A 55,858-nucleotide genomic window follows, 5' to 3' on the forward strand; every position below is an offset into this window, starting at 1 on the left:
CTTGCGGGCGGGTCGTTCACCGCGGCCGTGGAGGCGCCACCCGCCGCCGGCGGGGATGCGGCCCAGCTTCTTCACATCGACGTGGATCAAGGACCGGGGATGGTCGTGCTTGTAGCGCCGTCCCGTCCGGCGGGTCGCGCGGATCACCGTCCCGGTGACCGGGTCCAGCTCCCGCAGCAGCGGGACGTGGTGGCGGCGCAGCACCCGCCCCACCGTCGAGGGCTGAACGCCACGATAGCGGCCGATGCCGGCGCGATCGGAGGACGCGATCAGTGGTCGGCGTCGAGGTCGAACAGCTCGATCTGGCGCACACGCACCGCGCGCGCCGCTCGGACGCGCACGGCGCGCGCGGCGAGAGCGTCCGTGAAGCGGAAGGGGGTCGTCCGATCGGCGGCGAGCGGCGTCGGAGCCGTGACCTCGGCCGCGTGCCACGACGTCCCGTCGGCGGACCACTCCCACTCCAGCGCGTCGTCGCCCACCGCGTCCACGGCGGTCAGGGTGGCGTCCGTCACGGACGTGATCTCGGGGAACAGCCACCCCACCCAGGCCCCCGGCCGCAGGCGCACGCCGCGGTCGCCGCCCGCAGCGCCGTCGTCGACGAGTCGGCGGGCGTGGCGCACGCCGGGCGCGTGGACGATGCGACCCGACCCGCCCGTCAGATCGGGGTGCCACGGGCGCACGGGGGTCGGCTCGTCGGCGCCCAGGCTCTCGGCGGGGTCGTCGCCGAACTCGAGCTCCAGGTCGACGTCGGCGCCGAGCGCATCCACCTCCAGCACGGCACGTGTGAGCGGCGCACCGTTGACCCGGGCGGCACGCAGCACATGGGCGTCCGCGTGCGGTCGCCGCGAGCGGATGCGCAGACGCGACCCGTCGCTGCGCGCGACGGTCACGTCGTCGAGCAGCGGCGAGCCGATGACGAGCTCGCCGGAACCCAGCTCGAGCGGATACAGTCCGATCGCCGCCCACAGCCACCACGCGCTCATCTCGCCGTTGTCCTCGTCACCGGGAAAGCCCTGGCCGATGTGGCCGCCCGCGAACAGGCGTCGTGCCAACCGATGTGCTGTCGCGCCGGCGAGCCAGGGCTGATCGGTCCCGGTGTACATGTACGGGATGTGATGCGCCGGCTGATTGGAGATGGCGCACATGCCGCTGCGCAGCGCCCGCGCCTCGCGCTGCTCGTGGATGACCTGACGGTAGGCGCCGGCGAACGCGGCATCCGCGGTCTCGGGCTCGGCGAACAGGCGATCGAGGTGGATGCGCAGGCCCTGTCGGCCGTCGTAGAGGGCGGCCAGGCCGGCGCGGTCGTGCACCGCGCTCACCGACATCCCCCAGGCGTTCGTCTCGACGTAGTCGCCGCCCCAGACGCGCGGATCGAAGCGTCCGCCCGCCGTCCGGCCGTCGGCGTCGCGTCCGCGGAAGAAGCCGACGACAGGATCGAACAGCTGCCGGTAGGCGAGGGCGCGGTTTCCCAGCCAGCGCGACAGCGCCTCATCGCGCGCGGCGTCGTCGCCCGATGACGCCGCCGACAGTCGGTCTGCCAGCCGCGCCAGCGCGGCGTCGCTGACGGCGTTCTCGATGCTCCAGCTCATGCCCTCGTGGATGACCCGCGGGATGAAACCCAGGAAGCGTCCCCGCTCGATGCCCTTGCGTCCGCGGCGTGCGTCGGGTGCGCGCTCGGCGGCATTGCGCCATCCCGACGACAGGGCGGTGCGCGGGTCGTCGAGCAGTCCCCACCTTTCGCCGTCGGCGAGGATCTGGTCGCTGGAGGTGCCCACCATCGCGTCCACGTATCCGGGCGCCGTCCACCGCGGCATCCAGCCGTGACGTCGCTGCGGCTCCAGCATCCCGTCCAGCAGCTCCCGGGACCGCACCGGGTCGACCAGGCTCATCATCGGCCACGCCGTGCGGTAGGTGTCCCAGTACCCGTTGTTGACGGGGAGGCGCCCGGCCGCGATCGGCGCTCCGGTGCGCGTGTCGGTGTGCGCCCCGGCGGGGGTGAACGGATCGGCGTACGCCCACCGCGGACTCTCGGCGGATCCGACGTTCTCCTCCGCCGCGTTCGGGTAGAGGTGCAGGCGGTACAGCGCCGAGGCGAGCTGCGCACGGAGGTCGGTGTCGGCGAGGCCGCGGAAAGGGCGCTCGGATGCCGTGAGTTGCGGGATCTGCACGCTGTCGAGCACCGCGTCCCAGGCGCCGCGGGTACGATCTCGGATCTCGTCGAACGTCATCTCTTCCGGTGCCTCCAGGGCGAGCGCGCGCTGTGCCTGCTCGAGGGAGATGAAGGAGATCGCGATGCGCAGCTCGAGAGCGCCCGTGCCGGCGACGAAGCCCGCGCGTTCGCCTCGCCCGTCGTCGTCGAGGCGGCCCGAGCGGGCCGCATGACCTCGCACGACACCCGCGAAGAACGTCCGTGGCCCGTTGCCCCACCACGGGTCGGCCTCGCCCACCCAGCCCCGCACGCTGTCGCCCTGCGCGATGACGGTGCCGTGGGCTCCCGGCTGGTCGATGATGAAGCCGACCTCCGCGTCGGAGTCGTCGCCCTCGACGCGGAAGAGGCCCACGTGGTCGGTCGCCGTCGCCTCGATGCGCAGGCCGCCGTCGAGCATCGCCCACCAGACATGCGGGTGGGCGCGTTCGCTGCCCGGTGCGATCCAGCGTCGCCGCGCCGTGGGCGATGAGACGGGGATGCCGTCGAAAGGCATGACCTGCAGCACTCCGCGGTCGCCGATCCACGGGCTGGGCTGATGCGAGAACTGCACGGCCTCGAGGCGCCGGCCCTGTTCGTCGTCGTGGACGAAGGGACGGTACGGCCAGCGCTGGGCGCGGGCGTCGGTCGCCGGGGTGAGGAAGGTGAACCCGTGCGGCACCGCGACCGCGGGGACCGTGTTGCCGCGCGAGAAGCGGTCGCCGGCGTGCGAGCCCCGCCGGGTGTCCACGCGTTCGGCGGGTGAGGGGGTGGATGCCGACAGCTCCTCGACACGAAGCTCGACGAAACCGGTCACCTCGTCGGGGGTGCCGGCGTCGGTCGCGAGCGCGCTCGTTCCCAGGATGATCTCGACCTCCGCGGTCCGCCCGGCGAAGGGAGCGAGGCTCACGGTGTCGGCGTTCCACTGCTCGGGCATGCTCCAGGCCGCCGCGAACTGGCTGTCCGCGTCGAGGCGAAAGCCGTAGCGGTCGCGCACGCGGACATCGTCGCTGAGACGTTCCGCGCCGACGCGGGCGTCGACCGTCACCGCGAGCGGCGCCCATGGTGCGTGCACCGCGGCATCCCCGTCGGCGTAGAACGCCCAGTGCAGCACCGTGTCGGCGGTGCAGACGACCGCGTCGAGCCCGGGCACCGCGACGCGCTGTGCACCCTCGCCCGGCCGGAAGCCGAAACGGAACACCGGGCCGCCGAGCACACCGGCATGGGGGCGCGAGGAGGGCGGATCGGCGGGGCCGTCCGCCGGCTCCAGGAAGATCATGCGGGGTCGATCCGCAGCACCGGACCCGCTTCGCCAGCGACCACGTCGTCGACGACCCGCAGCGATCGGGCGAGTTCGTCGACCGCCGGGATCACCGTGCCGAAGCGCTCCCGATCGCCCCCGGTCGCCGTCACGGTGATCAGATGCGTCCCGGTGTCCCAGGTGTAGGTGGCGAACGGCGGCGGCGTCGCGGTGCCGCTCCGGGCCGGCGGCGTCGGCATGACCAGCCGTTCTCCCGTGCCCAGGTACGGGCCGCGGAAGTCCTCGGTGTCGTCGTACTCCATCGGCATCATGGCGCGCGCGGTGCGCAACTGCGGCGTGAGCTGCTGGATCTGCGCCATGACGACGACCAGCTCGGGGTCGGACCTCCACACCCAGACCAGGACGCGTCCGGCGGCCTTGCGCATGAGCGCGGGCGCCGCCTGGCTCATCGCCCAGGCGGCGAACGCGCCGCCCGGGCGCGCCTCGGCGCCCAGCATGCCGTTGGCCTGACCCAGCAGCATCCGGATCGCCTTCTTGCGGGCGCGACGTCCCCGCAGTCCGAACGAGTCGGTGATGGGAACCCAGCGCGTCTGGTCGGCATCGGCGGTCAGTCGGGCCATGACACCACGTTACGCGGGGCGGCTGGTTCCCGGCGGCAACGGGGCCCTCGGGTAGACTCCTCGGGGTGGCTCCGCGATCCGCGGTCTTGCCGCCGCCGCACAGATAGGCCTCGCACCCCGTGACCGACTCCGCGACACCCGACGACCCGCATCCCGCTCATCGGCCGCTCACGATCGTCATCGCCGCCGACACCTTCAGCCCCGACGTCAACGGCGCTGCGCGCTTCGCGGAGCGCCTCGCGGCCGGACTCGCCGCTCGTGGGCACGACGTGCACGTCATGACGCCGAGCGTGAAGCACTCTGTGCACGGCACCTTCCACGAGATCATCGAGGGCCAGCGGCTCACCGTGCACCGTCCACCCGGGTGGCGCTGGCCTCCGCACGACTGGCTGCGCTTCGTGTTGCCGTGGATGGCCAAGCACTACTCGCGCAGACTTCTCGACGAGGTGGCCGCCGACGTGGTCCACAGCCAGTCGCACATCGTCCTCGGGCGTGCGCTCACCCGCATCGCGCGCCAGCGCGGCATCCCCGTGATCGCCACCAACCACGTCATGGCCGAGAACATCCTCGACTTCACGACCCTGCCGCCCCTGCTGGACAAGGTGGTCGTCAAGCTCGCGTGGGACGACGCGAAGCGCACGTTCGACATGTCGCGCGCGGTCACCACGCCGACGCGCAAGGCCGCGGAGTTCCTCGAGAGCACGATCGACATCACGGGCGTCATCCCGATCAGCTGCGGCATCGACAAGCGCAACTACACGCCGAACCTGACCCCGCGGCCCCACAACCGCGTGCTGTTCGTCGGTCGGCTGACCACCGAGAAGCACGTCGAGGTCACGCTCGCGGCGATCGCGAAGCTCGCGCCGGAACTGCCCGACATCGCATTCGACATCGTCGGGGGCGGCGACCAGCGCCGCGCGCTGGAGCAGACCGCGCAACGCCTCGGCATCCAGGACCGCGTCACCTTCTACGGCCGCGTCGAGGAGGACGACCTCCGCGCCGCGTACACACGCGCCGACGTCTTCGCGATCGCGTCGATCGCCGAGCTGCAGTCGATCGCGACGATGGAGGCGATGGCCTCGGGCCTTCCCGTCGTCGCCGCCGATGCCGTCGCGCTGCCGCACCTCGTCCACGACGGGGAGAACGGGTACCTGTTCGCGCCGGGCGACGTCGACGACCTCGCCGACAAGCTGCGCCGCGTGCTGACGGCCTCGCCGGAGGAGTACCTGCGCATGCAGCAGGCGTCGCTCGACGGGGTGGAGATCCACGACATCGAGAAGACCCTCGACACGTTCGAGAAGCTCTACCGCGGCGAGCCCCTCGACGGCTGACATGCGCCTGCTGTTCGACGCGCGGTACATCCGCACCGACTTCCATGACGGCATCAGCCGGTACTCGGCCGAGCTCGCCGCGGCCGTCGCCGGTGGCGCGGCCGCGCGGGGTGTGGAGGTCGTGTTCCTGATCCACGACGAGGCGCAGCGGGCTCTCCTGCCGGAGGGTGCACGTGCGCTGCGGATTCACGCCCCCACCGCGGTGCGCGAGCCGTTCACGGCGCTCCTGCTGAACCGGTATCGTCCAGACGCCCTGTTCTCACCGATGCAGACGATCGGGGTGCTCGGCCGTCGCTTCGGTGTGATCCTCACCCTCCACGACACGATCTACTACCGGCATCGCACGCCGCCGCGGAATCTTCCCTGGTACGTCCGCGTCGGCTGGCGGCTGTTCCATCTCTCATACGTTCCGCAGCGCCTCACGCTCAACGCCGCCGATCTGGTCGCGACCGTCAGCGAGACGAGCGCGGCCGAGTTCGCCCGCGTGCGCCTGACGAAGCGGGCCGTCATCGTCGTCCCGAACGCGCCGCAGCGCCTCGGCGACCTGCTGCCGGCGGGCGTCCGGGTTGAGCCCGGCGCCGACAACCTCGTCTACATGGGCTCGTTCATGGGGTACAAGAACGTCGAGACCCTCATCCGCGCCATGGCGGAGCTTCCCGGACGTACGCTCCATCTGCTGTCGCGCATCTCGCCCGACCGTCGCGCTGAGCTCGAGCGTCTCGTCGATGGCCGCGGGGGTGCGGTGCGCTTCCACAACGGTGTGACGGATGCCGAGTACGCCGGGCTTCTGGCCGAGCGGGCCGTGCTGGTCTCGGCATCCCTCGACGAGGGCTACGGGCTTCCGGTCGCCGAGGCTCTCGCGCTGGGCGTTCCCGCTGTCGTCACCGACATGCCGATCTTCCGAGAGGTCGCCGGCGACGGTGCGCTGTACGCGCCGGGCACGGATGCCGCGGCTTTCGCCGCCGCGGTGCGTGCGATCGACGATCCCGAGCGCCGTGACGCGCTCATCGCCGCCGGATCGGCGCACATCGCGCGCTTCTCGTGGCAGCGATCGGCCGACGTGCTGCTGGATGCGCTCGACCGGCTGCCGCGACGGCGCTGACACCCCGGCGGCGGCGTTTCGACTCGCTGCGCTCGCTCAACGACCGGAGCGAGTGCCGCCCCCGGTCGTCGAGCGAGGCGCACGGCGCCCGCCGGGTAAACGGCGTCCTCACGGCAGGCGCGACCGGTCGGTCCGCACCGGCCGGTAGTCGTCGGTGATGAGGGCGCGAACGGTCGCGCCGACCGATACGACGATGACGAGTGTGAGAACGAGGAAGAAGATGAGCATGGCAGAAAAGCTATGCCCGTAGCCGAAGAGTCATGAGTGGCAGAACTGCTCAAAGGAGTAGGATTCCTGCCATGAAGACCATCGCCTGCGTCGTCCAGCCCGGTTTCGCTCCCTTCGAGTTCGGTCTGGCCTGCGAGGCGTTCGGGCTCGATCGGTCGGACGACGGCATCCCGAACTTCGACTTCCGCGTCGTCGCGCCCGACCCGGGCGCGGTGCCGAGCAACCTGCGCTTCTCGATCAACGTCGACGACGATCTGTCGTTCGCCGACGAGGCCGATCTCGTCGTCATCACCCCGATCCCGCGCGACCAGTGGGCACACGTGGACGAACGCGTGTCCGCCGTGGTCCGCCGCGCCGTCGAGCGAGGCGCCTGGGTGCTCACGGTCTGCAGCGGCTCGTTCGTGGTGGCGGCTGCCGGGGTGCTGGATGGACGGCGTGCGACGACCCATTGGCGCTACGCCGACACGATGGCCGAGATGTATCCGCGCATCGACGTCGACCCCAACGTTCTGTACGTCCAGGACGGGCGCATCATCACCAGCGCCGGCACGGCAGCAGGGCTGGACGCATGCCTTCACCTGCTGCGCCTCGAGCTCGGCGCCGAGATGACCAACACGATCGCGCGCCGCATGGTCGTCCCTCCCCAGCGCGACGGCGGCCAGGCGCAGTTCATCGCGAAGCCGCTGCCCGAATCCACCTCGCTCTCGCTCACACCGGTCACCGAGTGGATGCTGGAGAACCTCACCCTCGATCTGTCGGTTGACCAGCTCGCCGCCCGCGCGCACATGTCGCCGCGCACCTTCGCCCGCCGATTCAAAGCCGACTACGGCACGACGCCCGCGGCCTGGCTGGGACGCCAGCGCATCATCCACGCGCAGCGTCTGCTCGAGCAGACCGATCTGGGCCTGGATGCCATCGCGTCGGCGTGCGGGTTCGGCTCGGCGGCCGTCCTGCGGCAGAACTTCGCGCGCACCCTGGGGCTCACGCCCACCGCCTACCGCGCGCGCTTCACGTGCACGACGCCGCCCGCGCAGCTGGAGGCGATGGCCTCCTGACCGCGCGCGTCAGGCCAGGCGGATCGTGCGGGCCAGCTCGTCGACCACCGGGTCGAGAGCCTCGGCGAGGGGAAGGTCGGAGCTGGCGGTCATCACGACGATGTCGCGCTCGACGGTTCGCCACACCCAGTTGGTCGCCCGGACGATCGTGTCGGCCTCGGTGCGCACCCACCGGGTGGATTTGATTCCCGCTCCGAGATGCTCCGAATCGAACGGCACCACCTCGGGCTCGCGGGCGGCCGGTGCCTGCCTCTCGTGTGTGAGGTCGACCAGCGCGACATCGTCGCGATGCGGCATGTCGTAAACGTCGACGATCGCGTGCGGCGCGGTGATGTTCGGCAGATGCACGAAGCGGATCGTTCCCGATCGGTTGCTGCGCACCGCGCCGACCAGGTACGCCCGCAGCCAGTCGACCAGCTCCGCCGGTGCGGCCGTCCGCCCTTCGCCGCCGAAGGCGCGCGCGACGGCATCCGCCCACTGCTCCTCGTCGCCGAACGACTCCCAGGGGAAGAGGTTCGGTACGTAGACCCAGCGGTCGAGGTCGTAGTCCATGTCGATGGCCATGAGGTTCCTCTCAGTCCCAGCGAAGCGTCTGCAGCAGCAGATCGCCGAGCTCCGCGAGGGCGTCGACGATCGGCGCGAGCTCGGGGTCGACCATGCCGCTGATCGTACAGACGGCGAGCAGGTGCCGATCGCTATCGGGAATCGGCCATCGGAAGCGCACTCTCATCAACGGTGCCATCTCGTCGGCTCTTGTCGGCACGGCGAACCTCTCGGTTGCTCGAACGGCCTCGCCTGCGGATGTCGTCACGGTCTCGCTGATCTCGGATGCCGAGGGCCCCGGGTCGTCGCCTGTGGGTGCCGGGCCGGTGCTGATCGCGATCGCCAGCGATACCGGCGCACGCCACGGCACGCCCATCGGCACGATGAGGTCGAGTACGCCGGCCTCGCGGGCGCTGCGCGCAGCGGCGACCAGCTGAGCGGCGGTCCGGTCGATCTGCGGGCCGTAGCTGTCGCGAGGCAGGTCGCGATAATGCCGACGGACGAGGTCAGCGATGTCGTCGTCGGTGGAGTGGGCGACGGGGATGAGCAGGAAGCCCGGCGGCAGCACGAGCCGGTAGCGCGGGGGCGCGATCTCGTTCATGGTGTCCCTCACTGCCCCGGCGGACGGCGCCGCGCCCGGTTGCGATTCCAGTCCCACGGGCGGCGCGGGGCGCGACGCACGATCTCTTTCGGCGGCACCACCGTACCGTCCTCGTCGATGTACTCCCGCCACGTTCGCGGCAGCAGGCGCAGTCCGCTCAGCAGCATGCGTGCGACCGTGACGAGGATCAGGAAGAACTGGATGAACACGAGGTTGTCGACCCCGAAGAAGTTGACGCGACCCTCGTGGGCTTCCGCCGCCGCGGCGGCCGCGGCGATGTAGAGCGTCGTGCTGAAGGTCAGCACGAGCACCGTCAGAAGTGTGCTCCGCGTCGTTGCCCGCAGGCCGCGCAGCGGCAGCGGCAGCGAACCCAGGGTCAGCACCACGAGCAGCAGGGTCATGGGGTAGGCCGCCCACCACGGCGGCATGAAGGCGGGAAAGCTGTCGGGCACGGCGCCCTTGCTCACGAACGAACCGGTCACGAGCTGGCCCACCAGCAAGCCGATCGTCGGGAGTGCACCGAAGACGACCCAGAGGATGGTGGCGAGAAAGAGGCCGTCCCCGAAGCGGGCCTCCCATGCCACGCGGCGCTCGAGCGTCACGGGGTGGAGGCGGAGCGCCAGTCCGCTCCCATCGGCGCCTCGAACAGCCCCGGAACGAATCCGTACACCTCGTTGAGGCCGGTCGTGAGGGTACCCAGCGGTGTCTGGACCCCGGTCTGGTCCTGAACCCAGCTCACCAGCTGGTCACTGCGGTTGATCCCGATTCCCACCAGGTTGTAGGCGTCGAGCGACGAGCCGATCTTGCCCATCGTCCCGACGACTCCCTTCAGGCTGTCGACGCCGCTCGTCACGAGGTTGTCGATGGCGCCTCCGGCGCCGAGCCGCGCCTGCGACGCGATCTGGTCGAACTCGGAGATGATGATGCTGTCCGACTCGCGGATGCCCTTCATCGCGTCGTCGCCCCAGTGCGTGACGACCTGTGCGAAGTTCGGCCGTGCCGACAGGACGCTCGCGCTCTCCTCGGCCACCATCCGCATCGGCTGACGGATCGAGCCGACCAGGCCCCGATCGAGCAGATTGCCGATGACCTGGCGTGCGCCGTTGCCCCAGACCATCCCGGGGCTGCGCACCGCGAGTGTGGCCGCGCGGCCGCCGCGCAGGGCGACGGTGCCGAGTTTGATGCCGGCCAGCGCGGCGCTGCCGACGCCGAAGGTCAGCACGCCGATGGCGTCCAGTGCGAAATCGAACCACGACCCGTCGCCCGACGAGGCCAGCAGGAAGCTGAGCCCCATCGACACGACGGCGAGCCCCAGGGCGATGGGTGCGAGCACGGGGAAGAAGATCGACAGCACGCCGACGATGGCGGTGACGACCGTCAGAATGTCCTTGACGACCTTCAGCCACTCCGCGTTCTGGTTCACCCAGTCCAGGACGTTGTCCCACCACGAGTCGTTGAGGTCATCGCTGGACACCGTCTGCGAGATCGTGGATGCCGCGGCGTTGCCGGCGCGCTGCACGCGCTCCACCGCGGCGTCGTAGGCGGCCTTCGCCTGGGAGAGGTCCGTCGCCGCCGACGTGCTCATCGACGAGTAGCGTCGCGCGGCATCCGTCGCCTCGGCGAGCTCATTGGGGTCGACGGTCTGCTGCGTCGCCTGACGGGCCTCCGTCAGGTTGCGCTGAGCGTAGGTGTGGCGACGCTGCGCGTCGTCGTGCGCGGCGATCGCGGATGCCGCCTGCTGCTGCGCCTGCTCGAGCTCGTTCGCGAAGACGGCGAGCGCGGAGCCGGCCACTTCGTAGCGCTCCCGGATGCGGGAGAGGAAGGTCTTCGTGTCGCCGATCGTCCCGGCCAGGGCCTCGACGGCTCCGCTCGTCTCCTGCTGCGACGCACTGATGACCGCCTGCAGCATGTCGACCGCTTCCGACACCGCGCGGGCCGTGGAACTGTATCGCGAGGCGTGCCCGCGGATGCCGGCGACATCGCCGCCGATGGGTGCCATGCTCATCCGTTGCTCCCGTCCGTGAGTTTGTCGGCCAGCTGGCCGTCGACGCCTTCGAACGCGTCGGCGGCGCCATCCGCGCGCTTCTGGAGCTGGTCCACGCGATCAGCGAGATCCTTGCGTCGCCGGTCCCACCCCGACGCGAACTCGTCTACGGCGGAGGCGAGTCCGGCGTGCGGGATCATCCCCGACAGGTTGCGCGCGTCGCCGTCCGCGGCGGTGAGGGTGCCGTGGACGGTCGCGAGCTGGTTCGCGAGATTCCGGAGGTTCTCCGTATTGACGACGAGATCGGCCACGTCGTCACTCTAGGTGAGCCCCGGCGTCGTCGCGATGGGGAGGACTGCCCATCGCCGCACCGCTTGCCGCGCGCATCACGTTTTGATAAAGTTGAGTCCCGATGGCTCAAGTTTGAGCCTCGAAGATTTCAAGGAGAAGCGATGAACGCACAACCCCAGCCCGGTCAGGAGGAGCAGCAGAGCGCCCTCGAGCAGTTCGGCATCAACCTGACCGACCGTGCGCGCCAGGGCAAGCTCGACCCCGTGATCGGCCGCGACAGTGAGATCCGGCGTGTCAGCCAGGTGCTCACCCGTCGCACGAAGAACAACCCCGTCCTCATCGGCGAGCCCGGCGTCGGCAAGACCGCCGTGGTCGAGGGCCTCGCCCAGCGCATCGTCGCCGGCGACGTGGCCGAGTCGCTCAAGGACAAGGAGCTCGTCTCGCTCGACATCTCCGCGCTCGTGGCCGGTGCCATGTACCGCGGACAGTTCGAGGAGCGCCTCAAGAGCGTGCTCAAAGAGATCACCGAGTCCGAGGGTCGCATCATCACCTTCATCGACGAGCTGCACGTGCTCATGGGTGCCGGAGGTGGCGAGGGATCGGTCGCCGCCTCCAACATGCTCAAGCCGATGCTCGCGCGCGGCGAGCTCCGCCTCATCGGCGCGACGACGCTCGACGAGTATCGCGAGTTCATCGAGAAGGATGCCGCCCTCGAGCGCCGCTTCCAGCAGGTGTACGTCGGCGAGCCCAGCGTCGAGGACACCATCGCGATCCTGCGCGGCCTCAAGGAGCGCTACGAGGCGCACCACAAGGTCGCCATCGCCGACGGCGCGCTCGTGGCCGCGGCATCCCTGTCGAACCGTTACATCCCCTCGCGTCAGTTGCCGGACAAGGCCATCGACCTGATCGACGAGGCCGCGTCGCGCCTGCGCATGGAGATCGACTCCGCACCTCTCGAGATCGACGAGCTGCGCCGCCACGTCGACCGCCTCAAGCTCGAAGAGCTGGCCCTCAAGCGCGAGAAGGATGCCGCGTCGAAGGAGCGGCTGGCGACGCTTCGCGAGACCCTCAAGGTCGAGCAGGCGCGCCTCGACGAGCTGCAGGCGCGATGGGAGCGTGAGCGCGCTTCGCTGAACGCGGTCGGCGACCTCAAGACGCGCCTCGACCAGGCGCGCGTCGAGGCGGAGCGCGCCCAGCGCGAGGGCAATCTCGAGAAGGCTTCGCGGCTGTACTACGCCGAGATTCCGGCGCTGGAGCGACAGGTCGCGCAGGCCGAGAACGCGGAGGCCGCCGAGGGCGGCGAGCGGATGGTGGGCGACCAGGTGACGGATGCCGATATCGCCGCCGTCATCGCCGCGTGGACCGGCATCCCCGTCGGACGCCTGTTGCAGGGCGAGAGCGAGAAGCTCGTGCACCTCGAGGCCGAGCTCGGCAAACGGCTGATCGGCCAGAAGGACGCCGTGAAGGCGGTGGCCGATGCGGTGCGCCGCTCGCGCGCCGGCATCAGCGACCCGAACCGGCCGACGGGCTCGTTCCTCTTCCTCGGACCCACCGGTGTCGGCAAGACCGAACTGGCCAAGGCGCTCGCCGAGTTCCTCTTCGACGACGAGCGTGCGATGGTGCGCATCGACATGAGCGAGTACGGCGAGAAGCACTCGGTCGCCCGGCTGGTCGGTGCCCCTCCGGGGTACATCGGCTACGAGCAGGGCGGTCAGCTCACCGAAGCCGTGCGGCGGCGGCCGTACTCGGTGGTGCTTCTCGACGAGGTCGAGAAGGCGCACCCCGAGGTGTTCGACATCCTCCTGCAGGTGCTCGACGACGGCCGACTCACCGACGGTCAGGGGCGCACGGTCGACTTCACCAACACGATCCTGATCCTGACGTCGAACCTCGGCTCGCCGATCCTCATCGACCCGACGCTGACGCTCGCACAGAAGCGCGATCAGGTGATGGCGCTCGTGCGCACGGCGTTCCGCCCCGAGTTCCTCAACCGGCTCGATGACATCGTGATGTTCCATGCGCTCAGCCAGGACGACCTGGCACAGATCGTGGAGCTGTCGGTCGACGCCCTCCAGCGACGGCTGCGCGATCGTCGGCTCACGCTGGCGGTCACCCCCGACGCGCGAGCGTGGCTCGCCGAGCGCGGGTACGACCCGATCTTCGGGGCCCGTCCGCTGCGTCGCCTCATCCAGTCCGAGATCCAGGACCGGCTCGCGATGGCGCTGCTCTCGGGCGGTGTGCGCGACGGCGACCTCGTGCGCGTCGACGTCGCCGCCGACGGCACGAGTCTCGTGCTCACCAGCGCAGGAGCGGCGCCCGACGAGAGCGGGGATGCTGCGGCATCCGAGGATGACGACGTGATCGAGGCCGAACTGCTCGACGACTGACAACTCGCGAAAAACCACTCCGGATGCGAAAAACCACTCCTACACGTGTTTCTCGTGCGGGGAGTGGTTTTTCGTGCGGGGAGTGGTTTCTCGCGGGGCGGGGCGTCGGGGGCGGCGCCGCGCGTCAGTCGTTGACGATGAGCGACTCCGCGATGGGGCGGCGCACGCGCGGGGCCAGCTCGCGCTCGCGCAGCGCCTCGGGAGCGGCGTCGATGTCGCCGAGGGCGCCGACGGCCATCACGGTCACGGCCACGAGATCGTCGCCGAAGCCGAACGCCGCGGCGATCGCGTCACGGTCGAAGCCGCCCATCTGGTGGGTGTGCAGGCCCGAGGCGTGCGCCTGAACCGTGAAGTGGGCAGCCGCCTGGCCGGTGTCGTACGCGGCCCACGGCAGCGGCTTGCCGTCGAGCGCGGCGGCCGATGCGAACACGACGAGAGCGGCGGCGTCTGCGGCCCACGACTGGTTGAAGCCCATCAGGGCGTCCACGATCTGCGCGTGCGCGGCCGAGCCGCGACGGGCGACCACGAAGCGCCACGGCTGCGTGTTGTTGGCGGAAGGTGCCCAGCGGGCCGCCTCGAGCGCGCTGGCCAGGGCCTGCTCGTCGATCGGCGTCGCGGGGTCGAAGATGCGGGTGCTCCAGCGCTCGGCGAGGACGTCGAGAATCGGCGCGTCGGTGTCGGCGGGGTGCGCGGCGATGGTGCTCATGGTCGTCTCCTGAAGAAGGATGAAGGACGGTTTGTCGGCGGGACGCTATCGGCCCGGTCGATGCAACCGTATGCAACCGACGTCTTGTTCCCGTGAGGACCTATGAGTTTGCTGGCGGCGGAAGGATGCCGGAACTTCCGCGCTCATGACGGCGCCCCGCGCCCCCGCGTCTCGTTAGCGTGGCGTCATGACCACCATCGCGACGGCCGACCTGTACGACGAGCGCGGGGACGCGCTGGACTCGCTCGCCCTGCAGCTGCACGACTTCGGCGGACGGGCGGCGTTCGACGGCCCGGTCCGCACGATCCGCTGCCACCGTGACAACGCGCTCGTCAAGGCGACGCTCGCGACCCCGGGCGAGGGCGCCGTGCTCGTGATCGACGGCGGCGGCTCGCTGGAATCGGCGCTTGTGGGCGACCTGATCGCGGCATCCGCGGTCGCGAACGGTTGGGCCGGCCTCATCGTGCACGGCGCGATCCGCGACCGGGTTGCGATCGCCGCGCTCGATCTCGGTGTCAAGGCCCTCGGCTCGAACCCCCGCAAGAGCGCGAAGGCGGGCGTCGGCGCGCTCGACGTGCCGGTGGAGATCGCCGGCGTCGTGTTCCGTCCCGGGGCCCATGTCTGGGCGGATGCCGACGGTGTGCTCGTGGAGCGCTGACACGCGGCGGCGGCATCGACTGGCAGACTGATCCCGGAAACCGGGGCTCGTGCGCCCGAGACAGCCGAGGAGAGGTGAACGGTGCCGCTGATCTTCCTGCTGGGCTTCGTCGTGATCGGTCTGTGGTCGGTCGTCGCTCATCGTTTCGAACGCACCGGCGTCGCCGGTCCGGCCGTGCTCGCTCTCGCCGGAGCGGTGCTCGTGCTCATCGACGTCACCGGCTTCTCCGATGCGGTGGGCAGTGACGCCGCCGAGCACGTCGTGGAGCTGATCCTCGCCGTGCTGCTGTTCGTCGATGCTTGCGAGGTGAGCGGGGGCGTCTTCGGCGGCGAAGGGCGAACGATCGCGCGCCTCGTGCTCGTCGCCCTGCCGCTGTCGATCTTGGCGGTCGTGGTGAGCGGACTGTTCCTGCTGCCCCACCTCAGCGTCTTCATCCTCATCGTCGTCGCGTGCGTCATCATGCCCACCGACTTCGCGCCGGCGGCGACGCTGCTGCGCTCGCCGCGCATCCCCGCCCGGGTGCGCCAGATCCTGAACATCGAAAGCGGCTACAACGACGGGTTGGTCTCGCCGGTGTTCGCCATGGCGCTGGCCGCGGCGATCGCCTGGCCGACGATCCTGGCGGCCGTCAACTCCGACACCCTGTCACCCGAGAACGAATCGCAGCTCGAAGAGCGGTTGGGCGAGTTCTTCGAGGCCTTCTTCGGGGCCGTCCCCGCCACCGCGATCGCGATTGTCGTCGGCGCGGTCATCGGCGGTGTCTTCGGCGTGTGCGTGCGATGGGCCTCGCGCCGCGGCTGGGCCGACGCCCCCGGCATCCGCTACGTCATGCTTCTCGTTCCCCTCATCGCCTTCGGCGTCGCGACACTCAGCACCCTCGCGGCGAACGGCTTCGTCGCGGCGTTCGTCGCCGGCATCGTCTACCGCATCGCACGGACCAAGCGCACCGACGAGCGCACGATCCCGCACCCCGAGATCCTTCTCGTCGAAGAAGCCGGCACCCTCGCCGCCAACATCGTGTGGTTCGTCCTGGGGGCCATGACCACCGTTGTCATCGTCAACGGCGTGGACTGGCGTCTGCTCGTGCTCGTCGTCCTGGCGTTGACGTTGTTCCGCATCGTGCCGGTGTACCTGTCGATGCTGGGATCGCCCGTGCCCTGGGGGTCGCGCACCCTCATCGGGGTGATCGGCCCGCGCGGCACCGCGACGATCGTGTTCGGGCTGCTTGCCTTCAACAAGCTGCCCGACGCGGAGGCCTACGACGTCCTCGCGATCATGGTGTTCACCGTCGTCGGCAGCATCCTGCTGCACGGCATCGCCGTTCCGCAGTTCGTCAATCGACGGATGCCGGTGCTCGCGCAGCCCGCGACGGCACCGGCATCCGCCGATCACTGACCCGTGTCGGGGTGTGTCCACGTCATCCGGCGAGGGCCTCGGAGAGCTTGACGCGCGCCCCCATCCGCAACAGCGAGTTCTGGTAGATCTTCGCGCCCACCCAGATGGCCGCCGCGCAGGTGACCAGCATGACCACGAGCGACAGCAGCGGCTCCCACCACTGCGCGTCACCCAGGAAGATGCGCACGGGCATGCCGACGGGGGCCGAGAACGGCACGTAGGACATGATCGTCATCACCAGCGGGTTGTCGTTGAAGAAGATGACGAGGAAGTACGGCGCCATCACCAGCATGGTCAGCGGCGTCGTGGTCGAGCCGATGTCCTCCATCCGCGACACCATCGCCGCCGCGGCGGCGAACAGTGCGGCGAGCAGGATGAAGCCGAAGAGGAAGAAGACGGCGAACCAGGCGATGGGGGCGCCGAGCCCGGCGAGCAGGCTGCTCTGCCCGGTGACGGTGAAGCCGATGATCGCGATCGCGGCGAGGCCGATGATCTGGCCCATCGCGAGGATCGTGTTGCCGATGACCTTGCCGGCCAGCAGCGCCCGCACGGGGACGGCGGAGATGAGCAGTTCGACAACGCGAGTCTGCTTCTCCTCCACGACGGACTGCGCGATCGTCGAGCCGAAGGTCAGTGCCGCCATGAAGAAGATGAGCCCGAATCCGAGCGCGACGAGGTAGCGCAGTCCCGGGTGCACGCTCGACGGGTCGAGCAGCTCCACCTGCGGGGTGAGGCTCAGCGCTTGCAGCAGGGACGACGGGGCTGTCTCCTTCGCGACGACGGTGTACTCGAACGGCGCGGCGCCGCCGGGGATGAGCGCGGCGTCGACGGTGCCGTCCTGCACGAGCGCGCGTGCGGCGTCGGCATCGGCGACCTCGGTGGTCTTCACGAGCGGGTTGTCGGCGACCGATGCGGCGGTGTCGGCGGTGACGGCGACCGGGGTCCGGCTGTCGGACTGTGCCGAGAAGCCTCCCCACAGCACACCGACGAGCGCGAGCACGAAGAGGATGCCGGTGGAGATGAGATACGCCTTGCTGCGGAGCTTGGATCCCACCTCGCGCTCGGCGACGAGCCACGTGCTCTGGGCAAAGGATGGAGCGCTGACGTTCACTGGATGACCTCCTTGAAGATCTGGGCGAGAGAGGGCTGCTGAGGCGAGAAACTGGCGACATCGCCCGCGGAGACCGCGCGCTGCAGCACCCGCTGCGCGGCGGCATCCCCATCGACGTCGAACAGTGCGTAGCCGCCGTCGAACGAGAGCACGTCCACGCCAGGCTCGTCACGGAGCCAGCCGAGATCGCCGCCGGAGATCAGCTCGTAGCGGTGCTGGGCGTGCTCGGCGCGGAGGGCGTCGCGAGTGCCGGCGGCGCGGATCGTGCCGTCCGCGATGATGACGAGGTCGTCGCAGAGCCGTTCGACGACGTCGAGCTGGTGCGACGAGAACAGGACGGCCGCGCCCTGGGCCGCCCGCGCCTGCAGGACGCCCGCGACGACATCGACGGCGAGCGGATCGAGACCCGAGAACGGCTCGTCGAGGATGAGCACCTGCGGGTCGTGCACGAGAGCGGCGGCGATCTGCGCGCGCTGCTGATTTCCCAGCGAGAGGGTCTCGACGTTGTCGCGGAGGCGCTCGCCGAGACCGAGCTCCACGAGCAGCGCCTCGGCGCGCGCGGTGGCCTCGGCCTTGTCGAACCCGTGCAGGCGGGCGAGGTAGACGATGTGCTCCAGAACCCGCATCTTCGGGTACAGCCCGCGCTCCTCCGGCATGTAGCCGAAGAGGCGTCGGTCGGCCGCGGTGACGGGGGCGCCGTCGAGGGTGACCTCCCCGCTGTCGCGGCCGAGCACGCCGAGCACGATGCGCATGGTCGTCGTCTTGCCGGCGCCGTTGCCGCCCACGAATCCGGTCAGGCGCCCCGACGCCACGCGGAAGCTCACGTCGTCGAGCACCCGCTTCACGCCGTAGCTCTTGGTGATGCCGTTCAGTTCGAGCATGTTCTCCTCCTCTGCTTGCCGTTGACTCCACGTTAGGAAGGGCGGATGCCGCAGACCTCCCCCCTGAGGCGGGAATCCGTAGCGCAATCCGCTGCGCGGCGGCATCTGCCGGGCCTCGGCATCCCCCATGTGGGGGAGTGTGTGTTCCGCAGTTCTCACGGCGCAGGAGCGCGGCGCACTCGGTGAATTCCCAGCAATGGGTAACACCGCGTCCACCATTTGCTCAGGCGAGCTCTCCTAAACTCTGTCGAGTGACGAGCGCTCCTGAGGTGACCCGCGCCCTCGGCGCCCGTGTATCCGACCGTGCCCGCGAGTGGTGGCCCCGTGCCCTGCACTTCGCGTTCACCCGTCGTGGCCTGCTCATCGGCTTCGCCGTCGTGCACGCCCTCTTCTTCCTCGCTCTGCTGAAGGTCATGATCTTTGGCGGCACGGAGGGCGACCTTCCGCTGTACCGCCTGTGGGCGGAGCAGGCGGCCCACGGGCACTGGCCCGTGATCGACATGCCGTGGGTCTACCCGGCCGGTGCTCTCGCGCCGATCATGGCCGCGATCGTCGCCGGCCCCTGGAACTACCAGCTCGTCTGGCTCCTCATGATGGTGGGCGCGAACTTCTTCGCCGTCCTCGCGCTCACCGACAACCTGCGCAACCGCAAGGGCTACGTCGCCGCCTGGTACTGGTTGGCGATCCAGGTGCTTCTCGCGCCCGTCTCGATGCTGCGTCTCGAGGGCTTCGCCGCACCGCTGGCCATCGCCGGTCTCGTCTGGCTCGTCCGTCGACCGTTCATCGCGGGGGTGCTGATCGCCGCGGCGACATGGATCAAGGTCGCCCCGGCGGCTTTGGCCGCCGCCGCCGTCGCCGTCTCGTCGTTGCGCATGCGCATCATCGCCGGTGGACTGGCCTTGAGCGCCGCCATCGCCGGCGTGGTTGTCGCCTTCGGCGGCGCCTCCAACCTCTTCAGCTTCGCCACGATCCAGGGCGACCGCGCCCTGCAGCTCGAGGCTCCCGTCGCCACCCCCTGGGTGTGGGCGACGGTGCTGGGTCTTCCCGGGGCTCAGATCCACCAGAACTACGTCCTGGCGACGCGTGAGGTCGCCGGTCCCGGCGCCACCGCCGCGGGCGTGCTGGTCGGCTACGCCATGCCGATCGCCTTCATGGTGATCCTCGTCCTGCTCTGGCGTGCGCGTCGTCGTGCGCTCCAGGAGGGCGCCCTGTCCCGCATCGGCGAGCAGCACCTGATCCTTCGCGGAGCGTTCGCGTTGACGTCGGCTCTCATCGTGTTCAACAAGGTCGGCTCGCCGCAGTACATTCTGTGGCTTGCCCCCGTCGTCGCCGCCGGCCTGCTGATCGACCGCAAGGCGTGGACGTCGATCGCCGTCTGGCTGGCGGTCACGTGCTTCCTGACGACCCTCGTGTTCCCGGTGCTGTACCTGCCGCTGATCGATGCTCACCCGTTCGCCGCGGGCGTGCTGCTCGCCCGCAACGTGCTGCTGGTCGGCATGTTCGGCTGGAGCCTCGTGGTGCTGTGGCGTCCCGACGCGACCCTGGTCTCGCTGCGCGAGCGCCTGGCGCGCGCCGCGACGACGGCCACCACGGGATCGATCCCGGTCGCCGCTCGCTGACACGGCGGCCAGCTCGCGTCAGACCATGCCGTGCCGGTGTGCGTAGACCACGGCGGCCACGCGGTCTCGCGCTCCGAGCTTCTGCAGCACGTTCGACACGTGCGTCTTGACGGTCGCCTCGCCGATGAACAGGGCGGCGGCGATCTCGGCGTTGCTGTAGGCCTCGGCGAGCAGACGCAGGACGTCATCCTCACGCTCGGTGAGTTCGATCGCCGGCGCTGTGCGGACGGTCGCTGACGAGGCCGGCCCGGGCGCCGGTGGCAGCGCGGCGGCAATCCGGGCGTCGGTGTCGACCGGCGACGCCGCGAACCGCTCGATCACGCGGCGGGTGACCGCCGGCGACAGGAGTGCGTCGCCCGCGGCGGCGACGCGCACCGCGGTGACGAGCTCCTCCGGGCCGGCATTCTTCAGGAGGAAGCCGCTCGCGCCCGCGTGCAGCGCGTGGAACAGATAGTCGTCACGGTCGAACGTGGTCACGATGACGACGACGGCCGTGACCGACGGGTCGGCCACGATGCGACGGGTCGCTTCGAGCCCGTCCATATCGGGCATCTGCACATCCATGCAGATCACATCGGGATGCAGAGCGGATGCCGCAGCCATCGCCTCCGATCCCGTTGCGGCCTCGCCCACGACCGTGATGTCGTGCTGCGCCTCCAGGATCATGCGGAAGCCGGCTCGCATGACGGCGTGATCGTCGACGAGCAGCACCCGCACCGGCTCACTCATCGCCCTGCCTCCGCGATCGTTGCCGCGCGAGGCGATGATGTTCGGGTCGAGGAGCCTCCGAGCCGTGAGGGCACGCGGGCGCGCACGAGGAAACCGCCACGCGGCCGCGGCCCTGCTTCGAGTGTTCCGCCCGACGCCGCCGCGCGTTCGCGCATCCCGACGATGCCGAGCCCGGCCCGCCCCGCGACCTGCTCGCGGCCGCGGTTGGCGACCTCGAGCTCGACGTGATCGTCGTCGAAGCGCAGCCGGACGTCGGCCGCGGCATCCGGACCTCCGTGACGCCGCGCGTTCGTGAGCGCCTCCTGCGCGATGCGGTACAGGTTCACCTGCACCAGCTCGGGCAGCTCGGTCGGGTCACCTACCACCGCGAAGGTCGTGGGCATGCCGTTCTCATTCGCGTGCGCGATGAGCTCGGGGATCGACTGCAGGCGCACCGTCGAGGCGGCGGGGGTGTCGGCGTCGGGGGTGCGGAGGGTCTCGAGCAGCTGGCGCAGCTCGGTCAGCGCCTCGCGCGCCGACGTCTCCACCGTCACCAACGCCTCCCGGGCTGCGGCGGTGTCGTCGTCGAGCACGGTGCGCGCCGCCCCCGCCTGCACGCCCATGGCCGACACATGGTGGGCGACGACGTCGTGCAGTTCACGGGCGATACGGACGCGATCCAGGGCGACCGCCTGGGCGGCGGTGATCTCGCGTTCGCGTTCGAGTTCGGCGGTGCGCTCTTCGAGCACCGCGCGCGCACGGGCGTCGGCCCAGGCGCGCTCTCCGAAGAAGTACGCGCCGCCGAAGTAGGCCGCGTTCACGAGGAACTGGATGATCATGTACGCGGCGAACGGGGAGAACAGGCCCGCCCGGGAGGGCCCGTCGCCGTCCGGATCGGTCGCGCTCTGGAAGGTCACCACGAGAAGCCAGACGAACATGCCCGCGATCACCGCGAGCCGCACGACGGTTGCGCGCCGGCGGTCGCTCACCCACGCCCCGACGGTGTACATGGCGATGAACAGGGCCACGTTGCCGACGTAGATCTCCGGGATGCGTACCGAGACACCGACGAAGAATGCGAGCGCGACGACGATGAGCGTCGTTTCGGGAAAGCGCCGGCGCAGGGCCAGAGGGAGAGTGAGGGCGGCGACGTACACGAGCGCCCAGCCGAAGGCGGGGGTGTTCTCGCCGTAGAAGCCGGCCACCGTGCCCAGCCACGCGCTGATCACGGCACTCATCAACAGTGCGAGCGCGAGCCACACATCGTTGCGACGCTGCGCGGGCGTGGTCGTGCGGACGAGGGCGGCGGAGCTCATCCTTCCACGCTAGGGGCAGCCGGATGCCGCGGCATCCCCCCTGAGAGGGAGAGGGTCTCGACCTCATCGCGCCGGGGGTGCATGCTCTGGGTATGACGAGCATCTTCGTGAACATTCCGACGAACGACCTCGAGCGCAGCGTCGCCTTCTACCGGGCGCTCGGCTGCGCCATCAACCCCAACTTCACCGACGAGAACGCGGCGTGCGTCGTCTGGTCGCACGACATCTTCTTCATGGTGCTGCGCCGGGAGTTCTTCGCGACCTTCACGGACAAGCCCATCGGAGAGCCCAAGGAGTGGGCCCAGGTGTCGCTGTCGTTCACGCGGGACTCGCGCGCCGACGTCGACGCGATCGTCGAGGCGGGCGTGGCTGCCGGTGGCACCGAGCCGCACCCCGTTCAGGACTACGGCTTCATGTACAGCCGCGACCTGGACGATCCCGACGGTAACAGCCTCGGCTTCCTCTACATGGACCCCGTCGCGGCCGAGCAGGGACCCCCGGCGGAGACCGCGTGATGCGCGGGCGGATCGTCATCGACCTGTTCACGACGCTCGACGGCGTCGCCCAGGCGCCGGGCGGCCCCGACGAAGACACCAGCGGCGGGTTCCCGTTCGGCGGCTGGCAGGCGCCGTTCGAGGACGCCGTCATCGGCGAGGACGTCGGCAGCGGCATCCGCCGGATGGACGCGCTGCTGCTCGGCCGACGCACCTACGACATCTTCGCCGGGTACTGGCCGCACCACACCGACGGGCCGGAGGGGTTCATCGGTCGGCACTTCGATGCCATCCCGAAGTATGTCGCGACCCGGGCCGGTGTCGACCCGGAATGGGCGGGCACCAGCGTGCTGACCGGCTCGGACGCCGAGGTCGCGGCGGCCGTGGATGCGCTGCGCGACCGTCACGCCGAGGTGCACGTGATCGGCAGCGTCGACTTCTCGCAGACGCTGCTTCGCACCCGTCTGTACGACGAGCTGAAGCTGTGGGTGCACCCGGTGGTGCTCGGTCGGGGCAAGAAGGTGTTTCCGGACGGCGCGGCACCGGCACGGCTGCGGCTGATCGCACCCGCCGTATCGGGACCGACCGGCACGCTTCTGCTGCGCTACGCCCCCGACGGCGACGTCGTCACGGGCGACATGACCTGAGTTCGCCCGGTCACCAGATCATCGGGCGGTCGTCGTCGTCCGGGCCGTCGAGGTCCAGGTCGACGACGACGGGGACGTGATCGCTCGGGATCTCGCCCTTGCGCTCGTCACGGTGGATGGATGCCGCGGTCACCGCGTCGGCGAACGCGTGCGAGCCGAGGATGAAGTCGATGCGCAGGCCCTCGTTGCGGGGGAAGCGCAGCTGCTTGTAGTCCCAGTAGGTGTACCCCGTGGGAACGAGGGGGCGGACGGTGTCGGCCAAGCCGGCATCCAGGAGCGCCTGGAAGGCGGCGCGCTCGGGCGGGGAGACGTGCGTGGTCACGCCTTCGATGACCGTGGGGTCGCCGTTGTCGGCATCCGTGGGGGCGATGTTAAAGTCGCCGGTGAGCGCGAGCGCCCGGTCGGGATCGGCCGCGAGCGTGTCGGCCGTGTAGCCGCGGAGGGCCTCCAGCCAGTCGAGCTTGTAGCGGTAGTGCGGATCGTCGAGGCCGCGCCCGTTGGGCACGTACAGGCTCCACACCTCGACGCCGCCGATGGTCGCGCCGAGCGCGCGGGCCTCGAGCGGAGCGCCGGGGCCATCGTGACCCTTCGCGAAGCCGGGCATGCCCGGGAATCCGACCTGCAGGTTCTCGATCGGCTCACGGCTGGCGATCGCGACCCCGTTCCACTGGTTGAGCCCGTGCGCCTCGACGGTGAAGCCCGCGTCTTCGAAAGCCTCGTACGGGAACTGCTCGGGCTTGCACTTGATCTCCTGCATCGCCAGCACGTCGATGCCCTCGCGGACGGCGAAGTCGACGGTGCGGACGACGCGGGCGCGGATCGAGTTGACGTTCCAGGTGGCGATGCGCATGGCATCCAGCGTATTGGCCCCCGCGCTGGGGTCGGCGCCCCGCCGTCCCGCCGTCGCGTATTCAGTCTCCGCGGCCCGCGGCATCCCGCTGCGGCCCGTCTTGGCACGCTGCGTCACCACGCCGCATCGCAACCAGACTGAATACGGAACGCGCACGCGGGCGGCGGGTCACAGTGCCCGCAGGATGTCCTCCACCCGCTGCTTGGCGTCGCCGAAGAGCATCTGCGTGTTGTCGCGGAAGAACAGCGGGTTCTGCACGCCCGCGTAGCCGGAGGCCATCGACCGCTTGAACACCACGACGCTGCGCGCTTCCCACACGTGCAGCACGGGCATGCCCGCGATGGGCGAGCCGGGGTCCTCTGCCGCGGCGGGATTGACCGTGTCGTTCGCCCCGATGACGAGCACGACGTCGGTGTCGGCGAAGTCGTCGTTGATCTCGTCGAGCTCCAGCACGATGTCGTACGGCACCTTGGCCTCGGCCAGCAGCACGTTCATGTGGCCCGGCAGGCGCCCGGCGACGGGATGGATGCCGAAGCGCACCTCGACGCCCCGTTCGCGCAGCCGCTTCGTGAGGTCGGCGACCGGGTACTGCGCCTGGGCGACGGCCATGCCGTAGCCGGGGGTGATGATGACCGACCGTGCGTCGCGGAGGAGCTCGGCGACGGCTGCGGCATCCGTCTCGTGATGCTCGCCTTCCTCGGCCTCGGCGCTGCGGGGAGCCTCGATGCCGAATCCGCCGGCGATGACCGAGAGGAACGACCGGTTCATCGCCGTGCACATGATGTACGACAGGTACGCACCCGACGAACCGACGAGGGCGCCAGTGACGATGAGCAGGTCGTTGTTCAGGAGGAACCCGGCGGCGGCCGCAGCCCAGCCGGAGTAGCTGTTGAGCATCGAGACGACGACCGGCATGTCGCCGCCGCCGATCGAGGCCACCAGGTGCCAGCCGAGGGCGAGGGCGAGCGCGGTCACGGCGACGAGCAGCCAGATCGACGGGGTCGCGACATACCAGACCGTGAGCACGAGAAAGAGTGCCAGGGCGCCGATGTTGAGGGCGTTCTTGCCGGGCAGCATGAGCGGCTTCGACGACATCCGCCCGGAGAGTTTGAGGAAGGCGACGATCGACCCCGTGAAGGTGACGGCGCCGATGAAGACGCCGATGAACACCTCGGCGTGATGGATGCCGATGAGCTCGGGCGCGATCCCGTCGGCGTACAGGTGGCCGTTCCAGCCGACGAGCACGGCCGCGAGGCCCACGAAGGAGTGGAGCAGGGCGATGAGCTCGGGCATGCCGGTCATCTCGACGACGCGCGCCCGCCACAGGCCGATGGCGCCGCCGACCACGACCGCGGCGACGAGCAGCCCGATCCCGAGCGCGGCGGAAGCGCCGTCCAGAACGAGGGTGCCGTTCGCGACGACGAGCACGAGGGTGGCCAGCAGGGCGATCGTCATGCCGACGATGCCGTAGACGACGCCGCGGCGCGCGGTCTCCTGTGTGCTGAGCCCGGCGAGGGCGAGGATGAACAGCAGCGCCGCGACGATGTACGCGGCGGTGGCGACGGACTGGGCGAGCGCGAGCGCCCCGGCCGTCTCGGAGGTGGCGACGATGGTCACTTCTGGTCGCCCTTCTGGAACATGGCGAGCATGCGACGGGTCACCGCGAAGCCTCCGAAGATGTTGATGGATGCCAGGAGCACCGCGATCGCCGCGAGCACCTGCACCACGGGGTTCGGCACGACGATCTGGCTCATGGCGCCGACGACGATGATGCCGCTGATCGCGTTGGTGACGCTCATCAGCGGCGTGTGCAGGGCGTGGGCGACCCTGCCGATGACGGAGAACCCGATCACGACCGAGAGGGTCAGCACGAGGATGTGCTGGGGCAGGGGCGCGGGCGCGACGGCGCACACGAGGAACAGGGCGGCGATGCCGGCGACGATCAGGCCGCTCTTCGCTCCCGCCGAGAGCCCTTTCCTGGCGGCGGGGGCCGGCGCGGATGCCGCGGCATCCGTCCCGGGCTTCGCCGGCGCGGCAGAGACCTGCACCGGGGGCGGCGGCCAGGTGATCGCGCCGTCACGCGTAACGGTGACGGCGCGCTGCACGACGTCGGTGTCGTCGATCGCGAGCTGCCCGTCTTTGCCCGGGGTGAGGAGGGTGAGGAGGTTCAGCAGGTTGGTGCCGTAGAGCTGCGACGCCTGCTGGGGGAGACGGCCGGCGAGGTCGGTGTAGCCGAGGATGATCACGCCGTTCGCGGTGACGACGCGCTCGCCGGCGACGGAGCCCTCGACGTTGCCCCCCTGGCCCGCGGCCATGTCGACGATGACGCTTCCCGGCTTCATCGCGGCGACGTCGGCGGCGGTGAGCAGGCGCGGGGCCGCGCGGCCCGGGATGAGCGCGGTCGTGATGACGATGTCGACGTCGGCGGCCTGGTCGCTGTAGAGCTTGGCGGCCGCGGCGTCGTAGGCGGCACTGGTGGCCTTCGCGTAGCCGTCGGTCGACACTTCCTTCTGCTCGTCGGGCACGACGACCTCGAGGTAGGTGCCGCCGATCGAGGCGACCTGGTCGGCGACCTCGGGGCGGGGATCGGTGGCGCGGACGATCGCGCCGAGGCTCGAGGCGGCGCCGATCGCGGCGAGACCGGCGACGCCGGCCCCGGCGACCAGCACCTTCGCGGGCGGCACCTTGCCGGCGGCGGTGACCTGTCCGGTGAAGAAGCGGCCGAACTCGTTCGCGGCCTCGACGACCGCGCGGTAGCCGGCGATGTTGGCCATCGAGCTGAGCACGTCCATCGACTGCGCCCGGGAGATGCGCGGCACGGCGTCCATCGCGAGGGCGGTCACGCCGCGGGCGGCGAGGGCGGCGAGCAGGTCGGGGCTGAGCGCCGGGCTCAGGATGCCGATGAGCGTCGCCCCCGGCTGCAGCAGCGCGATCTCGGCATCCGTGGGGGCCGCGACCGACAGGACGACATCGGCGCCCCAGGCGTCGTCGCGGGTGGCGACGGTGGCGCCGGCGGCGGTGTACGCGGCATCCGGGAACGACGATGCGGCGCCGGCGCCGGCCTCGACGCTCACGTCGTAGCCGAGCGCGCGGATCTTGCCGACGGTGGTGGGGGAGGCGGCGACGCGGGTCTCGCCGTCCCGCTCGCGGACGATGCCGATACGGGCCATGGTGCTCCTTCGATCCGGTCGGCCGCAGCGCCCGGGATCGCCCGGGCACCGCGCCGGGTGACGTTCCCGACTCTAGGGTGCGGGGTGGATGCCGCGGGCAGAGATGCTGCGGAAATAATCCCGGTTCTTCGCTTCCGTAGACTCTTCAGCATGACCGCCGCCTCCACGCCCGAGCTCGAGTCCGAGCGTCGCGCCCTCGTCGACCTCATCGCCGCCGAAGCCGTCTTCCACGGCGACTTCACGCTCTCCAGCGGCAAGAAGGCGACGTACTACGTCGACATGCGCAAGCTCACGCTCGACCACCGCGCGGCTCCCGCGATCGGCCGGCTCGTGCTCGACGCGGTGCGCGACCTGAACGCGGATGCCGTGGGCGGCCTCACCCTGGGTGCGGACCCGATCGCGAACGCTGTCATGCACGCGTCGGTCGCCGCCGGCACGCCCGTGGATGCGTTCGTCGTGCGCAAGGAGCCGAAGGACCACGGTCGCGGTCGCCAGATCGAGGGCGCCGAGGTGACCGGCAAGCGTGTCGTCATCGTCGAGGACACCTCCACGACGGGCGGCTCGCCCCTGAAGGCCGCCGAGGTCGTCGCGGCTGCCGGTGCCGAGATCGTGGCGGTCGTCACGGTCGTCGACCGCAAGACCGGCGCGCAGGCGGCGGTCGAGGCCGCCGGCTATGAGTGGCGCTCGATCATCGACCTCGACGACCTGGGCCTGCAGGCGCAGTAGGGCCCCGCTTCGGCCGCAACGGATTCGGATGCCGTGAGCTCACAGATCCGCATCCGTCGTCGGCATCCGATTCTGGCGACGATGACCGGGGAGAGGTGGCGTCAGCGGAAGATGGGCAGCTGCGACGCCAGCGCGAGCACGAGGCCCGCAAGGGTGAGCAGCAGGATGCCGCGGCCGTTCGGCAGCGGCGTCCCCTGCGGCGCATCGCGGCGACCCCGCACGAAGAGCACCAGCGCGACGATCAGGAGGATCATCGCGGTCACGACGAAGACGATGGCGATCACCGGTCGCTCCCCTCGCCGCCGTCGCGCCCGCGACCGCGGATGAACTGCACGACGAACACCACGAGCGTCCCGACCAGCACCACGCCGGTCGAGGCGAACAGCAGCGTCTGATCGGTCGCGTTCACGATGTCTCCTCCGCCCGTGCGGAGGCGGGCAGTCTCAGCCTAGTCGGGCGCGGGGGACGAGTCCATGACAGTCGACGGACGTCGGTGACGGGCGCGCGCTCGATGTGGATGGGCTCACCGTCGACCTCCACGACCACGTCGTTGACCGGTCCGGCGAGCTCGGCGAAGAACAGCTGCGTGCGAAGTCCGAGACCAGTGCGACCGTGCCCGAGCGGGCCGTGCGCAGGGTCTTCGCGGTCACGTTCGCGCGGTAGCCGAGCTCGTCGGCCGCCCGGCGAACGCGGGCCATCGTCTCGACGGACAGACGCTGGTCGAGGCGACCGTTCAACGCGAACGAGGCCGCCGAGCGCGACACGCCCGCCCTCTCTGCGACCTCGGTGAGGGTGACCCGCCGACCGGAGCTGCGTTCCGTCACAGCCCCTCGGGCATCTCGGACTCCGCCGGCTCGTCGGCCAGCAGGTCGGCGACCGAGTCGAGGATCTCGTCGGGACGGAAGGGGTAGCGCTCGATCTCGGCGTCGTCGGAGATGCCGGTGCGGACGAGGATCGTGTGCAGACCGGCTTCGATGCCGGCGACGACGTCGGTGTCCATGCGGTCGCCGATCATGCCCGTGATCTCCGAGTGGGCGCCGATGCGGTTCATCGCCGAGCGGAACATCATCGGATTCGGCTTGCCGACGACGTACGGGGCCTTGCCGGTCGCGTGCGTGATGAGCGCGGCGAACGACCCGGTCGCCGGAACGATGCCGGTCGGGGTGGGGCCCGTCGCGTCGGGGTTGGTGATGATGAAGCGGGCGCCGGCGTTGATGAAGCGGATCGCCTGCGTGATGCGGTCGAACGAGTAGTTGCGCGTCTCGCCGATGACGACGTAGTCGGGCTGGGTCTCGGTCATCACGTAGCCGGCCTCGTGCAGCGCCGTCGTCAGCCCCGCCTCGCCGATGACGAACGCCGTGCCGCCCGGGTGCTGCGAGCGCAGGAACTCGGCTGTCGCCAGTGCGGAGGTCCAGATGCGGTCCTCGGGCACCTCGAGGCCCGAGATGCGGAGGCGCGCACTGAGATCGCGCGGCGTGTAGAACGGGTTGTTCGTCAGCACGAGGAACGGCGTGCCCGCGTCGCGCCACTGCGCGAGCAGTTCGGCGGCGCCGGGGATGGGCTTGTTCTCGTGGACGAGGACGCCGTCCATGTCGGTGAGCCAGCATTCGATATCGGCGCGTGTCCGCATGGGGCCAGCCTAGCGGGGTGATCCGGCCGTAGTCTCGACGCGTGGCACGCGACGACTGGGACCCGACGACGCTCCCCGACCTCTCCGGCAGACGCTACCTCGTCACCGGGTCGACGGCTGGGCTCGGCTTCTTCGCGTCGTTGCAGCTCGCCGAGGCGGGCGCCCACGTGATCATGACGGGCCGCAACCCGAACAAGCTGGCCACCGCACGCGTCGCCGTACGCCGTCAGGTGCCGGATGCCGAGATCACGACCCTCCTGCTCGACACCAGCAACCTCGGCTCGGTGCGCGCCGCCGCCGCGACGGTGCGCGGTCGCGCGGGGCTGCACGGGCTTCTGCTGAACGCCGGAGTCGTGCACCCGCCGCGCCACCGCGAGACCACCGCCGACGGCCACGAGGTCGTCTTCGCGACGAACGCCCTCGGCCACTATGCGCTCGCCGGCGAGCTGTTGCCGCCGCTCGCCGCCGGTCGCGGTCGTATGGTGTGGGTCGGGTCGATGTCGACCGCGATGGGAAACTACGACCCCGTCGATCCCGAGCTGGAGACGAACTACTCGCCGTGGCGGGCCTATGTGCAGTCGAAGGTCGCGACGACCGCTCTCGGCTTCGAGGCCGATCGGCGCCTGCGGGCCGCGAACGTGCCGATCGCCAGCCTCGTCGCCCATCCCGGGTACGCGATCAGCGGACGCACCCGCGGCATCCTGGGCATCAACGAGCCCACGCGGATGACGCGCTTCGTCGACAACCTGCAGGCTCCGATCACGCAGTCCAAGGAGCGCGGGGCGTGGCCGCTCGTCCGGGCGCTCGTCGATCCGGAGGCGATCGGTGGCCAGTTCTGGGGGCCGTCGCGACTGGTGGCCGGTGCGCCCACGCTCGGACAGGCGAGTACGCTGGCCCGGCGCGAGGACATCGCCGCGAGGCTCTGGGACTACTGCGAGCACGCCACCGGCATCACCTGGCCCTACCTCAAGGCCAGCCGTCCGCGGCGCCTCCGGCGGCGCTGACGCTGTCGGCCAGCCCCTCCGCGCCACGGTCGCGATGCCCCCCATCGCCCCCGACCGCGTCCCACTTGTAGCGGGGCGTGTCCCAGATTGTGCGGTGTGGAGGCCCCGGAGGGGACCGCTTTTGGGACATCCCCGTGGCGGGGGGCAGCCACGCCGGGGGCGAGGGCGGGGGGCAACCCGGGTCAGGCGGTCAGCCAGACCGCACCGGCCGCGCCGGCGGGCAGGGCGACCGTCGCGCCGTCATCGACGCGGACCACGTCCGTTCCGGCGACCACGAGGCGGTGCCCCACATCGATGCCGGCGCCCTCCAGCGCGCGCAGAAGCTCGGGATCGCGGTCGCTGACCCGCAGCACCTCGCCCGCGTGTCCGACCTCGGCGGTCGACAGCAGCACGAACGGCAGGCGGTGGACGTTACCCTCGGCATCCGGGATCGCGTCGCCGTGCGGGTCGAAGCGAGGATGCCCGAGCCGCTCTGCGATGCCGGCGAGCAGGCGGTCGCTGATCGTATGCTCGAGCACCTCGGCCTCGTCATGCACCTCGTCCCACGCGTAGCCGAACTCCTGCACCAGCCACGTCTCGATCAGGCGATGGCGACGGATGATGGATGCCGCGCGCAGCCGGCCCTGCTCGGTGAGCGCGACCGGCCCGTACGGACGGTGGTCGACGAGACCCTGTGCGACGAGCTTCTGCACCATCTCCGTGACCGTCGACGGGGCGAGCTTCAGCTCGGCCGCCAGCTGCGACGACGTCATGAGCAGGGGCTGCCACTCGGTGTGGTGGTAGATCGTCTTCAGGTAGTCGTCGATCGCGACGGAGTTCGCAGCCACGCTCTCAGGCTACCGGCCGTGACTATCGGCCCGTCAGCACGAGCCACAGCAGCAGTGCGTTCAGAGCGATGAGGAACACCGACGCGACGACACCCGCAAGGGTCGTCCACCAGCGGTTGCGGTGCGCCCCCAGCACGTCGCGGCGGGCGGTGAGGGCGACGAGCGGCACGAGCGCGAACGGGATGCCGAAGCTCAGCACCACCTGGCTGAGGATCAGCGCCCAGGTCGGATCGGCCCCGAGCGCGAGGATCACGATGGCCGGCACCAGCGTGACGAGGCGCCGCGCGATCAGCGGCACGCGCACGCGCAGCAGGCCGTGCATGATCTCCGCGCCGGCGTAGGCGCCCACCGTGGTGCTCGCCAGGCCGCTCGCGAGCAGGCCGACCGCGAACATCGTCGCGACGACGCCGCCGAGTCCCGCCGCGAGGGCGCCGTATGCGCCCTCGAGGCTGTCGGTCCCGTCGACGCCGGCGAGGTTGGCGGCCGCGAGCAGCAGGATCGCGAGGTTCACGGTGCCCGCCACGGCGAGGGCGATCGTCACGTCCCAGCGGGTTGCGCGCAGCAGGCGCGGCGTGGTGATGGCGCGGTCGACGGGGCGCGCGCCGGCGGAGGAGAACCGGTCGCGGGCGAGGGCGCTGTGGGCGTAGATCGCGTGCGGCATGATCGTCGCGCCCAGGATGGATGCCGCGAGCAGCACCGACTCCGACCCCTCGAATCGCGGAATCATGCCGCCGGCGACGCCCGCGGCATCCGGCGGGGCGATGAAGACGCCGTAGGTGAAGCCGATCGAGATCACGACGAGCAGGCCGATCACGACGAACTCGAAGCTGCGCGCGCCGCGGCGCTGCTGGATGAGCAGCAGTGTGATCGAGACGGCTCCCGTGATGAGGCCGCCGACGGGCAGGGGGACGCCGAAGAGAAGCCAGAGGGCGACCGCGCCGCCGATCACCTCGGCGACGTCGGTGGCGACGGCGACGAGCTCGGCTTGCAGCCAGTAGGCGCGGCGCGCCCAGGGATGACGAAGGCGCTCGCCGAGGGTCTCGGCGAGGCTCTGTCCCGTCACGATGCCGAGCTTGGCGGACAGGTACTGGATGAGCCACGCCATCGCGTTGCCGAGCACGACGACCCACACCAACAGGTAGCCGAACCGCGCCCCGGCGGTCATGTTGCTCGCGACGTTGCCGGGATCGAGGTAGGCGACACCGGCGACCAGCGCCGGACCGAGCAGCCATGCCGCGCGCCGGGTCCGGGAGGGCACGGTCGCCGTCCGGACAGGCGCCTCGATGATCACCCAGGTATTTTTCGGCACACCGAAAAATTACCAGAGATTTCGGGTGACCGAAATGTCGAGCACGTGGCCCGAACTCCTCCACATCGACGCCTCGTCCTGGCGCGCGGCCGAGGCGGCCCCACGCGGACGTGTTCCGTATTCAGTCCCGCGTGGTCCGGCAGTGCGACGAGGTCGCAGAACGAACGGACCGATCGCCCGTGGCGCATCCGTGCGGACTGAATACGGAAGGCGAGCCGGCGAGGTCATCGGTAGCCTGGAGCGATGACCGAGCCCGTGCTGCCGCCGGATGCGGCCGCCCCGGACAGTGCCGAGCTCGAGCCTCAGTTGCCCGTCGGGGTCGGGCCGTGGCCGGGGGGACCCGACGCGTGGCCCGACGATCCCCGCTACGACCGCGACCTACTCGCCGACGGTGATCGCCGCAACGTCGTCGACCGCTACCGCTACTGGACGATGGCCGCGATCGTGGCCGACCTCGATGAGCACCGGCATCCGTTTCACGTCGCCATCGAGAACTGGCAGCACGACATGAACATCGGCTCGATCGTCCGCAGCGCCAACGCGTTCGGCGCCGCGGAGGTGCACATCATCGGCAAGCGGCGGTGGAACCGTCGCGGCGCGATGGTGACCGACCGATACCAGCACGTGCGGCACCACGAAGATGTCGCCGCGTTCACCGCCTGGGCCGAGGACGCCGAGATTTCCGTGATCGCCGTCGACAACGTCGACGGGTCGGTGCCGGTCGACCGCGCCGAGCTCCCTCAGCGGTGCGTCCTGCTGTTCGGCCAGGAGGGACCGGGTCTGTCCGCCGAGGCGGTCGCCGCGGCATCCGCCGTCGTCGAGATCACCCAGTACGGCTCGACCCGCTCGATCAACGCGAGCGCGGCGGCCGCGGTCGTGATGTACGAGTGGTGTCGCCGCTGGGCGTGACACCCCGGCCGCTCACGCCCGGGCGGTGACCCACTCCGGCCGCCGCACGCGCCAGGCGAGCGTCGCGAGCCGCGCCAGCATGTAGACCCCGAAGAAGCAGACGGCGAGCCACATCAGGCCGATGGCCCCGGTCGGACGCGCGAGCCACAGCACCGCGAGGGCCGGCAGGTACGGGACGAGGTTGAGGCCGCCCGCCGCCGCGAGGTAGCGCACGTCGCCGGCTCCCATCAGCACGCCGTCGAGCACGAAGACCACACCGCACACCGGCTGCGCGGCCGCGAGCACGAGAAGCGCGGGCTGTACGAGCGCGGCGACCTCGGGTGACCCGGTGAACACGAGTCCGATCCCGCCCGACAGCGCCGCGATCGCAGCGCCCACGATCACGCCGAACCACACCCCCCACGCGACGGTGCGGCCGAGTACACGACGGACGAACGACTCATCGCCGGCTCCGAGGCCCCGACCGATGAGCGCTTGGGCGGCGATCGCCAACGCATCGAGCGCGAAGGCGGCGGTCGAGAAGATCGTGAACGCGACCTGCCATCCGGCCAGCTCGTCGGTGCCGAGAGCGGTCGCCGCGAAGACGGTCGCGAGGAACGCCGCGCGCAACCACACGGTGCGCAGGAACAGCCAGCCTCCCGACGCGGCGGATCCGCGCAGTCCGTCGCGCTGCGGACGCAGGGATGCCGAGTGGCGCTGCGCCAGCCGGCCGATCACGACCGCGTAGGCGCCGACCATGCCCCACTGCGCCGCAACGGTCCCGGCCGCCGAGCCGGCGATGCCCCAGCCGAGCCCGTAGATGAACAGTGCGTTCAGCGCCGCGTTCAGGGCGAAGCCGCTGCCCGCGATCCACAGCGGCGTGACGGTGTCCTGCATGCCGCGCAGCAGGCCCGTCGCCGCGAACACGATGAGCATGGCGGGAAGGCCCCACATCGACAGCTGCAGGTAGATGAGCGCCTGGTGGGAGACATCGGGCGCCGCGCCGAACAGCGACACGAGCGCGGGTGTCGCCAGCGATCCGGCGATCGCGAGCACGACGCCCAGACCGAGAGCCAGCCAGAGGCCGTCGACGCCGGCGCGCACCGCGTCGGCATGATCACCGGCGCCGAAGCGACGCGCCACCGCGGGTGTGGTCGAGTAGGCGAGGAAGACCATGAGTCCGACGATCGTCTGGAGCACGGCCGACGCGATCCCGAGGCCCGCGAGCGGCACGACCCCGAGGTGGCCGACGAGGGCCGCGTCGACGATGAGGAACAGTGGCTCGGCGACCAGCGCGCCGAGCGCCGGCACCGCCAACCGCAGGATCTCACGGTTGAGAGTCGGCGTGGCCATGCGTCGAGCCTACGGGCGGGCGCCGACGCGGCGCGTCGGTCGGGGTGGGGCGTTTCGACTCGTCGCGGTGCTCCTCGCTCAACGACCGGGGGAGGTGTCTCGCTCAACGACCGGGGGGCGGGCGAACGGCGGGTGAACACGGATCGCGCGGACAGGACCGGCGCGTATCCTGTACGGCATGACCGCCCCCACCCTTCGCTCGGGTATCGAGCTGTCCGCGTTGAGTCCCGGCATCCGTCCTCAGGACGACCTGTTCCGTCACGTGAACGGCGCCTGGCTGGAGGCCACCGAGATCCCGGACGACAAGGCCCGGTGGGGGTCGTTCCACCTGATCGCCGAGCAGGCCGAGAAGGATGTGCGGGCCATCATCGAGGAGTCGACCACGGCCGAGCCGGGCACCGAGGCGCGCAAGATCGGTGACCTGTTCGCCAGCTTCATGGACACCGAGCGGATCGAGCGGCTCGGGGCCGAGCCCCTCGCGGCCCAGTTGGCCCGCGTGGACGCCATCGACTCCATTCCGGCGCTGCTGCGCACGGTCGGCGAGATGGAGCGGGAGGGCGTCGGCAGCATGATCGGCGTCTACATCGAGCCCGACCCGGGAAACCCCGAGCGCTACGTCGCGTTCTTCGTGCAGTCCGGTCTGTCGCTGCCGGATGAGAGCTACTACCGCCTCGACAACTTCGACAAGACCCGCATCGCCTTCCGTGAGTACGTGCAGACGGTCCTCGGTCTCGCAGGCGTGGGTGCGCAGGGTGAGGATGCCGGGCGGCAGGCCGACCGCGTGCTGGCGCTGGAGACCGAGCTGGCGACCCACCACTGGGACAACGTGCGCACGCGCGACGCCGTCGCCACGTACAACCTCATGACGTGGGATGACGTGCAGCGGCTCGTCGGCGTCGACCTCGCACCGTGGCTGGATGCGGTCGCCCCTGGACGCCGCGACGGCTTCGCCGAGATCAACGTGAACGAGCCCAGCTACTTCGAGGGCCTGGGTTCGCTGCTCGTCGAGGATCGCCTCGAGGACTGGAAGGCGTGGCTGCGGCTGCACATCGTGCGCGCCTCGGCGGCGTTCCTGTCGTCGGACTTCGTCGACGCGAACTTCGCGTTCTACGGCACCGAGCTCACGGGCGTTCCTGTCAACCGCGAGCGCTGGAAGCGCGGCGTCAGCTTCGTCGAGGCGGCGATGGGTGAAGCCGTGGGCAAGGTCTACGTCGAGCGCCACTTCCCGCCCGCAGCCAAAGAGGCGATGGACGAGCTCGTCGCGAACCTCATCGAGGCCTATCGGCGTTCGATCGAGACCCTCGAGTGGATGACCCCGGAGACCCGCGGCCGTGCCCTCGAGAAGCTCGACGCGTTCACGCCGAAGGTCGGCTACCCCGTGACGTGGAAGGACTACTCCGCGCTCGAGGTCGATGGCGCCGATCTGATCGGCAACGTGCGCCGCGCGAACGCGTGGGAGCACGAACGGCAGATCGCGAAGCTCGGCGCCCCCATCGACCGCGACGAGTGGTACATGACACCCCAGACGGTCAATGCGTATTACAACCCGCTGATGAACGAGATCGTGTTCCCGGCCGCGATCCTGCAGTACCCGTTCTTCGAGCTGGACCGGGATGCCGCGGCCAACTATGGCGGCATCGGCGCCGTGATCGGCCACGAGATCGGCCACGGCTTCGACGACCAGGGGTCGGCCTTCGACGGCGCCGGTGCCCTTCGCGACTGGTGGACGGATGACGACCGCGCCGCCTTCGAGCAGCTCACCGGCGCCCTCATCGCCCAGTACGACGCACTCGTGCCGCAGGGCCTCGCCGCGGAGCACCACGTCAACGGCGCTCTCACGATCGGCGAGAACATCGGAGACCTCGGCGGGCTCGGCATCGCGATCAAGGCCTACCGCCTCTCGCTCGGCGCCGACACGACCGACGAGGATGCCGATGGTCCTGTGATCGACGGCTACACCGGCATTCAGCGGCTGCTGCTCAGCTGGGCGCAGATCTGGCAGCAGAAGGGTCGCGAGGCCGAGACGATCCGCCTGCTGACGATCGACCCGCACTCGCCCAACGAGTTCCGCTGCAACCAGATCGTTCGCAACGTCGACGAGTTCTACCGTGCGTTCGACGTCACCGAGACCGACGCGCTGTGGCTCGACGCCGACCAGCGCGTCACCATCTGGTGACCACGGCGTCGCCGGGCCGGCGATCGTCGGCCCGGCGCCAGGGTCACGACGCCGGCGCCGGCGAGAACATCGAGGACGGAGCATCTCGCGTGGACAGTGCAGGTCGGGCATCGTCGACACGTCGAGGTGAGGTGCGCGCGCAGCTGCGCGGCGAAGCGCGCGGAGAGCGGGCGTCGACCCGGCGTTCGCCGCGACGCTCGCCCGGCCGTTCGCGTTCGTTCGCCACCGCGCTCGCCGCACTGGACGCCGTCGCCGCGGCAGGGGCGCAGGTGTCGGTGTGCGTCACGGATCTGGACTCGGGCGAGACGGTGCTCGCGGGTGACGCCCACCTCGTGCTGCCCGTCGCCGGCATCGGCGTCGTTCCGCTGCTGATCGAGGTCGCGGCGCAGATCGACGCGGGCACCCTCGATCCCCTGCAGATCATCGAACGCAGCTCGGTGGCGCCGGTCACCGTCGGGGGCCTCTGGCATCGGTTGGCGGCTCCCGCGCTTCCGGTGCGCGATCTGGCGGTGCTCGCCGCGGCGGCATCCGACGCCGCCGCCGCCAATGCGCTGCTGGAGCGCGTGGGGCTGGAGACCGTCCGCGCGCGGGTCGAGGAGATCGGTCTCGTGAAGACCGCGCTCATCGACGGTTTCCGAGACGAGCGCGGGCCCGACGACGCACCGCACGTCGGTCTCGCGTCGACGGGGGAGCTGGTCACGCTGTTCGCGGGGCTCGTCAACGCTCAGGTCGTCTCCCCGGCGGTGAGCGCGCAGGTGTCGGAGTGGCTCAGCCTCAACCAGGATCTGGCGCTCGTCGCGGCGAGCACCGCGCTGGACCCCTTCGCGCACGATGACGACCGCCACGGTCTGCTCTTCGTCAACAAGACCGGTCGCGGCGACGGCATCCGCGCCGAGGCCGGAGTGATCGCGGGCCCGCGCGCCGGTGCCGCCTACGCCCTCATCGTGTGCTTCGACGACCTGTCTGTGGCGCACCGGCTGCGCGCGCACGAGGCCTTCCGCGCCCTCGGGCTGGACCTCATGGAGTACGTGTACTGACGCCCGCTCGGCAGACGTCAGAAGACGATCGTGTGGTTGCCGTGACGGATGACGCGATCCTGCGCGTGCCACAGCACCGCGCGGGAGAGAACTTGACGCTCGACGTCGGCGCCGCGCCGGGCGAGCTCGGCGGATGACTCGGCATGGGTGACCCGCACGGTGTCCTGCTCGATGATGGGACCCTCGTCGAGGTCGCCCGTCACGTAGTGCGAGGTCGCGCCGATGAGCTTCACGCCGCGCTCCTTGGCCTTCTTGTAGGGCTCGGCGCCGATGAAGGCGGGCAGGAACGAGTGGTGGATGTTGATCACGGGCACGCCGAGGCGTTCGAGGAACTCGGGCGAGAGGATCTGCATGTAGCGCGCCAGCACGACGAAGTCGACGTTGCCGACGAGCAGCTTCAGGATCTCTTCCTCCGACGCCGATTTGTCGGGACCCGCGACCGAGGGCACATGGAAGAACGGCACGCCGAAGCTGCGGACGTCTTCGGCCGTCGTGGTGTGGTTCGAGATGACCATCGGGATGGTGACCGGCAGGTCGCCGCGCCGGTGGCGCCACAGCAGGTCGAGGAGGCAATGGTCCTGCTTCGACGCGAGGATCGCCATGCGCTTGGGCACCGACTGGTCGGTCAGCGACCACTCCAGCTCGAAGTCGGCGAGGGTGCGGGCGATGTCGATCTCGATCGCGGGGCGTTCGAGCGCGAAGTCGGGGCGGTGGAACACCACGCGCTGGAAGTACGCCCCGCCGCGGTGGTCGTCGGAGAACTGGTCGAACGCCACGATGTTGCCGCCGATGCGGGTGATCATCGCCGACACGGCGGCGACGATGCCGGGCTTGTCGCTGCCGTGCACGATGAGGCAGGCATGGTCGGCGGGAAGGTGGGGATCGTGCACGGGAGCCATGGATCGATTCTGCCGGATGGGCGCGCTTGTCCCGACCGGGTTCACAGGGATGCCCGTGCCGTCGCCGCTGGCGGCAGTCACGCGCGGCGGGCGCCCTCGCCGAGCGTCTCGAGCTTCGCCCAGGCGATGTCGGGGTGGATGCGGCCGCCGAGGCCGCAGTCCGTCGAGGCGATGACGCGGTCGGCGCCGACGATGTCGGTGAACCGGCGGATGCGCTGCGCGACCAGCTCGGGGTGCTCCACGACGTTCGTCGCGTGGCTGACGACGCCGGGCACCAGGACCAGGTCGTCGGGCACGGCGGCATCCGCCCAGGCGCCGAACTCGTGCTCGTGGCGCACGTTGCCGGCCTCGAACGAGATCGAGCCGACGTTCGCCTGCAGCACGACGGGGAGGATGTCCTTCAGTTCGATGTCGGTGGTGTGGGGGCCGTGCCACGACCCCCAGCACAGGTGCAGACGCACCTGCTCCTTGGGAAGCCCCGCGATGGCGTGGTTGATCGCGTCGATGCGGATCTTCGTGAACGCCTGATAGTCGGCGATCGAGGGCTCCGGGGAGATCTGGTCGAAGTTCTCGGCGAGCGAGGGGTCGTCGAGCTGCAGGATGAGACCCGCCTCGACGATCGCGCGGTACTCCTCGCGCAGCGCGTCGGCCCATGCGAAGATGTGCTCCTCGTCAGTGGCGTAGTAGTCGTTGCGCACGCGTGCCGCGGATCCGGGTGCGATCGCGGTGAGGAAGCCCTGTTCGCCCGGTCGCAGCGCCGCGGTGAGGTGGCGGATGTCGGAGGCCACGGCATCCTGACCCCGGTACGCGAGCGGTCCGGTGGTCGTGGGGAAGGCGGTCGCGGTGCGTCCGGCCTCCACGGCCTCGGCGTACACGACGGGGAACCGCTGGCGGTCGCGGCGATCGAGGAAGCTCGTCAGGCGGATCGCGCCGGGCTCCGAGCGCACCGGCGGCTCGTTGAAGGCGTTGATCTCGGTGAGCGACAGGCCGCTCACCCGCTGGAACGAGTACGACCACCAGGCACCGTAGTCGACGGCGTTCGACATGGCCTTGCCGAACTCGCCGTCGCCGACCAGGGTGACGCCAGCGGCCCGCTGGCGCTCGACGACGTCGGCGACGGCCTGGGCCGTGAGCGTCTCGAACTCGGGTGTCGACAGCAGCGTGAAGCCGTCGTCGGCGAGGCTGCGGGCGGCGTTCGCCTCGATGAGGGCGGCGGTGCGCGGCAGGCTGCCGGAGGTGGTGGTGGCGACGGACATGGTTCTCCTCCTGAGGACGATGGCCCGCGACGCGGGCGAGTGTCAGAAGGCTCTTGCAGCGGCGACGGTCGCGGGCTGCTCAAGGCGGAGGCTTCCGGTTTTCGAGCCGTCGTCAGGATACGGCGCGCCGGGCATGCGTGACGGCCGTGTGACGCCGGGTGAAACCGGGCGGCGCCCGCGCGCCGCTAGTGACCGTTCGGCAGCGCCGGGTGGTGCTCGGCGGCGGGGCGCAGCGGGATGAAGGCGGCGACCGTGAGTGCGATCACCGCCGCGACCAGTCCCAGCCAGAACGACACCTGGAAGGCGGCTGCCGTGGGAACGGTGCGTCCGTCCTGCACGCTCGACATGCTCGCGAGCACGGCGCCGACCACCGCCGCCGCCGAACTCGTCCCGAGTGAGCGGAAGAGGGCGTTCAGGCCGTTCGAGGCGCCCGTCTCGCTCTGGGGGACCGAGCGCATGATGAGCATGGGCATGGCCGCGTAGCCGAAGCCGATCCCCACGCCGATCAGGAGGTTCGCGATGAGGATGTGCCAGACGGCGGACGCGAGAAGGAGGCTGAAGCCGTACGCCGCGATGAGGGCGATCGCGCCCAGGATGAGCAGGCGGCGCGGGCCGACGGTGCTCGCGAGGCGTCCGGAGAACGGGGAGAGCACCATCATCACCAGGCCGGAGGGCATGATCACGAGGCTCGCCGCCAGCAGGGTGAGCCCGAACCCGGTCGGCGCGGGCAGCTCCAGCAGTTGCGGGTAGGAGACGTTGGACGAGAAGAGCGAGAAGCCCATCGCAACCGAGGCGATGTTGGTGAGCAGGACGGGGCGTCGGGCGGCGACCCGCAGGTCCAGCAGAGGCTCCGGGATGCGCAGCTCGTACCATCCCCACACGAGCAGCACCGCCACCCCGCCGACGCCGCAGCCGAGCGTCGCTGCCGACCCCCAGCCCCAGGCGTCGCCGCGCGAGATCGCCAGCAGGATGCCGAGAAGCCCCACCGCCAGCCCGAGCGCACCGGCGTAGTCGAAGCGGCCCGCGGTGCGCAGGACGCTCACGGGGACGACGAGAAGGACGAGGACGAACACGACGGCGCCGAGGACCGCGGCCGTCCAGAACAGCGCGTGCCAGTCGGCGTTCTCCGTCACCAGCGCACTGATGGGAAGCCCGAGCGCGCCTCCGACGCCGAGAGTCGCACTGATGAGGGCGATGGCCGGGTCGATCCGGTCTTCGTGGAGCACATCGCGCAGGATGGATATCCCCAGGGGGATCACACCCGTCACCGCGCCCTGTAGGGCGCGGCCGACGATCAGCCAGATCAGTCCGGTCGACACGGCGGCGACCACCGACCCGACCACCAGCGTCGCCAACAGCACCAGGACGATGCGCCGCTTGCCGTACATGTCGCCCAGGCGTCCGGCGATGGGCGTGATGACGGCGGCCGCGAGCAGCGTCGCGGTGACCACCCATGCCGTGTCGTCCCGGTTCGCGTGCAGCAGATCGGGCAGGCGCGTCTGAATGGGAACGACGAGCGTGAACATGAATGACGACGCGAGCCCGGCCAGCGCCAGTACGGCGACGATCGCGCCCTGCGGCGGCATCCGGGTCAATCGTCGTCGGGCATCGTCATCAGCGGGCATCCTTTCAGGCTATCGGCCGCCTGATGCGGTGGCTCCGGCATAGGGTGACGGCATGGCGGACCTCGACAGCCGGACCCTCGACGGGTTTCGCATCCGGCCCCTTCGCACGATGGAGCAGATCGCGGCGGCATCCGCCGTGCTCAGCGAGGTGTGGGGCGGTGACCGCACGGGCATGCCGCCGAACCTCCTGCGTGCGCTCGCGCACGTCGGCAATTACGCCGTCGGGCTCTATGCCGTGCCGACGGAGGGTGATCCCTCGGCGGAGCGCATGATCGGCGCGTCGGTCGGCTTCTTCGCCGCCCCCGACGACCGTTCGCTGCACTCGCACATCACCGGCATCGTCGGCGATCATCGCGGGCGGGGACTCGGACGGCTGCTGAAGCAGCACCAGCGCGAGTGGGCTCTGGCGCGCGGCGTCCACCGGATCACGTGGACGTTCGACCCGCTCGTCGCCCGCAACGCCTCCTTCAACCTTCGTGTGCTCGGCGCGCGGGTGGGGGAGTACTACGTGGATCACTACGGCGCGATGGACGACGGCGTGAACCGCGGTGACGAGAGCGACCGCATCTTCGCCGTCTGGGACCTGGATGCGCCCGCCGCCCCGCCGCCCGAGCGCGACATCGTCACCACCGTGGAGGTTCCCGCCGACATCGAACGGCTCCGCCGAGATGCCCCGGGCGAAGCGCTGGACTGGCGGTACCGCGTGCGGGAGGCGTTCCTCGGGCTCACCGAGGACGGCTTCGCGGTGGCCGGGTTCGACGAGCGCGGCTACCTCTTCGTTCGCTCCGGGGTGGCGTCGTGAGCGGGGGCGGCGCCGTTGCCGACGATTGGACTCCCCACCGTCGCGACGACGGCGAGCGGTTGGGGTGGATCCGCCCCGACGGCGACGCGTGGACGGCGATCGACGTGCTGGGGCGGGTGGTCGCGGCATCCGTCGAGTGGCTGGATGCCGAGGAGGCGCTCGAGCAGCGCGGCCTCGCTTTCCTTGCCGAGCCTTGGATGCTCGAGCGCGGCGAGGGCACGCCGGTGCGGGTCCGGCTCGTCGAGGTGACGCCGGCGCGGATCGTCGTGAAGGTCGACGACTACGGCGACATGAGCAGGCCGCACGAGGGCATCGTGCTGCCGTGGCCGTTGCCCCCGCAGCTGCGACCGCCCCGGCCGGGCGACCCGGACGGGTTCACCCTGTCGCGCTGACGCCGCCCTTGCGGGAAACATTGTGCACAATTCAATTGTGTGCAATGCTTCCCTCATGCCCGCTCCCGCCACGCTCGACGAGTTCGTCTGCTTCGCGATGTACACCGCCTCGCACGCGACGACGCAGGCCTACCGCGAGCTGCTCAAGCCCTGGAAGCTCACCTACCCGCAGTACCTCGCGATGGTCGTACTCGCCACGGGCGAGCGCACCGTCAGCGGCCTCGGCGAGGAACTGGGCCTCGACTCCGGCACCCTGTCGCCGCTGCTGCGCCGGCTGGAGGAGCGCGGTCTCGTGAGCCGTCGCCGTGACGCCGACGACGAGCGGGTCGTTCGCGTCGAGCTCACGGTCGCCGGCCGGGACACGCACGCCGAGGTCGTCGCCGCGGCCGGCTGCCTCGTCCCGGCCTTCGTCGACAGCGGTCGCGGGCTCGGTGAGCTGCTCGAACAGCTCGCCGCCATCACGGCCAACATGCGCGCGGTCGCCTCCGATCTGCGCACCGCTGCCTGACCGATGGCCGCTGGCGCGACCCTCTGACCTCCACGAAAGGAACACCCATGGAAACCCTCTACACCGCTGAAGCCCTTGCGACCGGTGGCGGCCGCGACGGCCACGTCCGCACGACCGACGGCATCCTCGACGTCGACGTGCGCGTCCCCAAGGAGATGGGTGGCGCCGGCGGCGCCCCGAACCCCGAGCTCCTCTTCGCCGCGGGCTACGCCGCGTGCTTCCACGGCGCGCTGCAGGCCGTCGCGCGTGCGCAGAAGGTCGCGATCGCGGGCTCCAGTGTCGGCTCGCAGGTCAAGATCGGCCCGAACGGCCAGGGCGGGTTCCAGCTGGCCGTCGCGCTCGAGGTCAACATCCCCGAGATCGACCTCGCCGTCGCGCAGCAGCTCGCCGACGCCGCCCACCAGGTGTGCCCCTACTCGAACGCCACCCGCGGCAACATCGAGGTCACCGTCACCGTCGTCGACGACTGATTTCGCGAACCCGCGTCATAGCTGCCGCGGGCACCGCGCCGCAGCACCTACGTCGCCCCGCGCTTCGCGGCGCTGCGGACTCACCGCTGCGGGGAGCGACGCGGCGCACATCGGCCCGGTGCGCGCGCGGCGCGCGGCGTAGCCTGAGCCCATGCCGATCGCCCGCCCCGCCGCTCCCGTGCGCCTCGACGCGGTCGAGCTTCGCGTGCTCCATCTGCCGCTCGTCTCGCCGTTCGCGACCTCGTTCGGCACCGAGACCGTGCGGGAGGTCATCGTGGTGCGCGTTCGCACCGCCGACGGCGACGGGTGGGGAGAGATCGTCACCCAGCAGTCCCCCCTCTACTCCAGCGAATACACGCAGGGCGCGTGGGACGTCGCCCAGCGCTTCCTCGCGCCCGCGCTTCTGGATGCCGCGGCGCACGCTCTCGCGCCCGAAGAGGTGGCGGGCGTGCTCGAGCCGTTCGTCGGGCACCGCATGGTCAAGGCGGGGCTCGAACTCGCCGTCCTCGACGCCGCCCTCCGCGCGGAGGGCCGCGCGTTGGGGGAGTACCTCGGCGCCACGGTCGACCGCGTGCCGAGCGGGGTGTCGGTCGGCATCCAACGCGACCCGTCGGCCCTCGTCGACGCCGTCGCCGGCTACGTGGACCAGGGCTACGTGCGCATCAAGATCAAGATCAAGCCCGGGCGCGACGTCGCCGACACCGCCGCGGTGCGTGACGCGTTCGGGGCGATTCCCCTGCAGGTCGACGCGAACTCCGCCTACACGCTCGCGGACGCCGACACCCTCGCCGAGCTGGACCGCTTCGACCTCCTGCTGATCGAGCAGCCCCTGCAGGAGGACGACATCGTCGACCATGCCGCGCTCGCCGCGCGTCTTCGCACGCCGATCTGCCTCGACGAGTCGATCGTGTCGGCCAAGGCGGCGCGCGACGCGCTCGCCCTGCGCGCCGCCGCCATCATCAACATCAAGGCGGGCCGCGTCGGCGGTTACCTCGAGGCCGTGCGTGTGCACGATCTGTGTCGCGAGGCGGGGGTGGTGCCTGTCTGGTGCGGAGGGATGCTGGAGACCGGCATCGGCCGCGCGGCCAACGCGGCGCTGGCCGCGCTCCCCGGATTCACGCTGCCCGGCGACGTCTCGGCATCCGACCGCTTCTACGCCCGCGACATCGTGCGCGAGCCGATCGTGTTGGAAGACGGGCACGTCCGCGTGCCGACCGCGCCCGGCATCGGCGTCGAGATCGATCCCGTCGCGCTCGAAGACGCGACCGTCGCGCGGGTCGAGCTGCGCCGCTGACCGGGCGGGAGGCGTGCCCGGTCGTTGAGCGACGAGCGCAGCGAGGAGTCGAAACGCGTCAGCTCTCGGTCGTGACCGGCGGCTCTTCGCGCAGCCCCTGGGCCATCCCGCGGCCAGTCGCCTGCCCCTGGATGACCTGCCGCAGGTCGATGCCGGTCGCCGCCTGGATCGCGTCGAAGCTGGCCCGCATGCTCGAGGCCGATTCGGCGGCCATGTGACTGGACGCCCCCTCGCCGCCGAGCACGGTGATCGAGCCGACCTTGTCGAACCCGCGCGCGAACTCGGTCATCATCGGCACGAGCGCCTCGAGCGCGCGCTGCGCGAGCAGAGCCTCCTGGTTCTTGGAGAGGGCTTCGGCCTCGGCCTCGATGGCCGCCGCCCGCGCCTCGCCCACGAGCCGCACCGCGTCGGCCTCGGCCTCGGCGCGAAGCCGGGTGGCCTCCGCCTCCTGCGCTGCGATCTGCGCGCGCGCCTCGGCGGCCTTGACCTCGCCGTACGCGGCGGCGTCCGCCGCGCGCTGGCGCTCGTAGAGGGAGGCGTCGGCGACCTTCTTGATGTCGGCATCCAGTTGGGCCTGCTTGTTCTCGGCTCCCTGCAGCAGCACGGCCTGCTCACGCTCTGCACGCGCGAGCGCTTCGGCCTGCTCGGCCTCGGCGCGGGCGCGACCGACTTCGGCCGCCGCGGCGGCGGAGTTCTTGTCGAACGCGGTCTGCTCGACGAGGTTCGCCTCGTCGGTCGCGATCTGTCGGGCGCGAACCTCGCGGGCGGCGTTGATACGGGCGACCTCGGCCTCTCGGCGCACGCGCTCGACCTCGGTCGCGCCGAGGGCGTCGATGTAGCCGTTCTTGTCGGTGACGCCCTGGATCTGGAACGAGTCGAGGATGAGTCCCTGGGCGAGCAGGTCGCTCTTGATGCCCTCGGCGATCTGGTCGGACAGCTTCTGCCGATCCTTCATCAGCTGCTCGACCGTCAGGGTCGCCACGACGCCGCGCAGGGCGCCTTCGAGCTGCTCGGTCGTGAACTGCTCGATCGCGCCGTCCTGCGAGAGGAAGCGCTCCGCCGCGCGGCGGACGAACTCGGGGTCGGAGCCGATCTTGACCAGCGCGACGCCCGAGACGTTGACGGTCACTCCGTTGGAGGCCTGCGCCGTCGGCTCCATCTTGATCTGGCGGGCGCGCAGCGAGATCATCTCGGCGCGCTGTGTGAGCGGGTTGACGAGGGCGCCGCCGCCGGTGATCACCGAGATGCGCGACGACTCGCCGCTGGCGTTCTTCTGGCTCTTGCCGACCACCACGAGCGCCTGGTCGGCCTTGGCGACTTTGTACCACGCGCGCACCATGATCAGCAGGAAAACCAGGAGGACGATCGCGGCGACGACGGCGATGCCGACGATCACCAGTGCGCCCCCAGCGGCAAGAATCTCCACGTTACGAACCCACTTCCTGTGTATTGCCGATGTCCTTCGACCGTATCGAACGATGCCGCCGGATGCCGAGGATTCGGCGGATCTCGGGATAACCCCCTCGGTGTGCCGGACACGCGCCCCCTACGCTGGTCGCATGACGACTCCGCAGTACCCGCAGCCCGCGGTCCCCTCCGGCCCGCAGCAGATGAATCCGTCCGACGAGAAGACGTGGGCGACCCTGGTCCACGTCGGCGGCATCTTCTACTTCCTGCCGTCGCTGATCGGCTACCTCGTGCTGAAGGACCGCGGCCCGTTCGTGCGGGCGCACACGGCCGCCGCGCTGAACTTCCAGCTCACGATGCTGATCGCGTCCCTCGTCGGCACGGTGCTCTCCATCATCGGCATCGGGCTGCTCATCCTGCTCGCCGTGTACGTGGTGAACATCGTCTTCTCGATCATCGCCGCCGTGAAGGCGAACAAGGGGGAGTGGTACACCTACCCCCTTTCGATCTCGTTCGTCAGCTGACGGCGGTCTGAGCGCAGGCCCGCGGGCTCATGATCGTCGACTTGATGGACGCGCCCCTGTGGCTGGGGATGACGGTCTTCTGCGTCGGCTTCGTCGGCTTGTCGTGCCTCCCGAGCCCGGGTTCGTCCCCACCGACGCTCGGGAGATCAACGTACAGGCGCAGACACTGCAGTCCTTCGAGGCGTTCGTCGGACAGCGGCGCGAGCGGATCGAGGTGACGGATCTCGGCCTGCCGAGCATCCTGTGGACGGTGCTCTGGGTGGGGGCGCTGCTGAACGCGATCCTGCTCTCGCTCATCCAGGTGCGAAACCTCCGCATCCACCTCATCATGGCGGGGCTCATCGCCGTCTTCGTCGCGCTGCTGCTCTACGCCATCGCGGGCTTCGACCGCCCCTATTCCGGGCCCATCTCCGTCACCCCGACGTACTACCAGTCGCTACTGGACGGCCTGTTCCAGCGCGTTCCCTGACGGTCCTTACCACGCGCAGGGCTCCGCCGGCGAGGGCGGCCCCTGTCGCTCCCGGCGGGGCTATTGTCTTCCGAGTGACCTCGACCGACTCGCTCCCCGCCGGCACGTTCTCGATGAGGAGCCCGTATGGGCGAAGGGCCGCGGCACTGTCGGTCGCCGCCGCGGTGGGCGGGTTCCTGTTCGGCTTCGACTCCTCGGTCATCAACGGAGCGGTCTCCTCGATTGAGTCCACGTACACGAAGGACGCCCTGCTCACCGGGTTCGTCGTCGCCGTCGCCCTGCTCGGCTGCGCGCTCGGGGCGATCATCGCCGGAGCCCTCTCCGATCGCTGGGGCCGGCTGCGCGTCATGCTCCTCGGCTCCGCCATGTTCCTCGCGAGCTCGATCGGCTCGGCGCTGACCTTCAGCGTTCCCGACCTCATCGTCTGGCGCGTCCTGGGCGGTATCGGCATCGGCATCGCGTCGGTCGTCGCTCCCGCCTACATCGCCGAGGTCGCACCGCGTCAGGTGCGCGGCAGTCTCGCCTCTCTGCAGCAGCTCGCGATCACGATCGGCATCTTCACCGCATTGCTGAGCAACGCGGTGCTCGCCGATGCCGCCGGCAGCGCCGACAACGTGCTGTGGTGGGGCCTCGAAGCGTGGCGGTGGATGTTCCTCATCGGCGTCGCGCCGGCCGCCGTCTACGGCATCCTGGCGCTGACGATGCCGGAGTCTCCGCGATTCCTGCTCGCCAAGGGACGCAACGACGAGGCGCGCGCGATCTTCGAGCGACTCGTTCCCGCCGCCGACCTCGACAAGACGATGAACGAGCTGATCAGTAGCATCGAAGACGACCGCAAGAACCGGAGCGCCTCTCTGCGCGGAAAGGCGCTGGGACTGCAGCCCGTCGTCTGGATCGGCATCCTGCTGTCGGCCTTCCAGCAGCTCGTCGGCATCAACGTCATCTTCTACTACTCGACGACGCTGTGGCGTGCGGTCGGATTCGATGAGAGCAACTCGCTGCTGATCAGCGTCCTCACCTCCGTGACGAACGTGCTGGTGACGCTCGTCGCGATCTTCCTCGTCGACCGCGTCGGGCGCAAGCCGATTCTGATGACCGGCTCGCTGATGATGACCCTGTCGCTGGGCGCGATGGCGCTGGCCTTCGCGTTCGCACAGACGGTGGACGGCGAGGTGACCCTCCCGGGGGCGTGGGGTCCGATCGCGCTGGTGGCGGCGAACCTGTTCGTCGTCGGGTTCGGCGCCTCCTGGGGCCCCATCGTCTGGGTGCTGCTCGGGGAGATCTTCTCCAGCCGCATCCGCGGCAAGGCCCTCGGTGTCGCGGCGAGTGCCCAGTGGATCGCGAACTTCCTCGTGTCCTGGACCTTCCCCCAGCTTGCGGCCTTCTCGCTTCCGTTCACGTACGGCATGTACGCCGTGTTCGCGGCGCTGTCGTTCGTCTTCGTGCTGTGGAAGATCCCCGAGACGAAGGGCATGGCGCTGGAGCAGAGCGAGACGCTGTTCGTCCCCGAGCCGAAGCGGTCCGTGCGGGCCCGCTGACGCGGCTACGCCATGACGGTGCGCAGCGTCCGGTCGGCGACCCCCACGCTCACGCGCTGACCCCACGACAGCGACAGGCGGTCGTCCTCCATCCCATCGCCGAACGCGACGAGCACGTCCGACTCGACGCGGAGGGTCACCTGCCCGCCGTCGAGTCGACCCGCGAACAGGTCTGCGCCCGTGCTCGGCGACGGCCACGGCTCCCGGACGAACCAGGCGAGTGCGCTCTCGGTGGCGGTGGGCAGCGGCATCCCGGGTGCCTGCACACGTGCGATCGAGGAGCACCATCCCGTCGCTCCCGTGCCGGTGCCGACGATCACGCCCGACGAGGACTGTCGCTCCCGGCGACCGCCGACCTCGAGCGTGTAGCGCGCCGACTGGTGGCCGGTCTGGCCGATCATGACCTCGTTCAGCGCCGTGAGCGACTGACCGTCGTCGGTGCGCACCTGCACCATCGTGCGCTCGCAGATCGGCGCGGTTCCCGCCTGCGCGGCTGCGGCGAGGGCGACTCCTGCCGCGGGGGTGTGCGGCACGAGCACCCCGGCATTGACGCCGGGCAGCGGGTCGATGCCGATGACGGGTTGGATGCCGAGATACTTCGCGGCGTTGGCGACGAGCCCGTCCTGTCCGACGACGAGCACGACGTCGTCGGGTTCGAAGACGAAGCGGGCGAGGTCGCTGCGTTCGACCGTGGCTCGCCGCCAATCGACCGGCAGCCCCGCGGACACGTCGGCCAGGGCGGCGCGGGTGCGCTCGTGCCGCTCTTCGACGGCGGCGAGGCTCTGGCCTCGCTGATCGAGGAAGAAGGAGACCTGGCCGCGCGTGCCGTGCCGGGCGAGCAGTTCGGTGAGCTCGCTCGCCCGATGCACGATGACGGCTCGAGGGGTGGTCATCTCAGTGTCCCGTCGGTGTCGCGGTCTGCGCGGCGGCCCGGCCGCCGAGGCGTCCCACGAGGTCGGTGAGCAGGTCGGGCGTGACGGTCAGGTGGTCCATGCTGGGCAGGTTGCCCGCCAGCTCGCGCATCGCCAGGGCGGTCAGTACCTCGACGGGCACGTCGCGCAGGGCCGCCATTCGGGCCTGCTCGGCCGCGCCGGCCGCCTCGCCGAGCGCACGGTCGGCGTCGGCCCGGGCCTGTGCGTTCGTGCGGATGCGCTCGGCCTCGGCATCCACGGCGATCGCGGCAGCGGCGGCCGCCTGCTCCGCCTCGATGCGGGAGTTGCGTCCCCGCGCTTGGACGAGCTCCTCCTGCCGGCGGGCGAGCTCGACCTGGTTGGACAGCTCGTTCTCGCCGATCGCGGCCTCGCGCTCGACCGCGAGGGCGCGGCGGGCGAAGGTGGCCTTGTCGGCATCCTGCTGGATCGTCTCGCGGGCGGGGGTCTGCAGGGCGCGCTCGACGTCGGGCTCGGCGCGCAGCAGTGAGAACCGCACCCCGACGATGGCGATGCCGAGGTCGGTCAGGCGCGCGTCGGCGGCCAGCATGGCGGTGGCGGCGGCGCCCAGCTCGGCGAGGTCGGCACGCAGGGCGTTGTCGAGGGTGCGCGGCTGCAGCAGGTGCACGACGGCGGCGGTCGTCGCGCCGTGCAGGGGTGCGGCGATCGCGTCGAGCGGCTGCTCGGTCCACGTGCCGGTGCCCAGATCGATGGAGAAGTCGATGCGGCGCGCGGCGAGGTCGGGATCGACGATGCGATACGTCGCCGTGACCGGAGCCGACAGCTGCTGCAGGTCGGCGGTGCGCAGGCTCACGACGACCGACAGCTCGCGGTCGTCGAGCGGCACCTCGCTGATCGCGGCATCCAGGGGGCGGAACCAGAACGCCTGTCCTGCGCCGGCGTGGCGGATGCCGCCGCGACGGAAGTGGGTGACGTGCATCGTGGGCGTCGTGCTCAGGTGGCGGACGAACGGGCGGCGGGTGATGGTGGCCATGATGTCCTCTTTCTCTCTTTAGTGTCACTTTGACGATAACTCCGGTAGGTAGTTATCGTCAAGGTGACGATTTGAGGTAATCTGGGCGCGTGGACCCCTTCTCCTTCGCGGTCGCGGCCGACCTCGTCGTGCTGACCATCCGCGACCGTGCGCTCCACGTCCTCCTCGTCGAGCGCGGCATCGCGCCGGCGGCGGGCATGTGGGCGCTGCCGGGCGGCTTCGTGCTGCCCGACGAGGATGCCGAGGCCACCGCGTACCGCGAGCTCGCCGAGGAGACGGGGGTGACGGCCGGGGTGCACCTCGAGCAGGTGCGCACCTACAGCGCGCCCGACCGCGACCCGCGCGGACGTGTCGTGACGGTCGCCTGGCTCGCCCTCGCGCCCGACCTGGGCGAGCCCGCGGCGGGATCGGACGCACGCTCGGCCCGGTGGTGGCCCGTCGCGGAGGTCGAGAGCGGCGCGCTGCCGCTGGCCTTCGACCACGTCGCGATCTTCGCCGACGCCCTCGAGCGGGCGCGCGCGAAGCTCGAGTACTCCGCGCTCGCGATGGCTTTCTGCCCGCCCGAGTTCACGATCGCGCAGCTGCGCGCGGTCTACGAAGCGGTCTGGGGAGTGCCCGTCGACCCGCGCAACTTCCACCGCAAGATCACCGGCGCCGCGGGCTTCGTCGAGCCGACCGGGGGTATGGCGCGCGACGGCGGGCGCCCCGCCCAGCTGTTCCGTCGCGGACCGGTCGGTCAGCTGCAGCCGCCCTTCACCCGCCCCGAGCGCTGAGCGGCCGGGCCGCCGCACGGCCGGTCAACGGATTCAGAGGGTGTGAACGGACGCGGATGCCGCCGCGCGCGGCATCCGCTTCTGTTGACCTGATCCGAATCCACGACGCGGACGACCCGCCCGCCCGGCGCGCCTCAGCCGTCGAGCGGGCGGCGCGCGACGAGCAGCATGTGCGTGTCGGGCCAGTCCAGCGGCTCGTCGTCGAGCCCGAGAAGGGATGCCGCGGGCGCGAACCGATTCTCCACGAGCCAGTCGTTGCGCCAGGGCCCCGAGCGCTCGTCGATCTCGAGCCCGACCGATGCGACCAGCTCGCGCCAGTCGGCCCACGACAGCGCGCAGAACTGCTCGTGCATCTCCGACAGCCAGTTGCGCGTGTACGAGACGGTCTCGAGGAACTCCATGGCATCCGCCAGACGCAGCTCGATCGTCCGCTCGTCGCGCACCTCGTACTCCCACGCAGCGCCGCTGAGCGCGCGGAAGTCCTGCGCGAACTGGGCGACCCGGCTGCCCACCGGCAGCGCTTCGAGGGATGCCGCGACCTCGTCGTTGGATCCCATCAGCTCGCGCGCGGGCGTCGTGACGTCGCCGCCCCGCATCCGCAGCCGCACGATGCGATCGGGATCGGCCGGCCCGCAGACATCGGAGTTGATCCACACGCCACCGGGCACGGTATGGTCGGCGATCGCCGACGCGAAGGCCCGCAGCGACGGCATCCCCTCGCCGTAGGAGTAGATCTCGTGCGTCAGCGCGAAGCTGAGCGTCGAGGCGATGCTGCGATCCGGGAACAGGCGCCCGGCCAGGATGTTGCGGCGGTAGAAGAACGTGTTCGGGTTCGCGAACGCGCCCTCGGACTTCTTGTGCTCGCAGGCCGCGAACAGTTCGGGGGCGATCTCGACTCCGATGAGATCCGACTCGGCCAGGGCCGGTTCGCGCGACGCGAGCTCGAGCATGGCGCCGGTCGCGCAACCCAGGTCGACGATGCGGCCGGGCACGATCCAGGCGCGCGCCTGGGCCCACTTGCGCTCCGCGGCATCCTCGAACGCGCGGCTGTAGGTGCGGTAGTCGCGCGTCGGGGTGAGCCCGCCCTCGTCGCCGATGACGGGGTCGGCCGCGATCTCGCGCGCCTGCGCCGCCAGGCCGTAACGGTCGACGATGTCGAGGCTCGCCGGGTGGGCGTCGGCGCGCCAGTCGTCCGAGCCGGCCATGAGCTCGTCGAGCAGCTGCCAGGGCGTGCGCGGCGCGTCGGAATGGTCGCGCTCCATCGGCGCGATGCGATACCCCAGGCCGCGGTACATGTCGGCGACCTGCGGCGTCGAGGTGGCGATGATCGCCGTCTCGGGCGCGGGGATCACCCCCTGTGCGGTCGCATACCCGATCTCCTTGAGGGCGATCTCGGCGAACCGGGGCGTCGGCGCGATGTCCACGACGGGCACGACGATCGACGGCATCCGCTCGACGTGCGCGAGGATCTCGATCGCCGCCTCCCGCCGATGTCCCGGGAACGGGTTGCGCCGCGTCGCGGAGTGGTTCGCGCTCGTGACCGCCCAGACGACGACGGCGCTGTCGGCGACCGCGATCGGCTCGCCGTTCTCGTCGCGCCCGCGGCCGGCGAGCAGTTCGCCGAGGTAGGCCGCCTGGAACCTCGTCAGCAGATGGTGACGCCCCGGGACGATGACGTGCTGGATCTCGCGGTCTGCGCTCACCCGCTCCACGTTAGTCACGGGCCGGCCGGGAAGCCGCAGCAGCGGAAGACTAGAATCGACGGATGCCGGAACTGTCGGCATCCACACCCTTTTCGCATTCGCGACACGACCATTTGGAGCCACCTGTGGCCGAGCAGTCCCGCCTCGACAAAGTCATCGCCCTCGCCCGTCACCGGGGTTTCGTCTTCCAGGCCGGGGAGATCTACGGCGGATCGCGGTCGGCCTGGGACTACGGCCCCCTCGGCACGGAGCTGAAGGAGAACATCCGTCGCCAGTGGTGGCAGACGTTCGTGCGCGGACGCGCCGACATGGTCGGCCTCGACTCGAGCATCATCCTGCCCAAGCGCGTCTGGGAGGCCTCCGGGCACGTCGCGACCTTCACCGACCCCCTCGTGGAGTGCCTGCACTGCCACAAGCGCTTCCGCGCCGACAACCTCATCGAGGACTTCGAGGCGCGCAAGGGCCGCCCGGCGGAGAACGGCCTCGCCGACATCCCCTGCCCCAATTGCGGTACCAAGGGCCAGTACACCGAGCCGAAGGCGTTCTCCGGGCTGGTGAAGACCTACCTCGGCGTCGTGGATGACGAGTCGGGTCTGTACTTCCTGCGCCCCGAGACCGCGCAGGGCATCTTCGTGAACTTCTCGAACGTGCTCACCGCCTCGCGCCGCAAGCCCCCGTTCGGTGTGGGCCAGGTCGGCAAGGCCTTCCGCAACGAGATCACCCCCGGCAACTTCATCTTCCGCACCCGCGAGTTCGAGCAGATGGAGATCGAGTACTTCACACCGCCCGCCGAGGCGCAGGAGTGGTTCGAGCACTGGGTGGAGGCGTGCTGGAACTGGTTCGTCGACCTGGGCGTCGACCCGGCGAACATGAAGCGGTTCGACGTTCCCGAGGAGGACCGCGCGCACTACTCCGCCGGCACGATCGACGTGGAGTACCGCTTCGGCTTCCCCGGCAAGGAGTGGGGCGAGCTGATGGGTGTCGCCAACCGCACCGACTACGACCTGAAGAGCCACTCCGACGCATCGGGCCAGTCGCTCACCTTCTTCGACCAGGCCTCGGGTGAGAAGTACACGCCCTTCGTCATCGAGCCGTCCTTCGGCCTCACCCGCGCCATGATGGCCTTCCTCGTCGACGCATACCGCGAGGAGGAGGTGTCCAACGCCAAGGGCGGCACCGACACCCGTACGGTGCTGGCGCTGGACCCGCGCCTGGCGCCCGTCAAGGTGGCCGTGCTGCCACTGTCGCGCAACGAGCGCCTGTCGCCGCTGGCACGCGAGGTCGCCGACGATCTTCGGGCTCAGGGGTGGAACGTCGACTTCGACGACGCCGGCGCCATCGGCCGTCGCTACCGCCGTCAGGACGAGATCGGCACCCCGTTCTGCGTCACCGTCGACTTCGATTCGCTCGATGACCGCGCCGTGACCGTGCGCGACCGCGACACGATGGCGCAGGAGCGCATCGCGCTCGACGCGCTCGTGGGCTACCTCGGCTCGCGCCTGCGGGGCGCCTGAGCCTCGGCATCCCCCGATCCGCGCCGCCCCGCCCCGCGCCGCCCCGCCCCGCGTCTCGGGTCCGCGAGACACCGTCCACGCACCGAGACACGCGTTGTGCACCGGTGTTTCGGTGCGCCGCGCGTGTCTCGCGGCCAGGGGCACGCGGCGGAGCGCGAGAGAACGGCTACCGTGGAGGCATGGCATCCGGCGCACCCGAGTCCACCCTCAGTATCCGCGACCTCGACACGCTCGACGAGATTTTCGCCGCCCATCGGGTGATCGTGGAGATCTGGGGCGGACGCGACCCCATGCCCGCGCCGCTCATGCGCGCGCTGCAGTACTCGGGCAACTACGTGGTCGGCCTGTACGACGGTGAGCGCATCGTCGGCGCCTCCGTCGCGTTCTTCTCCCCGCCGGAGCAGCACGCCATGCACTCCCACGTCACGGGCGTACTGCCGGAGTACCAGCGTCGCGGGTTCGGACGCCTGCTCAAGCAGCAGCAGCGCCAGTGGGCGATCGCCCGCGACATCGGCACGGTCACCTGGACCTTCGACCCGCTTGTGCGCCGCAACGCCCACTTCAACGCCAAGACGATCGGCGTACGTTTCGTGGAGTACCTCGTCGACCAGTACGGCTCGGCCTACGACGGCGCCGAGCTCGACCAGAACGGCCAGGGTGTCGACAGC

At 70.5% G+C, this 55,858-nt stretch carries 54 protein-coding genes and 1 pseudogene (1 of these 55 cut by a window edge); 25 read left to right on the forward strand and 30 right to left on the reverse strand.

Features of this window, described 5'->3' with window-relative positions; genetic code table 11:
• The 3 genes and pseudogenes from BGN98_RS14835 to BGN98_RS10520 all read right to left on the reverse strand — a co-directional run.
• Window positions 1-204: pseudogene (locus BGN98_RS14835) on the reverse strand (IS481 family transposase); the annotation flags it as partial.
• 65 nt (window positions 205-269) lie between these two features.
• Window positions 270-3,464 (reverse strand): glycoside hydrolase domain-containing protein, encoded by a 3,195-nt coding sequence (locus BGN98_RS10515; protein ID WP_288121349.1) that lies wholly within the window; start codon window positions 3,462-3,464, stop codon window positions 270-272.
• A complete protein-coding gene (locus BGN98_RS10520; RefSeq protein ID WP_288121351.1) occupies window positions 3,461-4,066 on the reverse strand; it encodes a hypothetical protein in 606 nt (201 codons plus the stop codon). The genes BGN98_RS10515 and BGN98_RS10520 overlap by 4 nt, the downstream gene beginning before the upstream one ends.
• A gap of 119 nt (window positions 4,067-4,185) precedes the next feature.
• Here BGN98_RS10520 and BGN98_RS10525 point away from each other — a divergent pair, with 119 nt between their 5' ends.
• The 3 genes from BGN98_RS10525 to BGN98_RS10535 all read left to right on the forward strand — a co-directional run bounded on the left by BGN98_RS10525 (window position 4,186) and on the right by BGN98_RS10535 (window position 7,782).
• Window positions 4,186-5,397, forward strand: coding sequence for a glycosyltransferase (locus BGN98_RS10525; protein ID WP_288121353.1), 1,212 nt, complete (start codon window positions 4,186-4,188; stop codon window positions 5,395-5,397).
• Between the two features lies 1 nt (window position 5,398).
• A complete protein-coding gene (locus BGN98_RS10530; RefSeq protein ID WP_036286613.1) occupies window positions 5,399-6,499 on the forward strand; it encodes a glycosyltransferase in 1,101 nt (366 codons plus the stop codon).
• Window positions 6,500-6,798: 299 nt separating this feature from the next.
• On the forward strand, window positions 6,799-7,782 hold the full coding sequence (locus BGN98_RS10535; protein WP_036286609.1) for a GlxA family transcriptional regulator: 984 nt from the start codon (window positions 6,799-6,801) through the stop codon (window positions 7,780-7,782).
• A 9-nt stretch (window positions 7,783-7,791) separates the two neighbouring features.
• On the opposite strand, the gene BGN98_RS10540 is transcribed toward BGN98_RS10535, so the two are convergent.
• The 5 genes from BGN98_RS10540 to BGN98_RS10560 are packed head-to-tail and all read right to left on the reverse strand — an operon-like array spanning window position 7,792 to window position 11,221.
• Window positions 7,792-8,346 (reverse strand): hypothetical protein, encoded by a 555-nt coding sequence (locus BGN98_RS10540; protein WP_036286607.1) that lies wholly within the window; start codon window positions 8,344-8,346, stop codon window positions 7,792-7,794.
• A gap of 10 nt (window positions 8,347-8,356) precedes the next feature.
• The gene (locus BGN98_RS10545; RefSeq protein WP_061683492.1) at window positions 8,357-8,926 is read right to left on the reverse strand and encodes a hypothetical protein; all 570 of its coding nucleotides are present in this window, start codon (window positions 8,924-8,926) and stop codon (window positions 8,357-8,359) included.
• 8 nt (window positions 8,927-8,934) lie between these two features.
• Complete coding sequence (locus BGN98_RS10550) at window positions 8,935-9,528, reverse strand: hypothetical protein (RefSeq protein WP_061683493.1); 594 nt, start codon at window positions 9,526-9,528, stop codon at window positions 8,935-8,937.
• Window positions 9,525-10,931, reverse strand: coding sequence for a hypothetical protein (locus BGN98_RS10555; protein WP_288121356.1), 1,407 nt, complete (start codon window positions 10,929-10,931; stop codon window positions 9,525-9,527). The genes BGN98_RS10550 and BGN98_RS10555 overlap by 4 nt, the downstream gene beginning before the upstream one ends.
• The gene (locus BGN98_RS10560; protein WP_061683495.1) at window positions 10,928-11,221 is read right to left on the reverse strand and encodes a type VII secretion target; all 294 of its coding nucleotides are present in this window, start codon (window positions 11,219-11,221) and stop codon (window positions 10,928-10,930) included. Before BGN98_RS10560 ends, BGN98_RS10555 begins: the two co-directional genes overlap by 4 nt.
• A gap of 141 nt (window positions 11,222-11,362) precedes the next feature.
• On the opposite strand from BGN98_RS10560, the gene BGN98_RS10565 reads away from it, so the two are divergent.
• Complete coding sequence (locus BGN98_RS10565; RefSeq protein WP_288121357.1) at window positions 11,363-13,588, forward strand: ATP-dependent Clp protease ATP-binding subunit; 2,226 nt, start codon at window positions 11,363-11,365, stop codon at window positions 13,586-13,588.
• Between the two features lie 124 nt (window positions 13,589-13,712).
• Here the strand turns inward: BGN98_RS10565 and BGN98_RS10570 are convergent, their stop codons facing one another.
• Window positions 13,713-14,294: a nitroreductase family protein gene (locus BGN98_RS10570; RefSeq protein WP_204947895.1), complete on the reverse strand. Its 582-nt coding sequence runs from the start codon at window positions 14,292-14,294 to the stop codon at window positions 13,713-13,715.
• A gap of 187 nt (window positions 14,295-14,481) precedes the next feature.
• Here BGN98_RS10570 and rraA point away from each other — a divergent pair, with 187 nt between their 5' ends.
• Together rraA and BGN98_RS10580 are read left to right on the forward strand one after the other, a co-directional pair.
• The gene (gene rraA / locus BGN98_RS10575) at window positions 14,482-14,952 is read left to right on the forward strand and encodes a ribonuclease E activity regulator RraA (protein WP_005051853.1); all 471 of its coding nucleotides are present in this window, start codon (window positions 14,482-14,484) and stop codon (window positions 14,950-14,952) included.
• Window positions 14,953-15,033: 81 nt separating this feature from the next.
• Window positions 15,034-16,347, forward strand: coding sequence for a cation:proton antiporter domain-containing protein (locus BGN98_RS10580; RefSeq protein ID WP_288121358.1), 1,314 nt, complete (start codon window positions 15,034-15,036; stop codon window positions 16,345-16,347).
• 22 nt (window positions 16,348-16,369) lie between these two features.
• Here the strand turns inward: BGN98_RS10580 and BGN98_RS10585 are convergent, their stop codons facing one another.
• Both BGN98_RS10585 and BGN98_RS10590 read right to left on the reverse strand, forming a co-directional pair.
• A complete protein-coding gene (locus BGN98_RS10585) occupies window positions 16,370-17,458 on the reverse strand; it encodes an ABC transporter permease (protein WP_288121359.1) in 1,089 nt (362 codons plus the stop codon).
• Window positions 17,455-18,339 (reverse strand): ABC transporter ATP-binding protein, encoded by an 885-nt coding sequence (locus BGN98_RS10590; protein ID WP_288121360.1) that lies wholly within the window; start codon window positions 18,337-18,339, stop codon window positions 17,455-17,457. The genes BGN98_RS10585 and BGN98_RS10590 overlap by 4 nt, the downstream gene beginning before the upstream one ends.
• 251 nt (window positions 18,340-18,590) lie before the next feature.
• Here BGN98_RS10590 and BGN98_RS10595 point away from each other — a divergent pair, with 251 nt between their 5' ends.
• A complete protein-coding gene (locus BGN98_RS10595) occupies window positions 18,591-19,958 on the forward strand; it encodes a hypothetical protein (RefSeq protein WP_288121361.1) in 1,368 nt (455 codons plus the stop codon).
• An 18-nt stretch (window positions 19,959-19,976) separates the two neighbouring features.
• On the opposite strand, the gene BGN98_RS10600 is transcribed toward BGN98_RS10595, so the two are convergent.
• Together BGN98_RS10600 and BGN98_RS10605 are read right to left on the reverse strand one after the other, a co-directional pair.
• A complete protein-coding gene (locus tag BGN98_RS10600) occupies window positions 19,977-20,687 on the reverse strand; it encodes a response regulator (RefSeq protein ID WP_005051858.1) in 711 nt (236 codons plus the stop codon).
• Complete coding sequence (locus BGN98_RS10605) at window positions 20,684-21,982, reverse strand: sensor histidine kinase (protein WP_288121362.1); 1,299 nt, start codon at window positions 21,980-21,982, stop codon at window positions 20,684-20,686. The genes BGN98_RS10600 and BGN98_RS10605 overlap by 4 nt, the downstream gene beginning before the upstream one ends.
• 92 nt (window positions 21,983-22,074) lie before the next feature.
• Between BGN98_RS10605 and BGN98_RS10610 the strand changes: the two genes are divergently transcribed.
• A complete protein-coding gene (locus BGN98_RS10610) occupies window positions 22,075-22,497 on the forward strand; it encodes a VOC family protein (protein ID WP_036286587.1) in 423 nt (140 codons plus the stop codon).
• Complete coding sequence (locus BGN98_RS10615) at window positions 22,497-23,123, forward strand: dihydrofolate reductase family protein (RefSeq protein ID WP_036286586.1); 627 nt, start codon at window positions 22,497-22,499, stop codon at window positions 23,121-23,123. Before BGN98_RS10610 ends, BGN98_RS10615 begins: the two co-directional genes overlap by 1 nt.
• A gap of 10 nt (window positions 23,124-23,133) precedes the next feature.
• Here BGN98_RS10615 and BGN98_RS10620 read toward each other — a convergent pair whose 3' ends face one another.
• The 3 genes from BGN98_RS10620 to BGN98_RS10630 form a co-directional block, all read right to left on the reverse strand.
• Complete coding sequence (locus BGN98_RS10620; RefSeq protein ID WP_288121419.1) at window positions 23,134-23,973, reverse strand: exodeoxyribonuclease III; 840 nt, start codon at window positions 23,971-23,973, stop codon at window positions 23,134-23,136.
• Between the two features lie 168 nt (window positions 23,974-24,141).
• On the reverse strand, window positions 24,142-25,584 hold the full coding sequence (gene pntB, locus BGN98_RS10625) for a Re/Si-specific NAD(P)(+) transhydrogenase subunit beta (protein ID WP_288121420.1): 1,443 nt from the start codon (window positions 25,582-25,584) through the stop codon (window positions 24,142-24,144).
• A gap of 2 nt (window positions 25,585-25,586) precedes the next feature.
• Window positions 25,587-27,143, reverse strand: coding sequence for a Re/Si-specific NAD(P)(+) transhydrogenase subunit alpha (locus BGN98_RS10630; protein WP_288121363.1), 1,557 nt, complete (start codon window positions 27,141-27,143; stop codon window positions 25,587-25,589).
• A 150-nt stretch (window positions 27,144-27,293) separates the two neighbouring features.
• On the opposite strand from BGN98_RS10630, the gene pyrE reads away from it, so the two are divergent.
• Complete coding sequence (pyrE, locus tag BGN98_RS10635; RefSeq protein WP_112932004.1) at window positions 27,294-27,869, forward strand: orotate phosphoribosyltransferase; 576 nt, start codon at window positions 27,294-27,296, stop codon at window positions 27,867-27,869.
• A gap of 101 nt (window positions 27,870-27,970) precedes the next feature.
• Here the strand turns inward: pyrE and BGN98_RS10640 are convergent, their stop codons facing one another.
• The 4 genes from BGN98_RS10640 to BGN98_RS10655 are packed head-to-tail and all read right to left on the reverse strand — an operon-like array spanning window position 27,971 to window position 29,499.
• Complete coding sequence (locus tag BGN98_RS10640) at window positions 27,971-28,153, reverse strand: hypothetical protein (protein WP_005051865.1); 183 nt, start codon at window positions 28,151-28,153, stop codon at window positions 27,971-27,973.
• Window positions 28,150-28,278, reverse strand: coding sequence for a hypothetical protein (locus BGN98_RS10645; RefSeq protein ID WP_288121364.1), 129 nt, complete (start codon window positions 28,276-28,278; stop codon window positions 28,150-28,152). The genes BGN98_RS10640 and BGN98_RS10645 overlap by 4 nt, the downstream gene beginning before the upstream one ends.
• Window positions 28,279-28,312: 34 nt before the next feature.
• Entirely contained in the window at window positions 28,313-28,693 is a 381-nt protein-coding gene (locus BGN98_RS10650; protein WP_288121365.1) for a LacI family DNA-binding transcriptional regulator, read from the reverse strand.
• Entirely contained in the window at window positions 28,690-29,499 is an 810-nt protein-coding gene (locus BGN98_RS10655) for an HAD-IIA family hydrolase (RefSeq protein WP_036285732.1), read from the reverse strand. Before BGN98_RS10655 ends, BGN98_RS10650 begins: the two co-directional genes overlap by 4 nt.
• A 41-nt stretch (window positions 29,500-29,540) precedes the next feature.
• On the opposite strand from BGN98_RS10655, the gene BGN98_RS10660 reads away from it, so the two are divergent.
• On the forward strand, window positions 29,541-30,503 hold the full coding sequence (locus BGN98_RS10660) for an SDR family NAD(P)-dependent oxidoreductase (protein WP_288121366.1): 963 nt from the start codon (window positions 29,541-29,543) through the stop codon (window positions 30,501-30,503).
• Window positions 30,504-30,685: 182 nt separating this feature from the next.
• On the opposite strand, the gene BGN98_RS10665 is transcribed toward BGN98_RS10660, so the two are convergent.
• Together BGN98_RS10665 and BGN98_RS10670 are read right to left on the reverse strand one after the other, a co-directional pair.
• On the reverse strand, window positions 30,686-31,330 hold the full coding sequence (locus BGN98_RS10665; RefSeq protein ID WP_288121367.1) for a metal-dependent transcriptional regulator: 645 nt from the start codon (window positions 31,328-31,330) through the stop codon (window positions 30,686-30,688).
• A 22-nt stretch (window positions 31,331-31,352) separates the two neighbouring features.
• Window positions 31,353-32,621 carry an Nramp family divalent metal transporter gene (locus BGN98_RS10670; protein ID WP_288121368.1) on the reverse strand — a complete coding sequence of 423 codons (1,269 nt, stop codon included), beginning with the start codon at window positions 32,619-32,621 and terminating at the stop codon, window positions 31,353-31,355.
• Window positions 32,622-32,882: 261 nt separating this feature from the next.
• Between BGN98_RS10670 and BGN98_RS10675 the strand changes: the two genes are divergently transcribed.
• Window positions 32,883-33,548 (forward strand): TrmH family RNA methyltransferase, encoded by a 666-nt coding sequence (locus tag BGN98_RS10675; protein WP_204947884.1) that lies wholly within the window; start codon window positions 32,883-32,885, stop codon window positions 33,546-33,548.
• 12 nt (window positions 33,549-33,560) lie between these two features.
• Here BGN98_RS10675 and BGN98_RS10680 read toward each other — a convergent pair whose 3' ends face one another.
• Window positions 33,561-34,880 carry an MATE family efflux transporter gene (locus BGN98_RS10680; RefSeq protein WP_288121369.1) on the reverse strand — a complete coding sequence of 440 codons (1,320 nt, stop codon included), beginning with the start codon at window positions 34,878-34,880 and terminating at the stop codon, window positions 33,561-33,563.
• A gap of 178 nt (window positions 34,881-35,058) precedes the next feature.
• Here BGN98_RS10680 and BGN98_RS10685 point away from each other — a divergent pair, with 178 nt between their 5' ends.
• Both BGN98_RS10685 and BGN98_RS10690 read left to right on the forward strand, forming a co-directional pair.
• Window positions 35,059-37,056, forward strand: coding sequence for a M13 family metallopeptidase (locus BGN98_RS10685; RefSeq protein ID WP_288121370.1), 1,998 nt, complete (start codon window positions 35,059-35,061; stop codon window positions 37,054-37,056).
• 89 nt (window positions 37,057-37,145) lie between these two features.
• Window positions 37,146-38,093 carry a serine hydrolase gene (locus BGN98_RS10690; protein ID WP_082230710.1) on the forward strand — a complete coding sequence of 316 codons (948 nt, stop codon included), beginning with the start codon at window positions 37,146-37,148 and terminating at the stop codon, window positions 38,091-38,093.
• Window positions 38,094-38,110: 17 nt separating this feature from the next.
• On the opposite strand, the gene purU is transcribed toward BGN98_RS10690, so the two are convergent.
• The 3 genes from purU to BGN98_RS10705 form a co-directional block, all read right to left on the reverse strand.
• Window positions 38,111-38,992, reverse strand: a complete 882-nt coding sequence (gene purU, locus BGN98_RS10695; RefSeq protein ID WP_036285719.1) for a formyltetrahydrofolate deformylase — start codon at window positions 38,990-38,992, stop codon at window positions 38,111-38,113.
• Between the two features lie 77 nt (window positions 38,993-39,069).
• Entirely contained in the window at window positions 39,070-40,248 is a 1,179-nt protein-coding gene (locus tag BGN98_RS10700) for a cobalamin-independent methionine synthase II family protein (protein ID WP_036285717.1), read from the reverse strand.
• A 185-nt stretch (window positions 40,249-40,433) separates the two neighbouring features.
• On the reverse strand, window positions 40,434-41,834 hold the full coding sequence (locus BGN98_RS10705) for an MFS transporter (RefSeq protein ID WP_288121421.1): 1,401 nt from the start codon (window positions 41,832-41,834) through the stop codon (window positions 40,434-40,436).
• Window positions 41,835-41,925: 91 nt separating this feature from the next.
• Here BGN98_RS10705 and BGN98_RS10710 point away from each other — a divergent pair, with 91 nt between their 5' ends.
• The 5 genes from BGN98_RS10710 (at window position 41,926) to menC (ending at window position 45,339) form a co-directional block, all read left to right on the forward strand.
• Window positions 41,926-42,675, forward strand: a complete 750-nt coding sequence (locus tag BGN98_RS10710; protein WP_061683515.1) for a GNAT family N-acetyltransferase — start codon at window positions 41,926-41,928, stop codon at window positions 42,673-42,675.
• A complete protein-coding gene (locus BGN98_RS10715; protein WP_005047920.1) occupies window positions 42,672-43,067 on the forward strand; it encodes a hypothetical protein in 396 nt (131 codons plus the stop codon). Before BGN98_RS10710 ends, BGN98_RS10715 begins: the two co-directional genes overlap by 4 nt.
• A 55-nt stretch (window positions 43,068-43,122) precedes the next feature.
• Complete coding sequence (locus BGN98_RS10720) at window positions 43,123-43,575, forward strand: MarR family winged helix-turn-helix transcriptional regulator (RefSeq protein WP_288121371.1); 453 nt, start codon at window positions 43,123-43,125, stop codon at window positions 43,573-43,575.
• 47 nt (window positions 43,576-43,622) lie between these two features.
• Entirely contained in the window at window positions 43,623-44,045 is a 423-nt protein-coding gene (locus BGN98_RS10725; protein ID WP_288121372.1) for an organic hydroperoxide resistance protein, read from the forward strand.
• Between the two features lie 151 nt (window positions 44,046-44,196).
• Window positions 44,197-45,339: an o-succinylbenzoate synthase gene (menC, locus tag BGN98_RS10730; protein ID WP_288121373.1), complete on the forward strand. Its 1,143-nt coding sequence runs from the start codon at window positions 44,197-44,199 to the stop codon at window positions 45,337-45,339.
• 58 nt (window positions 45,340-45,397) lie between these two features.
• Here the strand turns inward: menC and BGN98_RS10735 are convergent, their stop codons facing one another.
• The gene (locus BGN98_RS10735; RefSeq protein ID WP_502687834.1) at window positions 45,398-46,735 is read right to left on the reverse strand and encodes an SPFH domain-containing protein; all 1,338 of its coding nucleotides are present in this window, start codon (window positions 46,733-46,735) and stop codon (window positions 45,398-45,400) included.
• A gap of 163 nt (window positions 46,736-46,898) precedes the next feature.
• Between BGN98_RS10735 and BGN98_RS10740 the strand changes: the two genes are divergently transcribed.
• From BGN98_RS10740 to BGN98_RS10750, 3 genes are all read left to right on the forward strand, one after another.
• Window positions 46,899-47,270, forward strand: coding sequence for a DUF4870 domain-containing protein (locus BGN98_RS10740; protein ID WP_502687830.1), 372 nt, complete (start codon window positions 46,899-46,901; stop codon window positions 47,268-47,270).
• Between the two features lie 58 nt (window positions 47,271-47,328).
• Window positions 47,329-47,739: a bestrophin-like domain gene (locus tag BGN98_RS10745; RefSeq protein ID WP_204947876.1), complete on the forward strand. Its 411-nt coding sequence runs from the start codon at window positions 47,329-47,331 to the stop codon at window positions 47,737-47,739.
• A 113-nt stretch (window positions 47,740-47,852) separates the two neighbouring features.
• On the forward strand, window positions 47,853-49,277 hold the full coding sequence (locus BGN98_RS10750; RefSeq protein ID WP_502687835.1) for a sugar porter family MFS transporter: 1,425 nt from the start codon (window positions 47,853-47,855) through the stop codon (window positions 49,275-49,277).
• Window positions 49,278-49,282: 5 nt separating this feature from the next.
• On the opposite strand, the gene BGN98_RS10755 is transcribed toward BGN98_RS10750, so the two are convergent.
• On the reverse strand, window positions 49,283-50,170 hold the full coding sequence (locus BGN98_RS10755) for an NAD(+)/NADH kinase (RefSeq protein WP_288121376.1): 888 nt from the start codon (window positions 50,168-50,170) through the stop codon (window positions 49,283-49,285).
• Between the two features lies 1 nt (window position 50,171).
• Window positions 50,172-51,200, reverse strand: a complete 1,029-nt coding sequence (locus tag BGN98_RS10760) for an SPFH domain-containing protein (RefSeq protein ID WP_288121377.1) — start codon at window positions 51,198-51,200, stop codon at window positions 50,172-50,174.
• An 89-nt stretch (window positions 51,201-51,289) separates the two neighbouring features.
• Between BGN98_RS10760 and BGN98_RS10765 the strand changes: the two genes are divergently transcribed.
• Complete coding sequence (locus tag BGN98_RS10765; protein WP_204947872.1) at window positions 51,290-51,973, forward strand: NUDIX hydrolase; 684 nt, start codon at window positions 51,290-51,292, stop codon at window positions 51,971-51,973.
• A 134-nt stretch (window positions 51,974-52,107) separates the two neighbouring features.
• Here the strand turns inward: BGN98_RS10765 and BGN98_RS10770 are convergent, their stop codons facing one another.
• Entirely contained in the window at window positions 52,108-53,757 is a 1,650-nt protein-coding gene (locus BGN98_RS10770) for a class I SAM-dependent methyltransferase (RefSeq protein ID WP_288121378.1), read from the reverse strand.
• A gap of 44 nt (window positions 53,758-53,801) precedes the next feature.
• Here BGN98_RS10770 and BGN98_RS10775 point away from each other — a divergent pair, with 44 nt between their 5' ends.
• Both BGN98_RS10775 and BGN98_RS10780 read left to right on the forward strand, forming a co-directional pair.
• The gene (locus tag BGN98_RS10775; protein ID WP_288121379.1) at window positions 53,802-55,190 is read left to right on the forward strand and encodes a glycine--tRNA ligase; all 1,389 of its coding nucleotides are present in this window, start codon (window positions 53,802-53,804) and stop codon (window positions 55,188-55,190) included.
• A gap of 179 nt (window positions 55,191-55,369) precedes the next feature.
• Window positions 55,370-55,858, forward strand: the 5' portion of a protein-coding gene (locus tag BGN98_RS10780; protein WP_288121380.1) for a GNAT family N-acetyltransferase. The gene runs 237 nt beyond the window's last position; the window shows 489 of its 726 coding nt (coding positions 1-489); it begins with the start codon at window positions 55,370-55,372; its stop codon lies beyond the right edge, outside the window.

This window comes from Microbacterium sp. 69-7, assembly GCF_001897985.1.
GTDB lineage: Bacteria > Actinomycetota > Actinomycetes > Actinomycetales > Microbacteriaceae > Microbacterium > Microbacterium laevaniformans.

What these genes read in the sequence shown, in the direction of transcription:
- BGN98_RS10630 (WP_288121363.1), bottom strand. Translation starts at nt 27,143, where the DNA reads ATGGCCCGTATCGGCATCGTCCGCGAGCGGGACGGCGAGACCCGCGTC.
- BGN98_RS10590 (WP_288121360.1), bottom strand. Translation starts at nt 18,339, where the DNA reads ATGCTCGAACTGAACGGCATCACCAAGAGCTACGGCGTGAAGCGGGTG.
- BGN98_RS10655 (WP_036285732.1), bottom strand. Translation starts at nt 29,499, where the DNA reads ATGCGGACACGCGCCGATATCGAATGCTGGCTCACCGACATGGACGGC.
- BGN98_RS10600 (WP_005051858.1), bottom strand. Translation starts at nt 20,687, where the DNA reads ATGAGTGAGCCGGTGCGGGTGCTGCTCGTCGACGATCACGCCGTCATG.
- BGN98_RS10720 (WP_288121371.1), top strand. Translation starts at nt 43,123, where the DNA reads ATGCCCGCTCCCGCCACGCTCGACGAGTTCGTCTGCTTCGCGATGTAC.
- BGN98_RS10750 (WP_502687835.1), top strand. Translation starts at nt 47,853, where the DNA reads ATGAGGAGCCCGTATGGGCGAAGGGCCGCGGCACTGTCGGTCGCCGCC.
- BGN98_RS10675 (WP_204947884.1), top strand. Translation starts at nt 32,883, where the DNA reads ATGACCGAGCCCGTGCTGCCGCCGGATGCGGCCGCCCCGGACAGTGCC.
- BGN98_RS10705 (WP_288121421.1), bottom strand. Translation starts at nt 41,834, where the DNA reads ATGCCGCCGCAGGGCGCGATCGTCGCCGTACTGGCGCTGGCCGGGCTC.
- BGN98_RS10540 (WP_036286607.1), bottom strand. Translation starts at nt 8,346, where the DNA reads ATGGCCATCGACATGGACTACGACCTCGACCGCTGGGTCTACGTACCG.
- pyrE (WP_112932004.1), top strand. Translation starts at nt 27,294, where the DNA reads ATGACCGCCGCCTCCACGCCCGAGCTCGAGTCCGAGCGTCGCGCCCTC.
- BGN98_RS10570 (WP_204947895.1), bottom strand. Translation starts at nt 14,294, where the DNA reads ATGAGCACCATCGCCGCGCACCCCGCCGACACCGACGCGCCGATTCTC.
- menC (WP_288121373.1), top strand. Translation starts at nt 44,197, where the DNA reads ATGCCGATCGCCCGCCCCGCCGCTCCCGTGCGCCTCGACGCGGTCGAG.
- BGN98_RS10610 (WP_036286587.1), top strand. Translation starts at nt 22,075, where the DNA reads ATGACGAGCATCTTCGTGAACATTCCGACGAACGACCTCGAGCGCAGC.
- BGN98_RS10710 (WP_061683515.1), top strand. Translation starts at nt 41,926, where the DNA reads ATGGCGGACCTCGACAGCCGGACCCTCGACGGGTTTCGCATCCGGCCC.
- BGN98_RS10760 (WP_288121377.1), bottom strand. Translation starts at nt 51,200, where the DNA reads ATGGCCACCATCACCCGCCGCCCGTTCGTCCGCCACCTGAGCACGACG.
- BGN98_RS10680 (WP_288121369.1), bottom strand. Translation starts at nt 34,880, where the DNA reads ATGGCCACGCCGACTCTCAACCGTGAGATCCTGCGGTTGGCGGTGCCG.
- BGN98_RS10615 (WP_036286586.1), top strand. Translation starts at nt 22,497, where the DNA reads ATGCGCGGGCGGATCGTCATCGACCTGTTCACGACGCTCGACGGCGTC.
- BGN98_RS10545 (WP_061683492.1), bottom strand. Translation starts at nt 8,926, where the DNA reads ATGAACGAGATCGCGCCCCCGCGCTACCGGCTCGTGCTGCCGCCGGGC.
- BGN98_RS10725 (WP_288121372.1), top strand. Translation starts at nt 43,623, where the DNA reads ATGGAAACCCTCTACACCGCTGAAGCCCTTGCGACCGGTGGCGGCCGC.
- BGN98_RS10685 (WP_288121370.1), top strand. Translation starts at nt 35,059, where the DNA reads ATGACCGCCCCCACCCTTCGCTCGGGTATCGAGCTGTCCGCGTTGAGT.
- BGN98_RS10530 (WP_036286613.1), top strand. Translation starts at nt 5,399, where the DNA reads ATGCGCCTGCTGTTCGACGCGCGGTACATCCGCACCGACTTCCATGAC.
- BGN98_RS10515 (WP_288121349.1), bottom strand. Translation starts at nt 3,464, where the DNA reads ATGATCTTCCTGGAGCCGGCGGACGGCCCCGCCGATCCGCCCTCCTCG.
- BGN98_RS10605 (WP_288121362.1), bottom strand. Translation starts at nt 21,982, where the DNA reads ATGAGCTCCGCCGCCCTCGTCCGCACGACCACGCCCGCGCAGCGTCGC.
- BGN98_RS10565 (WP_288121357.1), top strand. Translation starts at nt 11,363, where the DNA reads ATGAACGCACAACCCCAGCCCGGTCAGGAGGAGCAGCAGAGCGCCCTC.
- BGN98_RS10520 (WP_288121351.1), bottom strand. Translation starts at nt 4,066, where the DNA reads ATGGCCCGACTGACCGCCGATGCCGACCAGACGCGCTGGGTTCCCATC.
- BGN98_RS10755 (WP_288121376.1), bottom strand. Translation starts at nt 50,170, where the DNA reads ATGACCACCCCTCGAGCCGTCATCGTGCATCGGGCGAGCGAGCTCACC.
- rraA (WP_005051853.1), top strand. Translation starts at nt 14,482, where the DNA reads ATGACCACCATCGCGACGGCCGACCTGTACGACGAGCGCGGGGACGCG.
- BGN98_RS10555 (WP_288121356.1), bottom strand. Translation starts at nt 10,931, where the DNA reads ATGAGCATGGCACCCATCGGCGGCGATGTCGCCGGCATCCGCGGGCAC.
- BGN98_RS10770 (WP_288121378.1), bottom strand. Translation starts at nt 53,757, where the DNA reads ATGCCGACAGTTCCGGCATCCGTCGATTCTAGTCTTCCGCTGCTGCGG.
- BGN98_RS10620 (WP_288121419.1), bottom strand. Translation starts at nt 23,973, where the DNA reads ATGCGCATCGCCACCTGGAACGTCAACTCGATCCGCGCCCGCGTCGTC.
- BGN98_RS10535 (WP_036286609.1), top strand. Translation starts at nt 6,799, where the DNA reads ATGAAGACCATCGCCTGCGTCGTCCAGCCCGGTTTCGCTCCCTTCGAG.
- purU (WP_036285719.1), bottom strand. Translation starts at nt 38,992, where the DNA reads ATGGCTCCCGTGCACGATCCCCACCTTCCCGCCGACCATGCCTGCCTC.
- BGN98_RS10740 (WP_502687830.1), top strand. Translation starts at nt 46,899, where the DNA reads ATGACGACTCCGCAGTACCCGCAGCCCGCGGTCCCCTCCGGCCCGCAG.
- BGN98_RS10700 (WP_036285717.1), bottom strand. Translation starts at nt 40,248, where the DNA reads ATGTCCGTCGCCACCACCACCTCCGGCAGCCTGCCGCGCACCGCCGCC.